Consider the following 55,621-nt stretch of genomic DNA (forward strand, 5'->3'; position numbering starts at 1 on the left):
GAGTCCGGCTCGGGGTGGCAGAACCAGAGCAGGCGCGCGTCCGGGCCCAGCAGCGCCACGGAGGCCTGGTTGGAGAGCATCGACATGCGCTCGATGGGGGTGGGGCGCTCCCCGAAGACCCAGGAGCGGCGTTCGGTGGCCAGGAGGGTGAGCAGGGCCGCGGCGGTGGGGGTGTCCGGGACGCTGTGCGCGGCCACCGTGTGCTCCTCGCCGACCCGCACGCCCGCGTCGGCCCCGGCGTTCAGGTTCGCGAACACCGGCTCCTCGCCCTCGCCGCCGCCGATGTAGAGGATCGCGGTGGCCTCGACCTGCTCGCGCAGGAGTTCGAGGGCGGCGGACTTGTCGGCGGGCGGGGCGTCGGGGCCGGTGCCGGGGTGCCCGGGGTCGATCGTGAGGTCGGTGTCGAACTCGGTGCCGTAGGCACCCACGAGACGGACCTCCGAGGGCAGCCTGGAGAGGGCGGCCAGGTCACGCAGGGGCCGGGCGGAGATGACCGCGCACACGGTGCCGGGCAGGTCCGCGAGGTCGCGCAGGGCGCGGACGGCCTCGGGGAGGGGACCCCGGTGGTCGGAGGCGACCGGGGCGAGCGCGCCGTCGTAGTCGCAGGCCACGAGCAGGCGCGAGGTGCGGGCCAGCGCGGAGACGCGCTGGCGGACGTCGAGGGGCATGGTCTCCAGGGTCGTGTCCGTTGGTCCCTGCGGGACCGCCGGAGCCGCCTTGACCACCTGGGTGAGCGTCACGTTGCCTCCTCCACTGGTCCATTACCGACCTGGGAAATAGGTGAGATGTAGGACTCCGCGCGCATGTGTCTGGATCACATGGATCTCGTAGGGAAAACGTAGACCCAGGGACGTATGGCGCGGGATGAACTTCGCGGGCCTTTGAGCAGACCTAAAGAACATTTGGCATTCAAACGGATAAACCGGGCATCCGTGCTGTTCTGTAAAAGGTCCGGTGCCTCAGAAGTCAACGCGAGACTACCCGCGCCGCGCACGTGCGCGTGCACGAGAAGCAAGTGATGCAGATCACTCATGCGGATCGGGTCCGTATGTGCCAGACCCCGCCCGCGGGCCGTGGAAGGGAGTCCACGGCCTGTGGGCGGGGTGAGCGGAACCGGGGAGGTGTGGGGGTGCGCGCCGTAGCGCCGGGTCAGGAGCTCGACGACTCCCATTCCGGCTTGCGCAGGTGGTGCACCCACGCGGGCGGGAGGTTGGCGAACACCTTCTCCGAGCCGATCCCGTAACGGTCCAGCCAGTCCTGCACCACCCAACTGGTCCGCGCCTGGCGCAGGTAGTCCTCGCGGCGGGCGATCACCGCCTTGACCTCCTTCGTGTACAGGTAGCCGTAGAAGGAGAGCGTTCCGCCCGGGCGGAGCACGGTGAAGTAGTAGTCGAGGATGCCGCGCACGGTGTCGGCGGTGAAGTTGGCGAACGGCAGACCGGAGACGATCACGTCGTAGGTGCGGTCGGTGCCCATCTCGTCCACCAGACAGGCGTGCACCTCCGCGCTGTCCGCGATCGGCGACATCTGCGGGTCGGTCTTCAACAGGTGCTCGACGTAGGACGCGAACTCCGGATTGGCCTCCACGAGGTCCACGGTGTCACCCGGGCGCATCGCGTCGGCGATCCCGCGGCTGATGGCGCCGGTCCCGGCGCCCGCCTCCAGGATGCGCAGCGGTTCGTCGGGGTCGGGTCGGTGGCGGATGTGCTCGGCCATGGCGTGCGCCAGGGCACTGCTGCTGGGCACGATGGAACCCGTCGCATGGAAGGTGCGCAGCGCCTGGCTGAAGAAGAGTCTGGTGTCACGCAGACGTTCCTCCAGCCTGAGGGCGGCCAGGGGTCCGGTGGGGCTCTGGGTCTCGGACATGACTGAACGCTAACGCGTCGGTGTGTCCCTGGGGAGACCGCGCGGCCCTTTGTCCCGGAAACACCGCGTGGCCATGAACACCGCCGAGACGGGAACCCCGGCGCCGGGCCCGCGCCCGGAGGGGCGCTCCCGCCTCCGGACGGCCACGGCGCCACGCCCTACGCTGAGGGGCATGAGCGACGCCGACGCCACCCCCGAGACCCCCGCCCACACCCGGACCGCGCTGGTCACCGGGGCCTCCGGCGGGATCGGGGAGGAGTACGCCCGGCGCCTCGCCCAGCGCGGGTACGCCCTCGTCGTGGTCGCGCGCCGCCACGACCTCCTGGCCGCACTCGCCGACGACGTCCGTGAGCGGTACGGGACCGCGGTCGAGGTCCTGCGCGCGGACCTCGGCACCTCCGAGGGCGTCGCCGCCGTCGCCGCGCGGCTGGCCGAGGACGGCACCGGCGCGCTCGCGCCCGTGGACCTGCTCGTCAACAACGCCGGGCGCGGCGACGGGGGCACCTTCGCCGAACAGGACCCCGCCGAGATCGACGCGATGATCGACCTCAACGTCCGCGCCGTCCTCAAGCTGACCCGCGCCGTCCTGCCGGTGCAGATCGCCCGCCGCGCGAACGGGTACCAGGAGGGGCTGGGCGTGGTCAACGTCGCCTCGATGGCCGGGGAGATCCCCGTCAACCCGGGGGGCTCCGTGTACGGCGCGGGCAAGAAGTTCGTGACCCTGTGGAGTGAGAGCGTCGCCGCCGAGGTGCGCGGACACGGCGTCCACGTCACCGTGGTCCTGCCCGGGTTCGTGCGCACCGACATGACCCGCGGCGTCCAGGAACAGGGGATGCCCGCCTTCGCGTTCGTGCCCAAGGAGCACATCGTCCGCGACTCCCTCGTCGCCTGGTCCGCCGGGCGTTCGGCGGTCGTCTCCGGGCCCCAGTACAGAGCCGCCGACGGGCTCCTGCGCCTCCTGCCCCGCCCGCTGATCCGCGCCGTCGCCCGCCGCATGGCCTGACCTGGCCCTCTCACATACTGGGACATTCGGTCCCCGGTTGGTCACCGGGCGTCTGTTGCGCCTACCCTGGTAGCGCACTGTCGGTCGAGGAAAGAGACCATGAAGACCTTCGAAGAGCTGTTCGCCGAGCTGTCCGAGAAGGCACGCTCCCGCCCCGAGGGGTCCGGGACCGTCGCCCAACTCGACGCCGGCGTCCATGCCATCGGCAAGAAGGTCGTCGAGGAGGCCGCTGAGGTCTGGATGGCCGCCGAGTACGAGTCGGACGAAGACGCCGCCGAAGAGATCTCGCAGCTCCTCTACCACCTCCAGGTCCTGATGCTGGCCCGTGGCCTGCGGCTCGAGGACGTCTACAAGCATCTGTAGGCCGGTACCGCGCGCCCCTCACCGGGCGCGTGCGCGGACCGGCCCACCGACGTCCCCGAACCACGCCAGAGCTGACAAGGAACCCCAATGCCCGACATGCTCCGCATCGCCGTGCCCAACAAGGGCCAGCTGTCCGAACCCGCCGTCCAGATGCTGCGCGAGGCCGGGTACCGGCAGCGCAAGAGCAGCCGCGACCTCGTGCTGGTCGACCCGGACAACAACACCGAGTTCTTCTTCCTCCGCCCCAAGGACATCGCCGTCTACGTCGGCGAGGGCATCCTCCAGGCCGGGATCACCGGCCGCGACATGCTCCTGGACTCCGGCGCCCCGGTGGACGAGGTCCTCGCGCTGGGCTTCGGCGGCTCCACCTTCCGCTTCGCCGCGCCCGGCGGCGCCGGGATGGACGTCACCGACCTCAACGGCAAGCGCGTCGCCACGTCCTTCGACGAGTTGCTCCGCGCCTACCTGGAGGAGCGCGGCATCGACGCGCGCGTCATCCACCTCGACGGCGCCGTGGAGAGCTCGGTGCAGCTCGGCGTGGCCGACGCCGTGGCCGACGTCGTCTCCACCGGCACCACGCTGCGCAACGCGGGGATGGAGACCTTCGGCGACCCGATCCTGATCTCGGAGGCCGTGGTCATCCGGCCCACGGACGCCCCCGAGGACCGGCAGATCGACCAGCTGCTGCGCCGACTGCGCGGCGTCCTCGTGGCCCGCGACTACGTGATGATGGACTACGACGTGCACGCCGAGAATCTGGAGGCGGCTGTCGCCCTCACTCCCGGCATGGAGGGGCCCACGGTCTCCCCGCTGCACCGTGAGGGCTGGGTCGCGGTCCGCTCGATGGTGCCCCGCAAGGAGGCCCAGCGGATCATGGACGACCTCTGGCAGCTCGGCGCCCGCGCCATCCTGGTCACCGACATCTACGCCTGCCGCCTCTGACCGGGACCCCGGTCAGGAGGGGGCGACGGTGAGGACGGTCTCGTCGCCGTCGGCGGCGCCCGTGACGGTGACGTGCAGGACCCGTCTCCCGCCGTCCCAGCGCGACGTCCAGCCGTCGTCCCCGGCGGGGGTGTCCACGGTGAGGTCGAACTCCTCCCCGAAGACGTCCTCGGGCAGGTACAGCTCGGTCGCCCCGGACGCTCCGTTCTCCGCGTAGCGCACCGACAGCGCGCCGCTGGCGTCGTCGGGCCCCAGCTCCAGGGGCTGGCCCGCCACGGCGCGCGGGTAGGCCCGGTTCATCACGTGGGCGAGCGGGCCGGGGGTGAGTTCGTCGCCCTCGGCCCGCGCGTCCCAGGGGCCCCAGCCGTCGTGGTCGTTGGACCAGTAGACGCGTCCGGCCGCCATCGACTCGGTCTCCGCGAGCATCCGGGAGACGAACTCCGGCGCGCCCGGCCCGGACATGTCCAGGCCGAACTCGCCCAGCACGACCGGTGCCCCCAGGCGTTCGCCCACCACCCGGACGTTGCGCGACCACAGCTCCACGCTGGCGTCGATCCGCTCCCGCGCCGCGCCCTCGTAGGGCTGGCCCAGGTCCATGGGCAGGGTCACCGGTGGTCCCCCAGAAGTGGTCGAAGGAGCGCACCACTCCGGGCTCCAGGTAGACCAGTTCCCACATCTCACGGCTCTCCACCCGCAGGCCGTCGTTGTGGGTGGCCCACTCGGGGGCTCCGTTGCCGGAGTGCTCCTCGGGGCTGGTGTGGCGGCCGTACAGGTCCTGGTGCATGTCGAGCAGCACGTGGTAGCCGCGGTCGGCGTACCACTCGACCCGCTCGGCGACGGCGTCCAGGTACGCCTCGTCGTAGACGCCCTCCTCGGGTTCCAGTGCCTGCCACTGGATGAGGAAGCGGACGAAGTTGGTGCCCATGGCGTCGTACTCGGCCTGGACGTCGTCCTCGGTGATCCACGGCAGCTGGTCGGGGTCGCCCTTGGCGGAGCCGGAGGTGTTGAGGCCGTGGAGGAAGAGCGCCCTGCCCTGGTCGTCGGTGAGGTACCGGGTGGGCCCCGGTTCGTGCCGGGTGAGCGCGGCGACCAGGCCGGTCACCAGCACGAGCACTGTCAGTGCGGCCGTGACGAGCCCGCGCTTGCCGGTGCGCTGCAATCTCGCTCCTGGGGTGAGAGCTGGATCACTATCATGCAGAAGGTGAATGTTGTTCGCAATGCCCCCACTGCCCTCGTACCCTCCGTCGCCGGGGTCGCGACCCTCCTCCCCTGCCTGCTCTTCGGGAGCGCCGCGTTCCTCACTGGCTGGGGTCACGCGCCGCCTGGCTGGCCCTGCCCACGGCACTCGGCGTCCCCTTCGCCTTCCCCAGGCTCAGCCTCACCACCGTCGTCGGGCAGCCCGACTGGCACCTGGCGACCGAGATCGTCGCCGCCGCGGCACTGGCCGCCGTCACCGGCTGGTGGGTCCGACGGGCACACCGGGTGCGCCCCGAGGCGAACGCCTGGCGGGTCCTGCTGTCCGCCTGGGCCGGTGTGCTCCTGGGGTTGGCGCTGGCCAACGCCCTGCGCGCGGTCGCCGCCGTGCTCGCCGTGGGCGCCGGACCGGTGGCTCTGTTCGCCTACGCCCTCGCCGGGGCCCTGACGGGCCTGCTCTGGGCGGTCTGCCTGGGTTGGGTCTGTGCGGTTCCGGCGGCCCTGGCTCACCGGCTCACCGTGCGAACCAGGGCCGCCTCGACGTAGATCCCTCAGTCACCGTCGCGCGGGGCGCGACGAGCCTGGAGGGCGGCCCAGATCAGGGGGACCTGGAGCGGGACGCGGCCCCAGGCGACCGCCCTGTTGTCGGCCACCGACGGCAGCCGTCCCGACCCGGAGTCCAGCGCCATCTGGACGTTGGCGGGCCACACGGCCAGCAGCAGCGCGGCGCTGGCCGGTCCGGCCCACCTCCGGCGGGTCAGCAGGCCCACGCCGCAGGCCAGTTCGGCCGCGCCGCTCCCGTACACGAACGCGCGGTGCGCGGGCAGGCGGCGCGGCATGATCGACTCGAACGGCCTCGGGGCCGCGAAGTGCAGCACCCCCGAACCCACGAACATCGCTCCCAGCGCGAGCGGGGCCGCTCCGCGCAGCCTGTCCAGGCGTTTTCCCATGGTCATGCACTCCTCTCGTGACGCGCCGGAACCCAACCTACTGACGGGTCAACAAGTGGTACTTCACCGGCCCGCCACGCGGGGAACATGATCGGGGGCACAATGTGGTGCATGAACCAGCCAACGCGAGACCCCGAAGTCGAGGGTGAATCCGTCACCCTCGCCAGAGTGACGGGTGAGACCGGCGGTGACCTGGTGCTTCGCCAGGTGGGTGCCCACTACGAGATCTATTCCAACGGCCTGTTCCTCATGGACACCCGCGACGGCACCTCCGAGCGCGAGATGGTGCGCCTGAGCCTGGCCGCGCTCCCCCCGGGGCGCTCACACGCCCGCGTGCTGGTCGGCGGGCTCGGCGTGGGATTCTCCGCCCGCGAGGCGCTCGACAACCCCCGGGTGTCCCGCGTGGACGTCGTGGAGCTCGAACCCCAGGTGATCGCCTGGCACGAGGACGAACTCGGTGAGGCCGCCGAGTACGTCCACCGCGACCCCCGCTGCCGGGTGCACAACGCCGACATCGTCGCCTGGATCGCGCAGGCCTCGGCCGCCGACCAGCCCGGCCGCTTCGACGTCATCTGCCTGGACACCGACAACGGCCCGGACTGGACCGTGGTCGAGAACAACAACCGTCTGTACGAGGCGGCCGGGCTCGAACAGCTGACCCGGCTGCTCACCCCCGGCGGGGTGCTCTCCTTCTGGAGCGCCAACAGCGTGGACAGCTTCGAGGCCCTGCTGCGGACCCGCTTCGGCACGGTGGAGGTCGCGGAGGTGGTGGTGGCCCGGGGGGTCCCGGACGTGGTCTACCTGGCCTCGAACCCCCTCTGACCTCAGCCCTGGTTGCGGGACATGTAGCGGGCGAACTCCTCCAGGGAGATCCGCTCGTCGCCGTCGCCGTCCATCGCGCGCACGACCTCGGCGGCCTGCTCGTCGGTGGTCTGGTCGCCGAGGTTGCGCATCAGCGAGGCCAGCTCCTGGGCGGAGATGAGGCCGTCGTTGTCGGTGTCCACGAGGGTGAAGGTGGCGGCGTACTCGGTGGTGTCGGCCATCGGGGGCTCTCCGGATCTGCTGGGGAACGAACTCGCGCCAGGCTACCGAGGCACGCCCCGCAGAGCCACCGGGAGGCCCCGGCCGCCGGACGGGTCGGCCGTCCCACGCCTTCCGGGCGACGGTGGCGACGTGTTCCGGGCGACGCTGCGGACGTGCGGGTTCGGGGTCGGTCGGGTGTCGGAGACGGCTCGAAGAGAGCCCGGGGCGCGCGGAGCCGGGCCGTGACCGCGTACCGCGGCCGGAACACGCGAGAGGGGCCGTGCCCCGCCCGGTGGGGACGGTGGCGGCGGCCCCTCGGGGGAGACGTGCCCTGACAGCGGGTCAGTGGGGGTCAGTGCGTGTTCGTGGAGGCCTTCGAGCCGACCCAGCGGGCGACCACCGTGAAGGCCAGCACCAGGACGAACAGGCACAGCGCGGCGCCCCAAGCGCGGTCGATACCGGACTCGAAGGGCTGCGTGGCGCCCCGGTACAGCTGCATCGGGACCGCGCCCTGCGGGCTGCCCTGGAAGCTCGTCACGATCAGACCCGTACCGAAGGCCGTCAGCAGCAGCGGCGCGGTCTCACCGATCCCGCGCGCGATCGCCAGCATCGAACCCGTGGTCAGACCGGGCGCGGCGGCGGGCAGCACCGTGTGCACGATGGTCTGCCACTTGCGCGCCCCCAGGCCGTAGCTGGCGTTGCGCATCTCGTTCGGAACCAGCCGCAGCATCTCCTCGGAGGACCGCGTCACGATCGGCAGCATCATCACCGCGATGGCCACCGCGCCGACGAAGGTACCGAACCCCATGCCGCCCCAGCCGATCACCAGCAGGCCGTACACGAACAGACCCACGAAGATCGACGGGATACCGGTCATCACGTCGGTGAAGAAGCGGATCGCGGAGGTGAGGCGGTTGGGCCCGTACTCCACGATGTACACGGCCGTGGCGATACCGAACGGGATCGACATCAGGACCGCCAGGGCCATGATGTACAGCGTTCCGAAGAACCCGGCCGCGTAGCCGCCGCCGTCGCGCCGGGGCGGCGGCTCGGTCTGGGTGATGAAGTCCAGGTTGACCACGCCGATGCCGCGACGGGTCACCTCGAAGACGATGAGGACCAGCGGGATCATCGCGATGACCATCGCTGCGGTCAGCACCACGGTGGCGCTGCGGTCCTTCAGGCGCCGGAACGACGACCCGGGGGGCCGCTGGCTCAGGGGCGCGTGCCTGCTGGGGGGAGTCTCGGTCATGGTGCTCATACGGCGGCGTCTCCCGTCATGCGTCCCAGACGCCAGACGATGACGCGGGCGAGGATGTTGACGATCATCGTGACCAGGAAGAGGGCCACACCGATGGCCATCAGCGCGGTCCTGGACTCGGGGGTGGCCTCACCGAAGGTCGCGGCGATGTGCGAGGCCATGCTGCTGCCGGTCCCGAACAGGCTGGCGCCCCAGGACTGGGAGCCGCCGATCAGCATCAGGACCGCGATGGTCTCGCCCAGCGCGCGGCCCAGGCCGAGCATGGCGGCCGCGACGATCCCGGAGAAGCTGGCGGGCAGGACCACGTTGCGCAGGACCTCCCAGCGGGTGGAGCCCAGCGCGTAGGCGGCCATCCGCTGTTCGACCGGGTGCACCGCGATGACCTCGCGGATGATGGCGGTCATGATCGGCAGGATCATGATGGCCAGCACGATCCCGGCGGACAGGTAGCCGACCCCGCGGATCGGGCCCTCGAAGAGGAAGAACCAGCCGAGGACGCCCTCCAGGAACTCGAAGAACGGCCGCAGCACGTTCGGCAGGAACCAGTGCAGGCCCCACAGGCCGAAGATGACGCTGGGGACCGCCGCGAGCAGCTCCACCGTGTAGGAGAGCGGCTTCGCGATCCGTCGGGGCGCCAGGTGGGTGAGGTAGAAGGAGACCATGATCGCCAGCGGCAGCGCGATGACGATGGCGATGGTCGCGGTCACCAGGGTGCCGTAGATGAACGGCCAGGCGCCGTAGGTGCCGGTGATCTCGGTGCGGGAGTTGCCCGACTGCCACTGCTCGCCGGTGAGGAAGCCGAAGAAGCCCTCCTTGGCGAAGACGGGCCAGGCCTCGGTGGTGGTGCGCAGGACCATCAGGGCCAGGATGACCAGGACGACGGTGCCGCAGGATGCCACCGCCCACTTGAAGAGGGGGTCGGCCATCCTCCCCTTGCTCGACCTCAGCGTCGTGCCCCGCCGGGGTTCCTCCGGGGCCGGGGCGGCCTCTGGGGCCTCAGTGGACATGGAGCTTCTCCTCTTGATGGCTTTCGTGGGAGTGGGAGACGCGGTGACGCCCCGGTCGGGGCAGGGAGCGGGGCCGGGGCGCTCCGGCCCCGGCCCCGGTGAGGGTTAGCCCTCGGAGTCGTCCTCGGTGCCGGCGTCGGTGTCAGCGTCGGCGTCCGCGTCGTCACCGCCGTCGTTCTCGGAGTTGGTGCGCTCGATCTCGGCGAGCACGCGCTCCTTCAGCTCCTCGCCCAGGGGGGCGTAGCCCAGCTCGGCGACGATCTCGTTGGCGCCCTCGTCGGTCAGGGCCCAGGTCCAGAAGTCGATGATCGCGTCGGCCTCGGCCTGCTCGTAGCCGCAGGTGTAGGTGAAGATCCAGTTGGTACCGGCGATCGGGTAGCCCTCGCCGCCGATGTTGTCGATGCTGAAGCGGAAGTCCTCGGGGATCTCCGCCTCCTCGGAGGCGGCCGTGGTGGACTCCAGGGTCGGCGCGATGGGCTCGCCGTCCGCGTTGATCACCTGGGCGGAGGCCAGACCGGCCTCCTGCGCGAAGGCCTGGTTCACGTAGCCCACGCCGCCCGGGTTCTGGCTGATGCCCTGGGCGACACCGTCGTTGCCCTGGCCGCCGACCAGGCCGGGGGCCCAGTCGATCTCGCCGCCGGAGCCGTACTCGTCGGCCCACGACTCCACCTCGGTGGAGAGGTAGTGGGTGAAGACCTCGGTGGTGCCGGAGCTGTCGGAACGGTGGACCGGGATGATCTCGTCGTCCGGCAGGTCCACGTCCGGGTTGAGGTCGGCGATGGCCGGGTCCGTGTACGAGGTGATGTCACCGGAGTAGATGCCTGCGATGGTCTCGGCGTCCAGGACCAGACCGTCGAGGTCGGGGTTGTCGAAGGCGATGACGACCGATCCGAACACGACCGGGAACTGGATGGCCTCGCAGCCGCGGCCGTCGGCGGCGGTGGCCAGGTCCTCGTCGGTCAGGTACCGCTCGGAGGAACCGAAGTTGACCGTCTGCTCAAGGAACTGCTCGATACCGGCGCCGGAGCCCACGCTCTGGTAGTTGATGCTGACGCCGGGCTGCACGTCCTGACTGTAGGTGTGCATCCAGTCCTGGAAGAGCGGGTCGGGGAAGCTGGCCCCGGCACCGGTCAGCGAGGCGCTGAGCTCGGCACCGTCGGCGGAGCCGTTGTCCGCGCCGTCGGAGCCGCTGCCGCACGCCGTGGCGAGCAGGGGGATGGCCGCCAGGACGGCGAGCTTGGAACGCCCGTTGCGCATGTCGTGGTTCTCCTCGTTGAATGACCGCTGTCGGGGCTGACGTAAAACGACACTAGGCGCGTAGAAAGTCGCGGTGTCATCGAAATAGAGGCGGTTGGGTAGAAGAACAGTGAATGGCAGGTGAATGGGGGTCACTTTTCGATAACGGCCACTGTGTGCGAGGGTGTGTACCCAGGTGGGGGTGTGCGGTCGCGCCCCAGGGGAGTGCGCTCTGACCTGCTGTGATGATCACGTGTCCGAGCGTGCTGTCGGGGTGTGCGGTTCAGCGTGATGACGACTTCGCATTTCCGGGCCGTCACCCTTCCGTGGGAATCAGAAAAAGGTGACGCGTACATGAACGACGGGCCGGTCCGGTGTCGGCCGGACGGCCCTCGAAAATGTACGCGCGGTTTCCCTTGTCCGCCTACCCGCCGTTCGCCGTGTCCAGCCGGTAGCCGATGCCACGGACCGTGTGGATGAACCGGGGCTGGGCCTCGGAGTCACCCAGCTTGTGCCGCAGGCGCCGTATGTGCACGGCGATCGTGTTGTTCACCGGCGGGAGCGGCTTGCGCCAGACCTCGGTCCACAGCTCCTCCCGGCTCACCACCCGGCCACTGTGCCGGAGCAGGAAGTCCATGATCCCGAACTCCCGCAGGGCCAGGTTGACCGGCTGCCCGTCCACGAACAGCCGGTGCCCCAGGGCGTCCAGCTCCAGGTCGCCCGAGCGCAGCGCCACCGGCCCGCCCGGGTTCGGCGGCGGGGCGATCTCGTTCCCGGGAAGCGAACCGCGCAGCAGCGCCGCGAGCTCCGGGATGCGGTAGGGGCGGTTCACACAGGCGGTGGCCCCCGCGGAGAGGGCCCGCATCGCCCTCTGCGAGTCGCCCGCGCCCACCCCGATCAGGATCGGGATGTCCAAGGCCCGGCGCGTCACCCGCACCAGCGTCTCCAGGTCCACCTCGGGCGGAGCGGCGTTGGTCAGCAGGGTGTCCGGCCGCACCATCCCCACCCGGAGCAGGGCCTCGGCGCCGTCCACGCACACCGTGATGTCCACGTCGTGTCCGCTCAGCGAGAGCACCAGCTGGTGCGACTGCTCGGACTCGGGCTCCACCAGCAGGACCCTCAGCGGACCCTCCGTGCGCTGCGTTCTCCCCTCGTCGTCCGGCGCGCCGGTGGGCGGGGGGACCGGGGCGGAGGAGGCGAGCGCGGGCATGGGCGGGTCCACTTCGTCGAGAACGGCGGGGGCGGGTGGAGCTCGACCGGGTCGGGTTACCCGAAGCGGCCCGAGATGTAGTCCTCGGTGCGCTGGTCGGAGGGCTTGCTGAAGATCGTCGCGGTCTCGTCGTACTCCACGAGGCTGCCGTAGCGGTCGCCCTCGTCGTCCACGCTCGCGGTGAAGAAGGCCGTGCGGTCCGAGACGCGCGCCGCCTGCTGCATGTTGTGGGTGACGATGACGATCGTGTACTCGGCCGCCAGCTCGTACATGAGGTCCTCGATCTTGAGCGTGGCGATCGGGTCGAGCGCCGAACAGGGCTCGTCCATGAGGATGACCTCGGGGTTCACCGCGATGGTGCGGGCGATGCACAGGCGCTGCTGCTGGCCGCCGGAGAGGGCGAAGGCGCTCTCCTTCAGCTTGTCCTTGACCTCGTCCCACAGGGCGGCCTTGGTCAGGGTCTCCTCGACCAGGTCGTCCATGTTGCCGCGCGTCCCGTTGATCCGGGGGCCGTAGGCGACGTTGTCGTAGATGGACTTGGGGAACGGGTTGGGCTTCTGGAAGACCATCCCGATCCGGCGGCGGACCTCGATCGGGTCCACGTCGGAGGCGTACAGGTCCTCGCCGTGATAGGTCACCCGGCCCTCGATCCGCGCGCCCGGGATGAGGTCGTTCATCCGGTTGAGCGTGCGCAGGACCGTGCTCTTGCCGCAGCCGGACGGGCCGATCATCGCGGTGATCTGGCGCGGGCCCACCTGCATGTTCACGTCACGCACGGCCTTGTTGGACCCGTAGTGGATCGACAGATCGCTGATGTCGAAGACGGGGTCGCCCAGGCCGGGAACCTCGCGGTTGTACCGGACGGTGTCGGGGGCGATGCCGCGGCCGGACTCGGTGCCTCGCGGGGTCGCGGTGTTGCTGACAGACATGGGGCCACTTCCGGGTCGGACGGAGCTCGGTGTGCACGAGGGGATGAAACCCGCGGAGTGCGGTCGACTCCCATGCAAATATGTCCGCGTGAAGCCCGGGTGAACGAACCCCGTGGCCAAGATGAACGTGGGCGGTGGAGTGGGAAGCCCCCGGTGACCTTCCGGTGTCCTCCCCGGTCAGGGTGGTGACGGTCAGCGACGAGCGGGCGTCCTCCGCCGTGCGGCACACGACCGCCCCGACGGTTCCGTGCCGGTCGTGGCACGGTCGTCGGGGCGGTCGGTGAACGGGGGCGTCGGGGCGCCCTACTCCTTGGCGTCCGCGCCCTGCTCGGAGATCTTCTGCTTGACCTCGTCCATGTCCAGTTCCCGGGCCTGGGTGATCAGGCTCTCCAGGGCCTCGGAGGGGAGGGCACCCGGCTCGTTGTAGATCACCGTCTGGTCGCGCACGATCATCAGGGTCGGAATGGACTGGATCTTGAACTCGAAGGCGAGCTCTCGCTGGGCCTCGGTGTCGACCTTGGCGTGCACGATGTCCGTGTGCTTCTCCGAGGACTTGTCGAACACGGGGGCGAACTGGCGGCAGGGACCGCACCAGTCAGCCCAGAAGTCGATCAGGACGAAGCTGTTGTCCTTCAGCGTTTCCGCGAAGTTGTCTTTGGTGAGTTCGACGGTGGACACGTGGTCTCCTGCTCTTCGTTCGTTGTTGGTGTCGACCGGTGGCCAACTGCCATCCTCTTGGGTGCTACAGCGGTAGTGCCCACTCGTTTGTTCCACATGCCTCGGAGGTGGTCCACGCACGTCCGCTGGACCGGTGGTTTCCGACACAACACGTGTTGCATACCTGTTTGGGAGGAAAGAGCGAACACGGTTACTGTCGGCCTGCGGGGCACGGGTTCATTGTCGTGACCGGAGCTTCCGTTGTGGGCCGAACGCCGAAAACCGGGGGGACCGATGAGCTCCGAGGCGCCGGAGGACGAGCAGGGCGTGGACTACCGCTTCACCCTCGCCAACGAACGTACCTTCCTTGCGTGGATCCGGACCGCCCTGGCACTGCTCGCGGGCGCGGTCGCCGTCCTCCACCTGCTCCCGCTGGGCTGGGACGAGACGCCGCGCACCCTGGTGGGGCTGCTGCTGGCCGTGCTCGCCGGTGTCGTCACCGTGTACGCGCCGTTGCGCTGGTACCGCGTGCAGCGCGTGATGCGCCTGGGCCAGCCCCTCCCGATGAGTCTGCTGCCGCTGATCACCACGTTCGCGGTGGGCGTGGTGTGCCTCATGGTGCTGTTGGGGAACCTGCTGTGAATCCGGGGGAGGTGCGCCGCGACCCGGGCCTCCAGCCCGAACGCACACTGCTCTCCTGGCAGCGCGTGCTCATCCTGCTCACCGTGGTGGGCCTGGTCTACCTGCGGGGGCCGCTCGACCCCGGCTCCACCGTCGTGCCCGAGGTGTCGCCCGCGCTCCGGGCGGGGGTCATGGCCTTCACCCTGCTGCTGGGCGCCGGACTCGGGCTGCACCTGTGGCTGCGGTGGCGCCACACCCGGCACGGACTCCGTGAGCCGGGCACGGGGCGGCCACCGCTGAGCGTGGCCCGGCCCTGGGCGATGGTCCTGCTCAGCGCTGGCGTGCTCGCCCTGACCCTGTTCGTGGTGGCGACGGTGCTGCTGCCGTGAGGCGGGGGCCGGGCCTCGTGACGTTCCCGTGCCACGGCCGGAGCCGTCGCCACCACGGGGCGGACGACGGGCGGGAGGGTGGGTCCGGGGCGGCGGGCACCCCGGGGGCGCCCTCCTCGTGGCTGTCGCGACCGTCCTGGGACGGCCGCTGTGGCAGGTCGTCCCCAGGGCCTGTTCTTCTGGATGCTTTCGCTCGTGTCGGCGGAGCCGACATCGATGCGAGCGGCCGCCGCCCAGGCAATCTCTCGCCAGACGATGAGCGAGGTCAGCCTGGGGTTGGCTGTCCGAGTGGTGTCGGCGCAGCGAGAGGCCGCCTGGTGGTCGCGAGCGAGGAATGATCCAGAAAACGGGGCCTAGGCGGGTGCCGGGACCGAGCGGGCCGAGCGGCGGTGCTCGACGATCGACCCGATGATGGCGTTGAGGTCGAGTGTCGGCTCGTAGCCGATCAGGCGCCCGGCCAGCGAGGTGTCCGGGTAGCGGCGCTGCATGTCCTCGTACCCCTCACCGTAGGCCTCCTCGTAGTTCATGAAGGTGAGCGAGCTGCCCGAACCCGTCAGCTCAATGATCCTGTCCGCCAGGCCCCTGATCGACACCTCCTCGTGCCCGCCCAGGTTGACCGCCTGGTTGTACGCCTCGGGGGTGTCCATCAGCCGGGTCATCGCGGGCACCACGTCGAACACCGAACCGAAGCAGCGGCGCTGGGCGCCCGTGCCGTAGACGGTGATGGGCTCGTCGGACAGGGCCTGGTCGACGAACCGGGGCACCACCATCCCGTATCTTCCGGTCTGCCGGGGCCCCACCACGTTGAAGAAGCGGGTGATGACGCAGGGCACACCGGACTCCACGCCGTGGACGTAGGCGACCAGCTCGTCCAGCCCCTTCGCGGCGGCGTAGGACCAGCGGCTCTTGGTGGCCGATCCGTAGATCCGGTCGTCACCCTCCTTGAGGCCGTCCGCGTCGTTCTTGCCATAGACCTCGCTGGTCGAGGCGACCATGTACGGGACACGGTGCCGCACTGCGGCCTCCACGACGTTCTCCGTGCCGTGCAGGTTGATCCGCAGCGAACGGAGCGGGTTGTCGACGATGTTGTAGACCCCCACGGCGGCGGCGAGGTGGAACACGGTGTCCGCCTCCGCGACGAGTCGGTCCACCAGTTCCCGGTCCAGGATGTCCCCCTGGACGAACCGGAACGCGGGAGAACCCTTCAACTGGGACAGGTTGGACAGTGAACCTGTCGAGAGGTCGTCCAGGACGGTGACCTCGTGTCCCCGCGCGACCAGGTGGTCGCACAGGTGGGAGCCGATGAACCCGGCTCCACCGGTGATGACGGCCTTCATGGTTTTCCCTCCACTACGGGTGATGTAGGTGATCCGTACTTCACGGGGGGTGGGTTTCGTGTGACAGGTGAGGGAGCAGATGGGGGAGTCGGCGAGTCGCCGCTCCGGTCAGGCCAGGTGGCGCAGGACGTGGTAGCCCTCGCCGAGGGCCACCCCGGCCTGCATGCCCCTGAGGACGGCGAGGCTGCGCAGGGTGAGTTCCGAACGGGTGTGGGGGTGTTCGTGACTCTGGGAGCCGTACAGCTCCATGGCCTGGAGCTTGGCCTCCAGGTCCGCCTCGCTGAGCTCGACGATGAGGTTGGGGGAGTCCACGGGTTCGAACCGCCACTGGTCGGCGGCCTCCTCGTAGGACAGCACCATGCGGGGGTGGTGGCGCAGCCCGTTGTTCGAGGGCCGCAGCGCGGTGTGCACGGCCTCAGCCACGGCCTGGTGGTCCTGGTTGTAGCTCGTGTGGTGCGGCACGAGCACCACGGTGGGCCGCAGGGCCGCGACGGAGAGCGGGCTGTCCCGCTCGATCAGCCGCGTCAGGTCCACCCGGGGGACCGAGTCCAGCCTCAGGTGGTGCTCGTCGCCCGGGAGCGCCATGTGCCAGTCGTCCCAGCGGAAGTGCTCCGAGACCTTCTTGATCTCGGTGTGGCGCTCCTCGGCCGTGGAGAAGCCCTTCGCGGACTGGTCGGCGGTGTCGCCGACCGTCAGGAACTGGACGAAGACCTCCGCGCCCGCGCGCTTGGCCTTGTGCATCAGGCCGCCGCAACCGAGGGTCTCGTCGTCGGGGTGGGGGGAGTAGACCAGGAGGCGCTCCTGTGACCAGTCCGTCGTCATGCCTGTTTCCCGTTCTTTGCCGAAGTGGGGCGATCGGTCGTCACCCGGGCCGCGGAGATCACCGTGCCCGTTGGCTCGGGCGTCCGGTGCCCGCTCGCTGATCGGTGTCAGCCGCGCGCTCTCGCCTGACGGAGCACGCGCGGCGCGTCCGGTCCGGCGTTGAGCAGGAGGTCGATCGCCGACAGGCGGGGCACGAAGTCGTCGGCGGGTCCACGCGTGTGCTGGCGGTACACCGGGTGGCGGAAGTCCTGCCACTCGATGGCCACCCCGTAGCGGTTCAGCGCCTCGGGGTCGAGGTAGTCCCTCGCGCCGTCGCCCGAGAGCATCGTGTCCGCTCCCGCCTTGGCACAGATCTGGGCCAACAGCTCACTCTTGTGCCCGGGGAAGTCCCCGAGCTCGCTCGCGCGCAGGACGGGTGTGTCGACACCGAACGCGCGTGTCAGCAGGCGGGTGGTGGCGATGGCCAGGTCCGCGAGGCCCTCCCACTCCGTTTCGTACAGTTGGGCGATTTCTTCCCGGTAGACGTCCCAGTAAGGCGCTTTGCGGTAACAGTGTTCAGAGAGTGCCCTGAAGTGCTTGTTGCGCCATTTCTGTGTGTTGTCAATCTTCTTGTCCAGGATGCGTTCATCGCGACTCGCCTGGGTGACGGGCACGGTGAGAAGGACCGGATCGCCCGGTCCGGCGACGTAGTTTCGGTTCTGCCAACCCCGACGTTCGAACTGAACCGTGTCAAGCATGATGAATCGGTCAGAACGGTCGATCTTGTCGATCAGTCCCAGCCAGGGCCAATAGTGCGGCTGATGGACGGCCACGCGCAGGCGCGCGGTGTCATCGCTGTTCGGGACGGGGCTCCCGAGGTCAGGACCCGGGCCCCCGTGCGCGGGATCTGGCGCGGGGGATCGTGGCTCGCCGATCACGCCGGGCGTTCTCCTTAACTCGTCGGTCGGCCGCGAGGGGTTTTATCGGGACCCCATGGGGCCTCGTATAAACCGGGGGCGGTGGCCACCGGCACCTCGCCGCAAATATCTTCTAATGGGTACCACCTCACGCAAGCCCGTGTATACGATTTGCGTGGCCTACATAGGACGCGAACCCGGGTGAACCCACCAGTCGTGTAGGACGTCAACCTATCGCCGACTTTGCGGGTTAATGTCGGTCCGAAACCGATAACATTCGGAGGGTCGCAGGGCTGTGCGTATCGCGCGTTTCATCGGTGGGCTGCTGACCGGGCTGATCGCCCTGGTGCTGGCCGTCGCACTCTTCGTCTACTGGTTCGACTTCGCGTCAACCATGGCCGCCGCCGCGGGGATCGGCGCCCTCGGGTACGTCTTCCTGTGGATGGCCTTCGGCCTCAACCTGCTGCTGTGGACCGTGGTCGGCCTGATCAGGCTGGCCGAGGGCGGGGCGCGTGCCGCCCTGCGCCGACGCCCCGAGGACCGGAGGCGGAGCGTCGCCGGGGGCCGCGAACGGCAGCGGCTGCTCGTGGGGGCGGGCGCGCCCGGGGGTGCCGCGCCGATGGCCGAAGGGGGAACTGGGTCCGCCGAGACGGGCGCCGTCGACACCGTGACCCCGGGAGGGGCGCTGGTGGCGGAGGCCCCCGAGGACATCACCCTCGCCGTCATCATCCCGGCCCACAACGAGGAGCCGGTGATCGACGCCGCGATCTCCTCAGCCCTCGGCCTGTTCGACCGTTGGGACGTCTACGTCGTCTCGGACTCGTCCAGGGACGCGACGGCCGACATCGCGGCCAGGACCGGTGTGAACGTCCTCGAACTCCTCACCAACCGGGGCAAGGCGGGGGCCATCGAGGCGGTCATCGAGGAATTCTCACTGACCGAAAACTACGACGGTGTCCTGATTCTGGACGCCGACACGGAACTCGACGCAGGGTACGTGGAGGGCGCCAAACGTCAACTCCAGGACCCCGGTGTGGCCGCCGTCGCGGGCTTCGTCGTCTCGGAGTGGAAGCCCGGGGAGCGCGGCCTGGTCGGGCGGATCATCTCGGCCTACCGGGACCGCCTCTACTTCATGCTCCAGTACTTCATGCGCTTCGGGCAGACCTGGAAGCGGGCCAACGTCGCCTTCATCGTGCCGGGGTTCGCGAGCGTGTACCGCAGCCGCGCCCTGAGGGAGATCACCGTCAACCCCCCGGGACTGGTGATCGAGGACTTCAACATGACCTTCGAGGTGCACCACAAGCGCCTCGGCCGGATCTCGATGCGGCCGGACACCAAGGCCTACAGCCAGGACCCGTTCACGTTCGGGGACTACCGCAAGCAGGTGGGCCGCTGGACCCTCGGCTTCTGGCAGACGGTGCGCAGGCACAAGGTGTGGCCGAGTCTGTTCTGGGCGGCCCTGGCCCTGTACATCGTGGAGGTCGTGCTGGTCTCGGTGCTGTTCCTGGTGACCGTGGCGATCGCCCTGTTCGTGCTGCTGGGCACGTTCGGCGGCGAGGTGCTGGCGGGGGTGCCGTTCCTGTCCGACGGGTTCACGGCGGTGACGGCGTTCCTGCCGCTGACGGCCCTGGCCATCGGCCTGCTCGTCCCGGACTACGTGCTCACCTGCGTCATGACCATGGTCCGGCGGCGGCCCTCGTACCTCTTCTACGGCCTGTTCTTCTTCCCGATCCGGATCGTGGACTCCTACCTGGCCCTGCGGATGATCCCCAAGGCCTGGACCGCCGAGTCCGACGGACGGTGGAGCAGCCCCACCCGGGTCTCCCAAAGGGATCCCAGGTAGCCGTCGCGACCTGCGGGTATGTGAGATTCTCCGAGCATGTCCACCCCAGGGGCCCACCGTCCCGGACACCGCTTAGCCTCGATGGAGGGGCCCCGACCCTCCTCGGGGCGCAGTCGTTGAATGGGTGAAGTCGCAGTGGACAAGAGGCGTGTGTCGTTCGCGTTGTACCGGGTGCTCGCGTACATCACGGGAGTCTTCCTGTTGGGTCTGACCTTCCTGGCCATGCCGGCGAAGTACCTGGTGGGCGAGGACTCCATGTTCCACCTGGTCGGCGCTCCCCGGGGCTGGGAGCACTGGTTCGGCCCCGAGTCGCCGCTGATGCTCTACATCGTCATGCCGCACGGCTACATCTACATGGCGTACGTGCTGGTCGTCCTGTGGGTGGCCCTCGACCGCCGCTGGGGCGCGGGCCGCACCCTGGGCGTCGTGCTCGCGGGCACCGTCCCGGTCCTCGGCTTCGTGGTCGAGCACCGGGTGGTCAGGTCCGAGCAGGCCGGGGACCTGGCCGCCGGAAGGGAGACCGGGCAGGCTCAGGAGCCCGCGACCACGGGCTGATCCCCGGTCTTCCGGGTGCGTCCCTCCGCCAGTTCGCGGCGCATGAGGATGATCCAGAAGACCACGGCGGAGACGCCGAACATGGCCCACTGCACGGCGTAGCTGAGGCTGCGCCAGTTGACCGTGAACTCCGTGGGCGGTTCGGGCGGAGGCACCGGGGTGAGCCCGTCGACGGCGGGCTCGCTCTCGGGCAGGGTGACGTAGGCCGCGTAGAGGCGCTGGTCCCACTCTCCGACCAGCACGGACGGGGCGATCCGCTCGACCGTCCCCACCTCGGGTGAGCCCATGGGGACGACCCCCTCCGCCGCGTCCTGCGGAGGCTGGAGCCAACCGGTGACGGTGACGTCCCCCTCGGGAACGGGCGGCAGCCCGGTGCCGTCCTCCGTCCAGCCACGGCTGACGGTCATGGCCACCCCTTCCTCGGTGACGAGGGGAAGGACCAGCACGTAGCCCTCGACCCCGTCCAGGCGCCGGGGCACGAGGAGCTGGGACTCCGCGTCGAAGTGTCCGGATACCTCGACCGCCGTGTTGGTCGTGAGGTTCGGGTGCAGGAACTCGCCGGGTTCACCCAGGTCGGAGACGGGGATGGCGTCGGCCAGGTCCTCGACCGGGTTGGTGATGACGTCGCGGTCGGGTTCGAAGGCGCGGGTGCCCTGCCAGTAGGTGCCCGCGACGCACACGACGACCACGAGGACGGCCAGCAGATGCAGGCCGACCCAGCGCGGGCTGAAGAGCGGAGATCTCACCCGACCAGGCTATGTCCGCCCTCCGAGCGGCCGCTCATGACCCCGTGTTGACAATGCCCACACCCCCCTTGGTCGTGCCACGCCCCAGGAATGACGATCACTTTAAGTAGTTTCTCGTGACACAGGGTTGTTATTCATGGGTGTGGTGGGTAGTGTCTCTAACAACGCGGAACGACAAGATCGCTTCCACGTGGCAGACCTTTAAGGCCGCGACTCCAGGGGGGAGGAGTCGCAGGCCGCTTCCCAGAGCGAGGGTTGCCTCCGTACTTTGAGGGGGGATGCGGAGGCGACCCTCGCCACCTCGTAGACGGGGACGTTTCCACTGTTCAGTGGGAACGTCCCCGTTCTCGTTCGCCGGAGATCAGGGTTTGAGCTCCGAACCGACGAGTTCGACATCGGCCCTGCTGAAGCGATCGAGTCGGCCCGGCAGCAACCCCATGCGCTCGGCGGTCACTTCGAACATCCCCCTGGAGCAGCCGAGCAGTGCGGCCGCCTCCTTGTGGGTGAGGCTCTGCGCGATCCAGTCCAGGCGCTCGGCGACGACCGACGCGACACGCTCCTCGGTCACGGCGTCGATCTCCTCCAACGGATACACCGGATGCCCTCTGAAGGTGCCGACCGGCCGGAGGAGGCCCAGCTCCGCCAGACGCTGCACGTCCTCCCTGATCAGTTCCAGGCCGGTTCTCTCGCCCATGCGGGTGGCGGCCCTGCCCGAACCCAGGCCGGGGTGCTCGCCCACCACCTCGACGATGCCCGTCACCCTGTCGGGCAGATCCGACACCGCCTCCCTGGACCACCTGCCCTTGGCGAGGTCGGGTGGCGGGATCAGGCCGTGCTCCACGGCCCGGGGTACCTGCCAGGCCTGCCAGGACCCGCTCGGTGACCCGCCCCTCCGCTCGTCAGGCCTGCTTCCCCCGGCGGGCCCCGGGCGTGGGCTCACTCCGCTTGCGTTCCCCCGAGGCCTCCGTGCGGCTCCGGTGCCGTGCCGCGTACACCCGCAACGCCAGGTTGACCGCGTCGTCCCGGGTGCGGGCGCCGGAGAAACGCATGGCCTCCCGGAGTGCCTCGTCGTCGATGTCGATCCAGGTCGGGCTCACTCCGCGCTCCTCGCTGCTCGGGGATGGGGTCAGCCCATCGTCCCGCACGCGGAGCGTGACACGTGCACTACCGGACGTGTCGTGTTGCTTGTCAGCCCATGGTCTTCTGGCCGTCCAGGGACTCCCGGATGACGTCGGCGTGGCCGCAGTGCTGCGCGGTCTCACGGATGAGGTGGATCAGCACGTCACGGGCGGTCCAGGAGGCGTCCTCGGGGAACCACGGCGCGGGCGGGAGCTTCTGGCTGACCTCCAGGTGGGGAAGGGATCGGAAGTAGGTGTCGGTCTCCTCGGCGCCCCTTTCGTAGGCGGCGAGGGTGCCCTCCAGGGTCTCCTCGCCGATCAGGCGGAAGCTGTTCTCGTGGAACTCCTGTGTCTCCCGGGACTCGTAGTCGACCTCCTGCGGGCCCTCCTTGACGAAGGTCCGCCACCCGTTCTCCACCGAGGTCAGGTGTTTCACGATCCCCGCGAGGGTGAGCTCGCTCGCGGTGGTGCGCCGGGTGGCCTGCTCTTCGGCCAGCCCCTGGAGGGTGGTGAGCAGGAAGGCCCGCTGCTGGGCCAGGAAGGCCAGCAGTGCCTCCCGCTCGACCTCGACCTGGTTCTTCTTCTCGATGACCTCGACCATGGGAACTCCTCCGCGTCCGTTTCGTCGCCCCGACCCTAGGAAGCATGGCGGTCAGTTACAGGCCTCCATTGGCTGGCCATGACCGGGTTTTCTGGCCTCATTGAAAGCACTGTGGATAACCTGGCGGTCTGGCGACCCGGAGGTTCCATGGCCCTGATTCCGCTCCAGTACCGGCTCGACGGCCCCAGGCACGCGCCCGTCGTGCTGCTCGTGCCGCCGTTCGGAACGAAGATGTCGGTCTGGGAACCCCAGATGCCCGAGCTGACCCGAAGCCGCCAGGTGCTGCGGATCAACCACAGAGGTCACGGGTTCTCCCCGGCGCCCGAGGGGCCCTACACGGTGGAGGACCTGGCGCTGGACGTCCTCGGGATCCTGGAGGACCGGGGGTTCACGCGGGTCTCGGCGGTCGGCGGCGGCATGGGTGGTTCCCTGCTGTTGTGGATCGCCGCCAACTCACCGCGCACCCTGGAGCGGCTCGCCCTGCTGGCCGGAACCTCCCGCACCCCGCCCACACACCGCTGGGACCGCGTCGCCGCCCAGGTGCGTGAGAGCGGGATGGACTCGGTCACCGCCGACGTGGTCCTGCCCTGGTTCACCCCCGACCTCACCGAGGACCGCCCGGAGGTGGCGGGCCGGTTCACGGAGGACTTCGGCACCGTCGACCCGGGCGCCTACGCGTCGATCTGCGACGCCCTCGCCGGGATGGACCAGCGCAACCTGGTCTCCGGTGTGCGCGTGCCGACCCTGGTCGCCTCCGCCGCACACGACCCCCTGCTGCCTCCCGGACACGGGCGCCGCCTGGCCGACGGCATCTCCGACGCGCGGTTCGAGGTGGTCTCCGGCGCCGCGCACCTGCTGGGGGTGGAACGCGCCGACCGGGTCAACGAACTGCTCATGGAGCACGTCGCGGCCTGAGTCAGGCCCCTTCGGGCAACGGGATCAGGGGGCTGTTGACCTCCAGGAGGTAGCCGTCCGGGTCGCGGAAGTGCGCGGCGCGGATGCCCCACGCCGTCCAGTCGCGGGGCTCCATCACCTGCCGGGCGCCGTCCGCGACCAGCCCCGCGGCGGTCTCGTCCACGTCGTCCACCTCGAAGATCACCGCGAGTCGGTCCTGGTGGGGCAGGGCCGGATCCGCGGTGTCGGTCTCCAGCGCCTCGGCCATCACCTCGCGTTGGTTGAGGGCCAGCCGCGTGCCCGACCGCACGTCGAACTCGGCGTAGCGGCTCTGTTCGTCGCCCCACAGGACGGGGAGTTTGAGGGTGTCGGCGTAGAAGCGGAAGCAGGCCTCGTAGTCGTTCACGAGGAGCCTGATGAAGCTACAGCGCATGGGGGCCTCCTGCCGTGCGGGTTGGGTAGTCGGCACCATTCTCAGGTTCGAGCATGCCGTATGCCTGAGTATCCGTACCCGGATGACACATGGCCGGATGCGGTCACCCCGTTTTCGTCCCCGGCGTTGACCTGCGTCGCCACGGGCCGAACCCACCCCTGTCTCCTCCTCGCGGACCTGTCGCCCGGTGATACTTACTGTGCTCTCTTATGTAGTACATGTACTATCAAAAATCTAAGGAAGGCAACGAAAAGGAGGAGCTCCATGACAAGCCACATGGCGCCGGGGCTGGCCAGGGCCGAGGCCCTGGCCTCCGGAGGCCAGGGCGAAGCCGTGGTACGGGTCAGCGGGCTGCGCATGGACTACGGCGACAGCCGGGTCCTGCGCGGGGTCGACCTCACGGCCCGGCGCGGCGAGATCCTCGTGCTCCTCGGGCCGAACGGGGCGGGTAAGACCACCACCGTCGAGATCCTGGAGGGCTTCCGCCGCCGCTCCGCAGGGGAGGTCGACGTCCTCGGCTCGGACCCCGACCACGGCGACGAGGAGTGGCGTGCGCGGATCGGCGTGGTCCTCCAGTCCTGGCGCGACCACGGTTCCTGGAGGGTGCGCGACCTCCTCCACCACTTCGGCCGGTACTACGCCCCCCACTCCTCGGCCCAACGGGTCCGCCCCCACGACACCGACGTCCTCCTGGGGCTCGTCGGCCTCAGCGAACACGCCGCCAAGCGTGTTCGGACCCTCTCGGGAGGGCAGCGCCGCCGCCTCGACGTCGCCATCGGCATCGTCGGCCGCCCCGAACTCCTCTTCCTCGACGAACCCACCGCCGGTTTCGACCCCCGGGCCCGCCGCGACTTCCACGACCTCGTGTTCCGGCTAGCCGACGAGGAGGACACCACCATCGTGCTCACCACCCATGACCTCGACGAGGCCGCCAAGATCGCGGACCGCATCCTGCTCCTCGCCGGGGGCCGGATCGTCGCGGACGGCAGTCCCGACCAGCTGGCCTCCCTCGTCGAACAGGACAGTGAGGTCACCTGGACGGTCGACGGACAGCGCCACCTGCACAGCACCGACAGCCCCGCCAGGCACATAGCGGAGCTGTACGCCGTCCACGGGGACGGGATCACAGAACTGAGAGTGACCCGACCGTCCCTGGAGGACGTCTACCTGGCCATGGTCCAACGGCACGAGGACGGGGAAGCCGAGCTCGCCGCCGAGTTTTCGAAGGAGACCCGATGAACGCCCGGTTCAACGCGGTCCGCGCCGGTGTCTCCCGGGGTTGGATCGAGTTCAGGCAGTCCTTCCGCAGCGGCCAGGAGATGTTCAGCTACCTGTACGTGCCGGTCCTGTTCGTGGGCATGGCCGTCGTCTTCGACTCCTTGGGGGTGGAGGGCGGGGACGCCGCACCGATCGGAGCGGTGGTACTCAGCGGAGCCGTCGCCTTCACCCTGGTCATGCTCGGTGTCACCGCCGTCCTCCAGGTCCTGGCCACCGAACGCGAGGACGGCACACTGCTGCGGGCCAAGGCGGTCCCCCACGGCCTGGTGGGATACACGGTCGCCAAGGTCGTGCACATGACGGCGATGTCGGTCACGGCCATCGCCCTCATGGTCGTTCCGGGGGTCCTGTTCGTCGAGGGCTTCGGGTTCCAGGGCAGGGCCGACGCGGTCACCCTGCTCTGGGTGTGCGTGCTGGGCATGTTCGCGCTGGCGCCGGTCGGGGCGATCCTCGGGTCGCTCATCGACAACCCGCGTCTTGGGGCCTCCCTCGCGATCCTCCCCTCGATCGCCGTCGTCATGGTCTCCGGAGTGATGTTCCCCTTCGGGATCCTGCCTGACTGGGTCCAGGCCGTCGGCCTGCTGCTGCCCGTGTACTGGCTCGGCCTGGGGGTGCGTTCCGCGGTGCTTCCGGATTCCCACGCCGCCTACGAACTCGCCGGTTCCTGGCAGCTGCCCCAGGTTGCCGGGGTTCTGGCAGTCTGGGCGCTGGTCGGGTTCGCGGTGGCGCTGTGGTTGCTGCCGCGGATGGCCCGGCGTACGTCGGGGTCGCGGGTCCAGGCGGCCCGAGAGGAAGCGATGAAGCGTGCCCACTGAGAAGACCAACGGACGCTCCGCCAGGGCGGCAGGCTCCGAGACGATCCACAACCGGATCGCGATGCTGCGAGCCGAGCGCGGCGTCTCCCGTCGGGAGCTGGCCGAGGCCCTCGGGGTCCACTACCAGACCGTCGGCTACCTGGAGCGGGGCGAGTACAGCCCCAGCCTCCACCTGGCACTGCGCATCGCGCGGTACTTCGAGGTCCCGGTCGAGGTCGTCTTCTCCACCGAACCCTTCCCCCGCATCGGACAGTGACGGGCTGACGGACCGGGTCCGTGCCCCGTCGGCCTACAGGAACGGGTCGGGGCCCGCCCAGCCGTAGGTGTCGCGCTGGCGGGCCTCGGCGAGTTCGTCCTCGCTGAGGACCCGGGGCTGGCCGAGCTGGCGGGCGCGCAGGTAGGTGGCGCAGAGCCAGTCGAGAAGCCGGAGGTTGTCCAGGGCGTGCTCCAGGCCGCGCCCCAGGGCCACCCCGCCGTGATTGGCGAGCAGAGCGGCGTCGCGGCCCTTGAGGGCCTTGACCGCCTGGTCGGCGATGTCGCCGGTGCCGTAGGGCGTGTACGGGGTCACGCTCACGGCGCCGCCCAGTCCGGCGGCGCGGTGGTGGATCGGGGGCAGCTCGGGGAGCACCGAGGACACCGCAGCGGTGTCGGTGGTGAACGCGTTGACCACCGCGAGGGCCTCGCGCCCCTGCTCGGCGGCGTGGCGGTGCACGGCCATGTGGAGTGTGGTCTCGGCGGCGGGGTCGCGCCGCCCCTCCAGCATCCGGTCGTCCAGGGACATCACCGGGCAGTCGATCGGCTGGAGCTGGTCCAGGGGCACACCGTGGGGGGTGACGACCACCAGGTCGCCGCTGCGGACGCTGACGGTCCCGGCCTCGCCGGGGGCCGCCCCCGGATGCTGGGCGATGGCGCGTGCGGTCAGGCAGACGTCGCGGCGTTCCTGTTCAAGCAGCATGAAATCCTCGGTTGGTGCGCGGGCGGCGGTCCCTCGGGGGAGCCGGAGCAGCCGACTTAGGTACACCTAATGTACGTCACGTCGTCCGATTTGTATGCCCCCCGTCAGGCGACCAGACCGTGCCGGTAGGCGTACACCACCGCCTGGACGCGGTCGCGCAGGTCGAGTTTGGTCAGGATGCGCGAGACGAAGGTCTTCACGGTCTCCTGGCTGATGAACAGGCTCGTGGCGATCTCGCCGTTGGAGAGCCCGTTGGCGATCAGCCCCAGCACCTCCCGTTCACGGGGGGTGAGGGGGAGGTCCGCCTCGGGGGCGTGGGTCGGTCGGATGCGGGCCGCGAACCGGCCCACCAGCTGGCGGGTGACCTCGGGGGCCAGCAGGGCCGCGCCGGAGGCGACGGTACGGATGCCGTTCAGCAGCTGGTCCGGGGGAGCGTCCTTGAGCAGGAATCCGCTGGCACCCGCACGCAGCGCCTCGTAGACGTACTCGTCGAGGTTGAACGTGGTGACCACCAGGACCTTCACGGGGTGCTCCACCCCCGAGCCGGCCAGCAGCCGGGTGGCCTCGATCCCGTCGAGTTCGGGCATCCGAACGTCCATCACCACGACGTCGGGGCGCAGCCGCCCGGCGAGCTCGACGGCGGTCCGGCCGTCACCGCACTCACCGACGACCTCCATGTCCGGTTGGACGCCGATGATGGTCACCAGCCCGGTACGGATCAGCATCTGGTCGTCGCAGACCAGCACCCTGGTGCTCATCGCCGCGCGGGGATGCGGGCGTGCACGGTGAAACCCTCACCGTGCGGTCCGGCGGTGAAGTCACCGCCCATGACCTCGACCCGTTCGCGCAGGCCGACCAGGCCCCGCCCGCTGCCGCCGGGAGAGACACCCTCGGGTCCGGGGCGCTCGGTGTTGACGTTCACTGTGATCTCCTCGGGGCGGTGGCGCACGCGCACCGTGGTGGGGCTGCCGTGCGCGTACTTGAGTGCGTTGGTCAGCGCCTCCCGCACGACGCGCTGCGCGACGAGGTCGGCGCCGTCGCGGGTCCCGGACGGAGTTCCCTCCTCGCTGAACCGCACCGGCTGTCCGGCCCGACGGGTCCGCTCCACCACGTCGAGCATCCCCTCGCCGTTCGTGGGGGCGGGGTTGGCGGGGTCGAGCACGTCGAGGAGCTGACGCAGGTCGCTGATGGCCTGGCGGCCGGTGTCGGAGACCGTGCCCAGGGTCTGGTCGAGGCGTTCGGGCGCGGCGGTCAGGTAGCGCGCGGCCTCAGTCTGCACGACCATCGCGGTCACGTGGTGGGTGACGACGTCGTGGAGTTCCCGGGCGATGCGGGCGCGTTCGGCGGCCAGAGTGTCCGCGGCCAGCCGGCGGCGACGTTCGGCCTCGGCCACGCGGGTGGAGCGCAGCCACGATCCGATCCCCCAGGCCAGACCGTGTGCGAAGTAGAAGAGCACCCACTCGGCCGGTGTCTCGCCCTCGCCCACACGGGTGAGCGCCAGGGCCAGGGCCACGAACGCCACCGTGCCGACCAGCAGGGTGGTGCGCCGGTACCGGTCGAGGTGGACGCCCGCGCTCATGAGCGCGATGGGCATCGCGGTCCCGGCGATCAGGTGGTACCCGTTCAGCTGGTCGAGGGCGAAGCCCGCCGCCACCAGCGCCAGGGTCAGCGTGGGCCACCGCCGCCGACCGGCCAGGGGCAGGCACTGGAGGGCGAGCGCGAGCACGCCCAGGGCGTCGAGGGGACGGTCCGGTACCCCGCCGACCTGGGTGCCGTATCCGTGCAGCGCAGGAACACAGGAGACGGACAGGAGGATCAGGGCCAGGGGCAGGTCTCGGACGGTGACGTCGAGCCGCCGCCACAGAAGGGGAGGACGTCGGAGCCAGGTCACGGACGAATTGTAGTGGCGGAGAGCTACGGCCACGCTCCCTTTGTCCCCCATGCGAGCTACGTGCAGGTGTCCACTCAACGGTGACGACTCCGGGCTCCGGTTTCCGTAGCGTTCCGTACGTACCGACTTCCCCTTCCGGCCGCCCCGCGCGGCCGGCCCCGCCGCCTGGAGGCACCCCATGTTCCGCACCATCCGGACGACCGCCCTGACCGCCCTGTGCTGCGCCGCGGCGGTTCCCGGGCTGGTCGGGTGCGGCGTGCTCTCCGAGGTGGGCACCGACCTGGGGTCGGCCGCCGAGGAGGTGCAGTCGGACCTGGAGGACGCCGCCAACGAGGTGCTCACCGAGGGGCAGCTGTTCACCGGGACCAAGACGCTCGATGTCGACGGTGCCTCAGTCAACGTCTCCTGCTCCGGGACGCCCGCGGACGGTCGACCGGTCATCGTGCTGATGGCGGGGATGGGCGACGGCCTGGACACCCTGGCCGGGGTGCAGGAGACCCTGGCCGAGGACGAACGGGTCTGCTCCTACGACCGCCTCGGTGAGGGCGAGAGCGACCAGCCGGAGGGCCTACAGAGCATCGACGACGCCGGGGCGACGCTGACCGCCGTCCTGGAGGACGTCGCCGGTGACGGTCCCGTGGTCCTGGCCGGTCACTCGCTGGGCGGACTGATCGCCGCCCGCTACGCCCCGGACCACCAGGACAGGGTCAGCGGGCTGGTGCTGTTGGACGCCACGTCTCCGACGATGATCGACGACATCACCGGAGTGATCCCCGAGTCGGCCACCGGGGAGGGCGCCGAGGTGCGGGCGCAGAACCTGGCCATCTTCCAGGGCGAGAACCCGGAGGGGATCCTGATCGACAGCGACCCGGAGGTCCGGCCGGCCGGTGACATCCCGGTGGAGGTCATCCAGCACGGGGTCCGCTACCTCGGTGAGATCGCGGAGTACGGCGACGACCTGGAGCGGGTGTGGACCGAGGGCCAGGAGCAGTGGCTGGCGCTCTCCGACCGCAGCCAGCTCAGCACCGCCGAGGAGAGCGGTCACTACATCCACGTGGACCAGCCCGACGTCGCCGTCGAGGCCATCCGCCGCGTCACCGACGAGGCCGCCGCCTGACCCTTTCGGCGGGGGTCGTGCCGAAAGACCGGAACCGTCGGAGTTCCGCACAAACACACGTCAAAGAGTCGTCCCGGTCTTGCCCAGGGTGGTGTGTCCACTCACCCGAGGGGAGGGCCGGGGCGTAGGTCTGTCCAGACGGGCTGGTGATATGAGCCACGGCCGAGACGTACCCTGACGCGCTGTTCCGGCTGGCCAGCGAGGGTTATGGGAACGTTGTGGCGTATGTGACCTACGAGACGAGGCTGTTTGTGACTAGCGATCCTGGGCAGAGAGGGTCCGTGAACCAGACCCATGTAACCCTGCCGACCGTGCCGTACCTGTCCGAACCGGGAGCGGCGACCGCCACCAGCCTGTACGTCGACGGTGAGTGGCGGGCCGCGCAGAACGGACGAGTTCGGGAGATCCTGGACCCGGCCGACGCCTCGGTCCTGACCATTGTCAGCGAGGGCGGCAGGGCCGACACCGAGGCCGCCATCGCCGCCGCGCGCCGCGCCTTCGACCATGGCGAGTGGCGCCGCACCTCCGCCGACGAGCGCGGCCGCGTCCTCGAAAGGATCGCCGACCTGCTCCAGCGCGACCGCGAGGAGATCGCGGTCATGGAGTCGCTGGACACCGGCAAGACCATCGAGGAGGGCGGGGTCGACGTCGACGACGTCACCAACGTCTTCCGCTACTACGCCGGGCTGGCCGACAAGGACGCGGGCCGCCTCGTGTCCGCGCCCGAGGGCGTGCACAGCAAGGTCGTCTACGAGCCCGTCGGCGTCTGCGGCATGATCACCCCCTGGAACTACCCGCTGCTCCAGCTGGCCTGGAAGATGGCCCCGGCCATTGCGGCGGGCAACACCATGGTGATCAAGCCGAGTGAGATCACCCCGGTGACCACCGCCAAGCTGGTCGAGCTCACCACCGAGGCGGGCGTCCCCGCCGGAGTGGTCAACCTCGTCCTGGGCAGCGGCCCCGACGCGGGTGCGCCCCTGTCCGAGCACCCCGACGTCGACCTCGTCTCCTTCACCGGCGGGCTGGTCACCGGGCGCCGGATCATGGCGTCGGCCGCCGAGACGGTCAAGAAGGTCGCCCTGGAACTGGGCGGCAAGAACCCCAACATCATCTTCCCCGACGTCGACCTGGACACGGCCGTGGACTACGCGCTCAGCGCCGCGTTCTTCCACTCCGGCCAGGTGTGCTCGGCGGGTGCGCGCCTCATCGTGCACAACGACATCCACGACGCCTTCACCACCGAACTCGCCCGCCGGGCCGAGGCCATCCGCATCGGCCGGGGCCAGGAGGAGGGCGTGCGCTGCGGTCCCCTGGTCTCCGCCGAGCACCGCGCCAAGGTCGAGAAGGCCGTCGCGCGCGGCGTCGAGGAGGGCGCCCGGATCATCGCGGGCGGCAGGCGCCCCGACGAGGCCGACCTCCAGGACGGCTACTTCTACCGGCCCACCGTGTTCGTGGACTGCGACCGCTCCATGGACATCGTGCAGACCGAGGTGTTCGGCCCGGTCGTGACCGTCGAGCGCTTCGAGACCGAGGCCCAGGCCGTCGAGCTGGGCAACGACACCGACTACGGGCTCTCCGGCGGCGTGTGGACCGACGACACCGCCCGGGGCGAACGCGTGGCCGCGGGCCTGCGCCACGGCACGGTGTGGATCAACGACTACGGCCCCTACTTCCCCGGCGCCGAGTGGGGCGGCTTCGGCCGCAGCGGTGTCGGCCGCGAGCTCGGCCTGGCCGGTCTGGACGAGTACCGCGAGGCCAAGCACGTCTACCGGAACCTGTCTCCCGAGCCGCAGCGGTGGTTCGGCTAGCGCCTCTCTCCGGGTTCCGGGCGTAGGGGGCGCCCGGGACCCGCAGGCCACCCGTCGGCGCGGGTCCGTCCTCCGCGTCGGCGGGTGCCCTCCCTCACCTCGTGTGCCACGAAGGCCGTGGCACCCCGACGCACATGCCAGCCGAGAACACACAGGTCGGCTCCCCCCCCCCGGCATCCCCCAGAGCCACACGAACGAGAGGATTCGGCCCGTGTCCACGAACGAAACCACCTACGACTACGTCATCGTCGGCGGCGGTACGGCGGGGTCGGTGATCGCCAACCGGCTCACCGAGGACCCCGGCACCACCGTCTGCGTCATCGAGGGCGGGCCGGACGACCGGGACCTGGAGCACGTGCTCCGGCTCCGCGACTGGCTGAGCGTCCTCGACAGCGACCTCGACTACGGGTACACCACCACCGAGCAGCCCAACGGCAACTCGCACATCCTGCACTCGCGCGCCCGGGTGCTGGGCGGCTGCTCCTCGCACAACACGCTCATCAGCTTCCGGCCGTTCGCCGAGGACCTGGACGACTGGGTGGCCGCGGGCGCCGAGGGCTGGGACAACGCCACCGTGCAGTCCTACGCCGACCGCATCAAGTGCAACATCATCCCCATCGCGGAGAAGGACCGGAACGCGATGGTCAAGGACTGGGTGTCCTCGGCCTCCGAGGCGGCGAACGTCCCGGTCATCGAGGACTTCAACGCCCTGACCTCCCACGGCGGCGGCTTCTCCGAGGGCGCCGGCTTCCTGTCCATCGCCTACGACCCCTACACCGGCTACCGCTCCTCGGCCTCGGTGGCGTACCTGCACCCCGTCATGGACGTGCGGAGCAACCTCACCGTGCTGCTGGAGACCTGGGTCGGCCGGGTCCTGTTCGACGGGGACCGCGCCACCGGCGTCAGCGCCACCACGAAGGACGGCGAACGGATCACGGTCAACGCCCGCCAGGAGGTCATCGTCGCGGCGGGCGCCGTGGACAGCCCCCGCCTGCTGATGCTGTCCGGCGTCGGCAACGCCGAGGAACTGGGCGCCGTCGGCATCGAGAGCCACCACCACCTGCCGGGTGTGGGCGAGAACCTCCAGGACCACCCCGAGTCGATCATCATGTGGGAGACCAGCCAGCGGGTCCCCGAGAACACCGTGATGGACTCCGACGCGGCCCTGTTCGTGCGGCGCGAGGACGGTGACGACCCCCGCCCGGACCTGATGTTCCACATCTACCAGATCCCCTTCGACGACAACACGAAGCGGCTGGGCTACGACTCGCCCAGGGACGGCTGGGCGGTCTGCATGACCCCGAACATCCCGCGCTCGCGCTCGCGCGGAAAGCTCTACCTCACCAGCAGCGACCCGGCGGCCAAGCCCGCCCTGGACTTCCGGTACTTCACCGACCCCGACGGGTACGACGAGAGGACCATCGTGGACGGGCTCAGGATCGCTCGCGACGTCGCCGCCACCGAGCCGTTCCGCTCCTGGATCAGGCGCGAGGTCGCGCCCGGTCCGCAGGTCCGGACCGACGAGGAGCTGTCCGAGTACGGCCGCCGCGCCGCGCACACCGTGTACCACCCGGCGGGCACGTGCAGGATGGGCGCCGCCGACGACGAGACCGCCGTGGTCGACCCCCGCCTGCGGGTGCGCGGGCTGCGCGGCCTCAGGGTCGCCGACGCCTCCGTGTTCCCGACCCTGCCCACCCCCAACCCCATGGTGATGGTGCTCGCCCTGGGCGAACGCGCCGCCGACCTCATCCGCGAGGATCGGTCCGCCGCCGAGGGGGAGGCCCGATGAGCGCCCCGGCCGCAGAGGCGGTCCCCACCCCGGGCTCCACCGACGTCACCTTCTCGGTCCGCAACCTGTGGAAGATCTTCGGCAGGAACGCCGACAACATCATCGGCACCGAACTCGAACGGGCCGACCGGGACCGCATCAAGGACGAGACCGGCTGCACCGTCGCGGTCCGCGACGTCTCCTTCGACGTGCGTCCCGGTGAGACCTTCGTGGTCATGGGGCTGTCCGGGTCCGGGAAGTCCACGCTCATCCGCTGCCTCACCCGCCTGATCGAGCCCACCTCGGGTTCGGTCACGCTCGACGGCGAGGACATCGGGGACGCCACGGAACAGCGCCTGCGCGAACTGCGCCGCCACAAGATGGCGATGGTCTTCCAGCACTTCGGACTGCTGCCCCACCGCAGGATCATCGACAACGTCGCCTACGGGCTGGAGGTGCGCGGGATGCCGCGCGCCGAACGCTACGAACGGGCCCAGGAGATGATCGAGATGGTGGGCCTGGCCGGGTACGAGCGGTCCCGCCCCGGTGAGCTGTCCGGCGGCATGCAGCAGCGCGTGGGCCTGGCCCGCGCCCTGGCCGTCGACCCGCAGGTGCTGCTGTTCGACGAACCGTTCAGCGCCCTGGACCCGCTGATCCGCCGCGACATGCAGAACGAGGTCGCGCGGCTCCAGCGGGAACTGAACAAGACCTCGGTCTTCATCACCCACGACCTCCAGGAGGCCCTCAAGCTGGGCGACCGCATCGCGATCATGCGCGACGGCGAGCTCGTCCAGGTGGGCACCCCGGAGGAGGTCGTGGGCCGGCCGGTCAACTCCTACGTCGCCGACTTCACCTCCGACGTGGCCCGCACGACCGTGCTCACCGCCCGGTGGCTGGTCCGCGACGCCTACCCGGACGAGCGCACCGACGGCCCGACCACCGAACCCGGCACCGTCCTGGCCGAGGTCCTGCCGATGCTCGCCGCCAGCACCGCCCCGGTCCGGGTCGTGGAGGGCGACACCCTCCTCGGCTACGTGGGCCGCGACGACGTGCTCCGCGCCATCGCCGAGGACCAGCTGGAGGGCGCCGAACAGGTCGACGCGATGGTCGAGGAGGCGGTGGAGGAGATCCCCGACGACGCCGTCGACCACGGCGGCACGGACACCGACTCCACCGGGAACGGTGGGTGACATGGCCACGGTGACCGAACCAGCCGGGGCGAGCGCCTCCGGCACGGAAGGTACGAGGGACACCGACGGCGGACTGCTGCGCAGGAGCTGGTTCCAGGCCCTGCTGGTCGTCGTGGTCCTCGTCGCGGGCTACCAGCTGACCCGCCTGGCGGGCTCCCCGTCCTGGGCGGGCGGCTTCCCCACGAGCATCGGCAACGGCTTCATGGCCTGGCTCGACGGGGTCTACGCGTGGATCGTCGCCAACCGCAACGACAGCCCGCTGTTCCTGTACTTCTTCAACTACATCTCCGTGGGGCTGGGGTCGGCCGTCGTGCTGATCAACCAGCTCCTGAACTCGCTGACCTGGCTCGGCGTGACCGTGATCGGGGTGGTCGCCTCCTGGCGCGTCGCCGGATGGCGGGTGGCGCTGCTGGTCCTGGCCACGTTCGCCGTGTTCGCGCTGACGGGGCTGTGGAACGAGTCGATGACGACGCTGTCGCTCATCATCACCTCGGTGTTCATCGCCCTGTTGTTCGGTATCCCGCTCGGCGTCCTGGCCGGGCGCAGTGAGGGGTTCTACCGGGCCATCCGCCCGGTCCTGGACTTCATGCAGATCATGCCGGCCTTCGCGTACCTGCTGCCGTTCGTGCTTCTGTTCGGTATCGGCAACGCGTCGGCCGCGGTGGTGACGGCGGTGTACGCGCTCCCACCGGTCGTGCGGATCACCGCCCTGGGCATCCGCGAGGTGAGCAGGGCCGCGATCGAGGCGACCACCTCGCTGGGCTCCACCCCGTGGCAGATCCTCACCAAGGTGCAGCTGCCGCTGGCCAAGCGCACCATCCTGCTCGGGGTCAACCAGACCATCATGCTCGCGGTCTCCATGGTCGTCATCGCGTCGGTGATCGGTGCGGGCGGACTCGGTGACGCCATCTACCAGGCCCTGTCCAAGATCAACGTCGGCCAGGCCTTCCAGGCGGGTCTGGCGATCGTCATGCTGGCGATCGCGATGGACCGGGTCACGGGCGCCGTCGGCCACGGTTCGCGCACGCCCCGGATCGAGGAACGGTTCCGGTTGCCCCTGCTGGGGCTCATGCTCGCCCTGGCTGTCGGGGCGACGGCCGTGGGACGCCTCTTCGGTCTGGGAGGCTGGCCGCGCGACCTGTCGCTTCGGGTCGACATCCCGGTCAACGCGGTCGACAAGGCGGTCGAGTCGGCGATCGGCCCGGCCGCCGCCGCGCTGGGTTCGTGGACGCAGAGCTGGATCCTGGGTCCGCTCGACAACCTGCTCAGCGGATCGCCGTGGTGGCTGGTGATGCTCGCCGCCGCCGCTCTCGGCCTGATCTTCGCCGGGAAGCGGGTCGCGGTGGTCTCCGCGCTGTGCTTCCTCGCGATCGGCCTGCTGGGCGTGTGGGACAACGCCATGGACACCCTCTCCCAGGTGCTGGTGGCCACGGTGGTCACCATCGCGCTGGGCGTCGTCGTCGGTGTCCTGATGTCGCGCGGCGACCTGTTCGCGCTGCTGCTCCGGCCGGTGCTCGACTTCATGCAGACCCTGCCGCCGTTCGTGTACCTGATCCCGGCGGTGGCGCTGCTGGGGCTGGGCCCCGTACCCGCCCTGGCGGCCGCGGTCATCTTCGCCCTGCCACCGGTGATCAGACTGGTGAACGACGGGATCCGGGGGGTTCCCCCAGGCACCGTCGAGGCCGCGACGTCGCAGGGTTCCACCAAGTGGCAACTGCTCACCAAGGTGGAGCTGCCCATGGCGCGCGGCTCCCTGCTGTTGGCGGTCAACCAGGGGATCATCCTGGTGCTCTCGATGGTGGTCATGGGCGCGCTGGTGGGCGCGGGCGCGCTGGGCAACGACGTGGTGCTCGGCCTGGCCCAGAACGAGCTGGGGCTGGGTATCGCCTCGGGTCTGGCGATCGTGTCCCTGGGTCTGTTCCTGGACCGGGTGACGCAGGGAAGGAGGGCACCCCGTGCCTAGGTTTCTGAGGAGGAGCGCCCTGCTCCGGCTGTTCGCGGCGGGGCTGGCCCTGGTGATGGTGAGCTCGTGCGCGGTGCGCACCGACCAGATCGCCCGCGACCCCAACACTGTGCGGATCGCCGTGAACGGGTGGGTGGGCTACGAGGCCAGCGCAGAGGTGCTGGCCAGCATCCTGCGCGAGGAGATGGGCTACGAGGTCCAGCTCATCCGTGTGGACGAGCAGCCCTCCTGGCAGGCGCTCGACCAGGGCGTCATGGACGTGATCGTGGAGAACTGGGGCCACGAGGACCTGTACGAGCTGTACGGGCCCGACGGCAACGGCACCGCGGTCGACGGCGGTCCCAACGGCAACGAGGGGGTGATCGGCTGGTACGTCCCCGCCTACCTTGCGGAGGAGATCCCGGAGATCACCACCCTGGAGGGGCTGAAGGCCAACACCGACCTGTTCCGCACCGCCCAGACGGGCGACAGGGGCGAGTTCCTCGCGGGGGCCCCGGGGTTCGTCAGCCAGGACCAGGGGATGATCAACGCCTTCGACCTGGACCTGGAGATCGTCTACGCCGGTTCGGAGGCCGCGCAGATCACCGAGGTGCGGCGCCGGTACGCCAACGAGGAGCCGGTGCTCTTCTACTTCTACGATCCGCAGTGGTTCCAGGAGGAGGTGGACCTGGTCAAGGTCGAGTTCCCCGAGTACCACGACGGTTGTGACGCCAACCTGGACGACGTCCCCTGCGACTATCCGGTCTACGACCTGAACAAGATCTTCCGGACCGGTTTCGTTGAGGAGGACGACTACGCGTACCGCTTCCTCAAGAACTGGAAGTGGACCAACTCCCAGCAGAACGAGGTCGCGCAGATGATCGCGGACGAGGGGGTCTCACCGCCCGAGGCGGCGGAGGCCTGGGTCGACGCGAACCGTGACGTCTGGGAGAAGTGGCTGCCGGAGGGCTACGAGAACCGGGGTTAGCCGAAGGGGGCGGGGTCCGCGAGGGCCTCGCCCCCTTCGCGTTCCCGCCCTTGCGCCGCGCCGCCGGAAAAGGTGAGAATCGTTCACTTACCCCCGACGGCTGGAGCGACATGCACCAGGGACGACTGGTCACGGCGTTCGGAACGGTCCTCCTCCTGGACGTGCTCCGAGTGTTCCTGCCCTCCCTGATCACCCTCTTCGGGCAGGCGGGCGCGACCAGCCCGGAACTCATGGGTGCCTACGCGCTCGCCTGGTTCCTGGTCCCCCTCCCGTTCGTGGCGCTGGCCCGGCGCCTGCCCCCGCTCGGGGTCGCCCTGGCCGCCGGTGCGGCGCTCGCGGTCGGCCGGGTCGGGCTCCAGTTCACCCAGGGCGGCGACCCCCAGCTGTACCTGGCCTCCGCGCTCGTCGGACTGGGCGCCGTGTGGCTGGTGTGCACGGCCATGGCCACAGCCGTGGACGGCCGGGCGACCGGCCACGGGGTCATGGTCGGACTCGTGGCCGGGTTGGCGGCCTCCACCGCCGCGCACACCGCACTGGGCACGGTGGACCTGGTCTGGCGTGAGGGCCCCGCCGCCTGGGTCGCGGTGTTCGTGGCCCCGCTGGGCCTGCTGCTCACGGCGGCCCGGGCCTGGAGGGCGACTCCCGGCGATCCTGCCCCGATCCGCCCTCGCGGCTGGCTGGCGCTGGGGCCCCTGCTCTTCCTGGCCGGGCTGTACACCGCCAACCCCGCGGTGGCCCAGACCATCGGCGGCACCCCCTTCGCGGCCGTCGCGCTCAGCGTGGTGGCGGTGCTGTCCGTACTGGTCGCCGCGAACCCACGGCGCTACACGCCCAACCCGCTCCTGCCGTTGGCCGTGCTGTTCGCGATCCTCACCACGCTGTGGCTGGCGCCACTCCTGCCCGGGGAAGTTCAGGGGACCCTTCCCGCGTGGTCGCTCGCGGCGCTCCTGCTGGGCCAGCCCGCCCTGGCCGCCTGCGCCGGATGGGCGGCCACGGCGGGGACGAGGGCGCCCATCCGGACCGGTCTCCTCGCCGCGTCGGGCCTCCTGCTCTTCGTGGTGCTGGTGTTCGTCTTCTACGCCGCCTACGACCTGCACGCCCCCAACGACCACGTGCCCTTCGTCGCGCTGGCCGTTCTCGCCGCCGCGATCCTGCCCCGCGCGACCGCCGTGCGACCCACACCCGGGGGAGGTCGGACCCTCCTGCGGACCACCACGGCGGCCGCGGCGCTCACCCTGGCCGCCACGGTCGTCGCGCCGATCGCACGCACCGGCGCACCCGCCTCAGAGTCCGGAGCGGAGGGGCTGAGGGTGGCCGCCTACAACGTGCGCATGGGCTTCGGGATGGACGGGCGCCTCTCCGTGGCGGAGCAGGCGGACGCGCTGCGCGCCCTCGACGCCGACGTCGTCGCCCTGAGCGAGGTCGACCGGGGCTGGCTGCTCAACGGAGGCCACGACGGCCTGTCCATGCTCGCCGAACGGCTCGGCATGACCGCGTACTGGGGCCCCGCCGACGGCCCGTTCTGGGGGGACGCCGTACTCACCAGCCTGCCGGTCACCGAGGTACGCGGGCACGCGCTCCCCGCCAGCGGCCCCACCGGGGCGCAGGCGCTGGCGGTCACCATGGAGTGGGCGGACACGGAGGTGAGTGTGATCGCGACCCACCTCCAGCCCGAGGGGTACGACCTGGCGAACCCGAGCGCGAGCGATCAGATGAGCGCGCTGATGCTCGTCGCCGAAGAGACGAGGTGGACGACGCGCGCCCCCGTGGTGATCGCCGGGGACCTCAACTTCGAGCCGGAGGAACTCCCCTTGGAGGGCTGGTCCGGGGGCGACTACCAGGACGCCTTCGCGTCGGTGCGGCCCTTCCCCACGATGGCGGCGGACACTCGCTCCGACCAGCAGATCGACCACATCCTGACGAGCGACGACCTGGTTCCGAGCGATCCCGCCAACCCCGACGTGCCCCACTCGGACCACCGCCCGATCGCGGTCACCCTCAGCCTCGCCGAGTAGGGCGCGCCCCTTGCCCGGGCTGTCCCGGGTTCCTATGAGAGGAAGACCTGGAGTTCGGTGGGGTGGAAGCCGTAGCGGGCCTTGAACCATCCGTTGCGCCTGCCCGCAGTCACCGTCGGCCGACCCTCCTCGAACGCGGACCTGAGGGCGTGGGCGACCAGGACGTAGGTCGGGCTGAACCCCTCACAGGCCTCGTCGTCCACCCCCAGACACCACACGTGGTGGCGGGTGTCGTCGGCCAGGCACACCAGGGACGCGACGAGCCGCCCGTCGACACGAAGCTCCGTGACACGGGCGCAGCTTCCCAAGGCGCCGAGAAACCCCTGGAACACCCCGGGCAGGTAGTAGTCGGCGTTGTGGTGCTTGCTTCCCGCGGTGGCGCGCGCCAACCGGACGAACCCGTCCAGGTCCGCGTCGTCCACCCCGAGCTCCCGGGCCCGGACACCGGACTCCTCGGCCCTGCGGAGGTATCGGCGCATCTCCCTGCGGGGCTTGCCCCCCAGGCTCTCGAGGTAGGCCTCGAACCCGCCCAGACCGGAGACGTCCATGCTCCACATCCGGTCGAGGGGGGTTCCGGACAGACCCGCGGCGCCGAGCACACGCGCCGCGTCGCTGTCCGCCCCGACGTTGGCCGCCCCGTACAGCGTCGCGCCCCACTCCCCGGCGAGGTCACCCATCGCGTCCACCGCCAGACGTGCCGCCTCGGGGCTCAGGGCAGGGATCGTCGTCTCGTAGCAGTGCCAGACGTGGGAGAGCAGGACGGGGTGGTCCAGCGCCTCGGGCCGGTTGGCCGCCAGCGCCCCCATCGGGTCGACGCCCCGCTGGAGGTAGACCGGTAGAACCGCGTGCGCTCTCCCGTCTTCGTCATGGACGAGGATGTGGGCGCCGCGTTCGACGGAGTGCAGGGGGAAGGCCTCGAACGCCCGCAGAAAGGCCGGTGAGTAGAACACCGGCGCACCGGTCTCCCTGACCAGCCGCTCACAGGCACGGGTGTCCAAGGTGCCGGTGTCGGGTTCGATTGACACGTGTAACGGCATGGTGTGGCCTCCTCGGCGGACCTAGGTCCAGTCCAGCAGCACCTTGCCGGCTCTTCCGCTGGCCGCGGTGGCGAAGGCTTCGGCGTACTGGTCGTAGCGGAACGTGTGGGTGATGACGAAGGAGGGGTCGAGCCCGTTGGCGACCAGCGCGGCGACGCTGCGCCACGTCTCGGGGATGCGCCGACCACTCACGCCCTGGATGCTGAGCATCCGGGTGGAGATGTCGGCCCAGTCCACGGAGGTCTCGCGGGAGGGCAGGCCCAGCGCGACGATCCGGCCACCCGGGCTGACGGCGTCGAGCATGGTCTGTAGGGCCTCGGGCGCCCCTGACATCTCCAGGCCGATGTCGAAGCCCAGCGGGGTGCCACCCGCCTCGCGCAGCTCCTCGGAACCCGATTCGGACGCGGCGGCGGGGACCACGTCGATGTTCTCGGCGAGCAGCAGGCGAAAGGAGCTGATGTCGGTGACGACCACCGACCGCGCCCCCATGCGCGCGCAGATCTGGGCCGCCATCAGCCCGATCGGACCCGCGCCGGTGATCAGGACGGACAGTCCGCTGACGGGGTGGGTCGTCGCCGCGTGCACGGCGTTGCCCAGGGGGTCGAAGATCGAGGCGACCTCCAACGTCACCCCCTCCCCGTGCACCCACACGTTGGCGGCGGGGACCACGACGTAGCGGGCGAAGACCCCGTCGGTGTGCACGCCGAGGTTGGTGTTGTTCAGGCACAGGTGGCGGGCCCCGGAACGGCACTGCGCGCACCGGCCGCAGGTCAGGTGCCCCTCGACACCGACGGTCTGTCCCTCGCGCAGCCCCCTGACGCCGCTCCCGGTCTCGACGATCCGCCCGACGCACTCGTGCCCCGGGATGAGGGGTGTGCGGACCGAGCTCCGGGCCCAGTCGTCCCACTGGAGGATGTGCAGGTCGGTTCCGCAGATCCCCGTCAGCAGGACGCGGATGAGCACCTCGTCCGGTCCGGGCCGCGGAACGGGAGCCTCGACCAGCTCCAGGCCCGCCCCGGGGCCGGACTTGTACAGGGCGGGCATCGTCTCGGCGCGTGTCCCGTTCATTTCCGTACCAGCGGTGCGAGCGGGACGGCGACGCGCTGGTCGTTCATGTCCACGAGCCACTGGTCGACGTCGAGCAACCACCAGGAGTCGATCTCGACCACATAGAACCGACGGTGTCCTTCCCCGTGGAATTCGGAAAGGGGGAGGCGCCAATTCTGGCGGGTCTCGTCGTCGGGAAAGTTTCTTTGGTAATAGAACTCCGAGATGTGCTCGAGGTTGTCTCCGGTCACCGGGGAGGCTCTTCCGGTGAACTGGGCCCCGTCCAGGCCGAGGCCGGGAAGCCCGGTCACGAAAATCGATCCGGAGACCATCGGGTGGGCGTGGATGTTCTGTGAGTGGCGCGCCTCGCGCAGCGAGTACCAAAGGAGACGCAGCGGCTCGCGCAGGGGGACGTAGTTGACGGTCGACGCCCAGGCGCCGTCGGGCGACTGTGTCGCGAGCGTGACGAAACGCCCGTTCTCGATGAGGAAATTGCTTCGGTCGATCAGTTTCTTGGGAACTTGCATTGTTCTCTCCGTGGGGTGCCGACGACCATGCCCGAAGGATAGGAGGGCAAACAGGATGTCCTATGAATATTTTGGCTTGTCTGGAGAATTCGCCACTTCCCCAACAGGGGAGAACAATGGCCCCACGCTTCGCAGGAGTTTGGTCACCTTCCGAAATGGCGAACGTATTCTCCGTGTTCGGCGTAGGGGATTCGGCCCACGCGTACAGTCGGTGGTGACGGGACGAACAGCACGCCCCGCCTCCGGTCGTGGGGCGGACGGAGGGACGGAGGCGGCCGCGATGGCCCAGTTCGACGCACTTGGCGACATCTACGACGACTTCGCCCAGACGCCGTTCCGCAGACACCTCGAACTCCCGAGCATCATCCGCGCGCTGGGGGACGTGACCGGGCTCAGCGCACTCGACCTGGGCTGCGGAACCGGCCCGCACAGCCGGACGCTGGCGAGGCTGGGCGCGGAGGACGTGGTCGGGGCGGACGTGGCGGAGGGCATGCTGGAGCACGCCCGACAGGCCGAGCACGAACACCCCCTGGGGGTCCGCTACGCACGGGCGCCGCTCACCGACGGGTTCGCCGGACGCTTCGACCTCGTCCTGTCCGTCTACGTCATGCCCTACGCCGCGGACCGGGACGAACTCGACGTCCTGTGCGCCCAGGCGTTCACCGCCCTGAAACCGGGCGGCCGACTGGTCGCCCTCCCGGCCAACCCCGACCTCAGCACCGTCCCCGGCTACTACCGGCCCTACGGTTTCGACCTGGTGGTGCCCGAACCCCTGGCCGACGGTTCCCGGATCACCCTGGTCATGGGCGAGGAGGAGATCGCCGCCCGGTACTGGACCAGGCACGCGCTCGACCAGGCGCTCACCCGCGCGGGCTTCACGGCGGTCCGGGGCCTCGGACACCACGTCTCACCCGAGGGTGAGCGCGAGCTCGGCCCCGGTTTCTGGCGCGACTACCTGGACCGGCCGCACGCGCTCATCCTGGAGGCCCGGCGCCCCTCACAGGCCTGACGGGCGGACTTCTCACAGGGGCGCTTCTCACGGGGCGCTGCTCACAGGCGCTCCCCGCGGGGTCTCGCCCCGAAGCCTGGGGCGCTCTACGCGGGCCGCTCGTAGTGGAGACGGCGGCTCACCCAGTAGACGTTCACGCACGCCGCGACGAACCCGACCCCGAGGACGACGATCAACCACGCCTGGTTGGTCAGCACGATGGCCGCCACCGTCCCCAGCAGCAGGACCAACGCCCCGAACACCGCCAGGACCAGCCGGAAACCCAGCGCGCTCGCCGGGCGGTCGTGGGTCCCCAGAGCCCCCTTCAACCTGCCGCGTCTGGCACGTTCCATGTCGTTGACACCTCCCTGTGAACAGTCCTACCCCAACGGAGCCGCACGCACGTTCCGGGGTGCCTCTCCGGTGGTTTCCCGCGGCCGGGAGAATGAGGCGGAGCGTTCCGCCCCGTCGTCCGAAGGAGAAGGTTGTCCCACCACGAGGGCCGTGTGCCCGGTCCCCTGATCGTCGCCCTGCCGCTCGTCCTGATCCTGACCGGCTGTTCCACCCCCGACACCGAGGCCGGAGCCGAGCCGGAGGCGACCACGCCCTACGTCTCGGCGTTCTGGGTGGAACGTGAGGTGCGGGTGCGCACGCTGGAGCGCATGTTCACCGAGGGCGACTCCGACGTGGTCATCGCGAACACGGGTCCCACCAGGGAGCTGTTGTTCGACGCCGGGGTCGTCCATGAGGAGGGTGACGGGTACCGCGTCGAACTCGACACGGACACGTGGGACACCTCGCTCAACCTGAACCGGATCGACGGCGCCCTGGGAAGCGCCATGCGACAGAACGAGGTCACCTGGTGCGGCGACGCCGTGGAGGCCGAGGATTTCGTCGAGGACTACATGGACGAGTTCTGGGAGACCCTCGACACCTTCGACGCCTACGAGGCGAGCGTCATCGACTACGTCGACTGCGGTACCGGGAGGGTCTGACCCCGCCTTCGGCCCGTGAGGCGGCGCCCCGGGTACACGAAAGGGGGCGCCCCACCGGGCGCCCCCTCGTCGTTCGGGTGGTTACACGCCGTCCATCAGCGCGGGCAGCGTCTGCTCGTAGGTGGCGCGGAGCTCGTCCAGGCCGATCTCCACGACACCGCCCGGGTGGCTCACCGACAGGCTCTCCCCGCCGACGGTGCCGATCTGCGTGACGGGGACGCCGTGCTGGGCCGCCAGGGCCACGAAGGCCTCTTCCTGACCGGGCCGCACGGCGACGATCGCGCGGGCGGCGGACTCGCTGAACAGCGCCGTGAAGGCGTCGCCGTCCACCTCCACCCGCAGCCCCCTGCGTCCGCGCAGGGCCGCCTCGGCCAGGGCCACGGCCAGGCCGCCGTCCGACAGGTCGTGCGCCGCCGCGGCCAGACCCTGCTCGGCGGAGCTGGCCAGCACCTCGCCGAGGGCGGCCTCGGCGGGCAGGTCCACCAGCGGCGGGAGCCCGCCCAGGTGGTCGTGGACGACGTCGGCCCAGGCGGACCCGCCGAACTCGGCGCGGGTCTCTCCCAGCAGGAAGACGCGGGTGCCGTCGTCCTCGAAGGCGGAGCGCAACCGGGCGTTGACGTCGTCGATCACCCCGAGGACGCCGATCACCGGGGTCGGGTTGATCGCCACGTCGCCGGTCTGGTTGTAGAAGCTGACGTTTCCACCGGTCACCGGGGTGCCGAGCTGCTGGCAGGCGTCGGCCAGACCTCGGGTGGTCTCCGCGAACTGCCACATGACACCGGGGTCCTCCGGCGAACCGAAGTTGAGGCAGTTGGTGACCGCCAACGGGCGGGCGCCGGTGGCGGACACGTTCCGGAAGGCCTCCGCGAACGCCAGCTGCGTTCCCGCGTACGGGTCCAGGAGGGTGTACCGGCCGTTGCCGTCGGTGGCCAGGGCCACGCCGCGGTCGGAGTCGTCGGAGATCCGGATCATGCCGGAGTCGTGCGGGGTGGACACCACGGTGTCGCCGCGCACGTAGCTGTCGTACTGCTGGGTGACCCAGGTCGGGTCGCACACGCCCGGCGCGCCCAGCACCCGCAGGAGCTGCTCGCGGAGTTCGGCGTCGCCCTCGGGGCGGGGCAGCTTCGCGGCGTCGTCGGCCTGGAGGGCGTCCTGGCTCTCCGGGCGGGCGAAGGGGCGCTGGTAGACCGGGCCCTCGTCGGAGGCGGTCCTGGGCGGCATGTCCACGACGGTCTCGCCGTGCCAGGTCATCACCAGGCGGCCGCCGCGCTCGGCCTCCTCGGGGGTGACCTCGGTGACCTCGCCGATCTCGGCGGCGAGGATGCCCCACTTGTCGCAGACCGCGAGGAAGTCGGGCATCTTGGCGGGCTCGACGATCGCCATCATGCGCTCCTGCGACTCGCTCATGAGGATCTCCTCAGGCGTGAGCCGGTGGTCGCGCAGCGGTACCCGGTCCAGCTGGATGCTCATGCCGCCGGTGCCGCCGGCGGCGAGCTCGGTGGTGGCACAGGAGACACCCGCGGCGCCGAGGTCCTGGATGCCGACGACCATGTCCTGGGCGTACAGCTCCAGGCTGCACTCGATGAGGAGCTTCTCCATGAACGGGTCGCCGACCTGGACGCTGGGCCGCTTGGACTCCAGTTCCTCGTCGAAGGAGGCGCTGGCCAGAACGGAGGCGCCGCCGATGCCGTCGGGGCCGGTGGTGGAACCGAACAGGACCACCTTGTTGCCCGGGCCGGGTGCCTGGGCGAGCTTGATGTCCTCGTGTTTGAGCACGCCCACGCACAGGGCGTTCACCAGCGGGTTGCCGAGGTAGCTGCGGTCGAAGCCGATCTCGCCGCCGATGTTGGGCAGACCGAGGCAGTTGCCGTAGAAGGAGATGCCGGAGGTCACGCCGGGCAGCATCCGCTTGGTGTCGTCGGCGTCGGCGGGGCCGAAACGCAGGGCGTCCATCACGGCCACGGGGCGGGCGCCCATGGTGAGGATGTCGCGGACGATGCCGCCCACACCGGTGGCCGCGCCCTGGTGGGGCTCGACGAAGGAGGGGCTGTTGTGCGACTCGATCTTGAACGTGACCGCGTTGCCGTCGCCGACGTCCACCACACCCGCGTTCTCGCCCATGCCCACGAGCAGGGCGTCGTTCTCCGGGGCCTTCTCACCGAACTGGCGCAGGTGAACCTTGGAGGACTTGTAGGAGCAGTGCTCGCTCCACATCACCGAGTAGATGGCCAGCTCGGCGGCGGTGGGGCGGCGGCCCAGGATCTCGCGGACCCGCTCGTACTCGTCCCTGGGCATGCCCAGTTCGGCGTACGGCTGGGGTGTGTCCGGACTGGCGGTCGCGGTGGCGACGGTGTCGAGACCGGGTGCTTCAGACATGCGGTGCTTCCGTTCGGGTGTCGCGGAGTTGCGCGGAGGGTGGAGGCCGAGCCTTGGCTGTGTCCGCCGCCCGGCACCGGATCAGTCGGCGGGATTTCCCGCGTTGCCGAGCATGAGCACCGGCAGGGCACCGGGTTCGGAGGCCGTGGAGTCGGCCACCAGGGTCGTGTCGTCGGTGAGCACGGTGTCGATGAGTTCGACGTCCTCCTCGGACTCGGCGCCCGGCGGGATCTCCTGGCGCCAGCCGTGGGAGACGAGGTGCTCGTACACCGCCCGGACGGCCTCCTCGGGCTCACCGTCGAGCTCCTCGCCCTCCTCACCCGCGATCACGATGAGACGGAAGCACTGCCCCTGGGAGCAGTGCGCCTCGTCCTGGTCGACGTAGGTGAACCCGGACGGCGGGCTGTCCAGAGCCCCGACATCGGGCGGGGGAGTGCCCTGCTCGCCCTGCTGCCCGGGTCCCTGCTGCCCCTGGCCGTCGCCGGGGGTGGCCACGGGGGGCGAGTTGAACGACTGGAAGAGGCCGATGGCCCCGGAGACCACGAGGCCGACCACGACCAGCCCCACGAGCACGTACAGCAGTTTCCGGGAGCGCAGCAGCGCCATCATCGCGAGGATCGTCTCCCTGTCGGGTGAGTCGGGGCGGGATGTGTCAGACCTGGGCCGGGGCGGCCAGGTGGCCGAGGATCGAGGTGAAGAACCCCAGCCCCTCGGTGGAGGGGCCGGTCAGGGCCTCGACGGCGTGCTCGGGGTGCGGCATCAGCCCGACCACGTTGCCGTGTTCGTTGGTGACGCCCGCGATGTCGCGCCGCGAACCGTTGGGGTTGCCCCCGACGTAGCGGGCGACGACCCGGCCCTCGGACTCCAGCTGGTCCAGGGTCTCCTCGCCGGCGACGTAACTGCCCTCGCCGCTCTTGAGGACGACCAGGATCTCCTGGCCCTCGTCGTAGCCGTTGGTCCACGCGGTCCGGGTGTTCTCCATCCGCAGGACCTGGTCGCGGTTGACGAACCGCAGCGAGGAGTTGCGGGTGAGGGCACCGGGGAGCAGGTGGCTCTCGCACAGGATCTGGAAGCCGTTGCAGATGCCCAGGACCGGCAGCGCGCCCGAACGCGCGGCCGGGACCAGCTCGGACATCAGCGGGGCGAAGCGGGCGATGGCGCCGCAGCGGAGGTAGTCCCCGTAGGAGAAGCCGCCGGGCAGTACCACCGCGTCGACCCCCTTGAGGTCGTTGTCCGCATGCCAGAGCGCGACGGGTTCGGCACCCGCCAGGGAGACCGCGCGAGCGGCGTCCTTGTCGTCAAGGGAGCCTGGGAAGGTGACGACGCCCACACGGGCTGTCATGAGCACACTCCGGGTTGGTTGTTCGACGGGGAGGAGTCGGCGGCTGGCCCGTCGCCGGGACGGCGGCAGGAGGCAGCCTGGCGACGCGAGCGCGGAGGATTCCACGGAACACGCCCCACATCCGCAGCGTACCCGCTCACCTGTGCTCGGGTACGACCGTCACCCCCATCGAGGGGGTTCGGACTGTGTGATCCTCCCAAGGAAGGCCCGTCTGGAAGGGGTGCGGGTGTGTGACTCGACAGTTCACGAGGCGTACGTCACTGGCGGAGGCGGCCGGATTCGCGCACGCCGCACCCCGCGCGGACGGTGCGCGGGGCGCGCGGACCCTGGGGTCCGGGCGGTCGGTCTACAGGAGCGCGAACCGCGTCGACGGCTGGCCCCGTTCGGAGGCCCCCCGGTGGGCGGGGTCGCAGGTCGTCACGCGTTTGCGCAGGATGACGGTGGTGCGGGGTTCGGGATGCAGGTCGACCTCGTCCATGAGGTAGCGCATCAAAGAGATGCCCCTGCCCGATTCTGACGTCAGACCCGGGAGGGGCGTGTGTTCCGAGGCGAATCGCTGCACGAGCGCCCCGGTGTCGGGCGCCTTGCCCGGCTGTGAGATCTGGAGCTCGCACCAGTTGGCGGCGAGCTCGACCCCCACCTCGTAGTCGGGGTACCTCTCCCCGTGTTCGACGGCGTTGGAACAGGCCTCGGAGGCCGCCAGGAGTATGTCGTCGACACATCCGGCGCACAGGCCCGAACGGCGAAGCAGCGCGCCGAGGACGTCGCGTACGACGGCGACCGTGTACGCCTGCCTGGGGAGGGAGATCGAGAAAACGGTGTCCATCCGTGTACCTCTCGTGCTCCGTGTCGGTTACCAGCTCGGCACGTTAGGAACCCTTCCCGAGGCCGCTGCGGGTAAAACGAACAGCCGCGCCCCCAAGGGGACGCGGCTGAACATTCGGGACACTTGCGACACTCAGGAGGCCTGGTGGCGCGGTTGGCGCCGACCGTTTCCCGGCCGAGTGCCGTTCCCCACTCGTGACCTCCGGTGCCGGTGGGGACCGGGGATCAGGCGGGGCGAACCTCGAAGTCCTCGATCACGGTGTTGGCGAGCAGGGTCTCGGCCAGACGGCGGACGTCGGCGAGCTTGGCCTCGTCCACCTCGCCCTCGACCTCGACCTCGAAGCGCTTGCCCTGGCGGACCTGTTCGATCCCCTCGAAGCCGAGGCGGGGGCAGGCACCGGCGATGGCCTGGCCCTGCGGGTCCAGGATCTCGGGCTTGAGCATGACGTCAACCACGACGCGGGCCACAGGTCCTCCACAGGAAAAATGGGTATGCCACTGGTCCGCCGTTCTGTAGGGCGCCTCGTCCGGACGCGCCTGGCGGGCGTCGCCAGCGTATGACACTCGGAGGCGCGCACGGGTCCTGGCCAGGTGCCACGCGGGGTCTTTGCCGCGTCGTTGCCGGGACAGGTGACGGGCTCGACGCGTTCGTGACCCGTATCACCACAATTGATGTCATCATTGGGAGCGTGTGGCTGCGTCTTACAGGGTGGAAGTGATCATTCGGTCGTCCCGAGGGGGAATCTTGACGACTCTCGAAAAGGATCAGATCTCCACGACCGGTGGAGCCCGTGACGAGGCGCAGACACTGGACTTCGCCACCGCGGTCACACCGTTCGCCGACCAGCTGTACCCGACGGCCCTGCGGATGACCCGCAATCCGGCCGACGCTGAGGACCTGGTCCAGGAGACGTTCGCCAAGGCCTTCGCGAATTTTCACCAGTTCCGTGCCGGAACCAATCTGCGGGCCTGGCTTTACCGGATCCTCACCAACACGTTTATCAACAGCTATCGGAAGAAGCAGCGGGAACCGCGTCAGGAGACCACTGACGAGATCAAGGACTGGCAGCTCGCCGCGGCCGAGACCCACACCTCGTCCGGGATGCGCTCGGCCGAGACCGAGGTCCTCGACCACCTGCCCGACTCCGACATCAAGCAGGCCCTGGCCCGCCTCCCCGAGGAGTTCCAGGAGGTCATCTACCTCGTGGACATCGAGGGGTACGCCTACAAGGAGGTCGCCGAGCGCATGGGCACGCCCCTGGGCACGGTGATGTCGCGCCTGCACCGGGCGCGCCGTCAGCTCCGCGAGATGCTCGCCGACTACGGCCGTGAACGCGGAATGCGGGTCCCCGCACAGGAGGCGCGGACCGCGTCCGAGTAACCGCCCAATGACCGGTCGCGACCGTGGCCGGAACGGGGACCCGAAAGCGCCCGGAGGTCATGCCGCCGGGGCGTTCGGCGGTCCGTCAATGACGACCGAGAACACGCCGAGAAGCGCTCCCGGTGAGATCGGAAGAGCCCCGGGCCAAGCGCCGGAACGGGTGGGACCGTCCGCCTTCGGCCACTCACCGGACTTCTGACGGAAAACGCACCGGCAGCGACCCGGGGTCGGCTCCGGTGCATTCTCCGTGTTCGGAACCAGCGACGGTTCAGGGGCCCCAGGGGCCGTTTTCCTCCGCTCGCCCGGATTCCCCGTCCCCCGCCGTTCCTGAGGTATCCGGTGCCGGGCCAGCCGTGACCCGGGGGTGCTCCGCCGGGGTCAGCTCCGGCCCCGTCCGCCTGGTGCGGAACCAGACCACGGCCGTGATCGCCACCAGCAGCACGCACGGAACCAGCATCGCCGCCGACCCGGCCCCCGTGGAGCGGTCGAAACCCTCGGCGAAGTCGCTGCGCAGGACGACCGACAACAGGAAGGCGACCGTGTTGTTCACCGCGTGGATGACCACCGCGATCTCCAGGCCGCCCGTGCGCCACGTGATCAGGCTCAGGGCCACGCCCATCGTGAAGTAGTACAGGTTGAGCCACGGGTCGAGCGCCAGGTGCGCCGACGTGAACAGCAGGCTCGACACCACGACGCCCAGCGTCAGCGCCGTGCGCGGCCCCCGGCCCCAGCTCGCGGCCACCCGGAAGGCCAGACCGCGGAACCCGTACTCCTCACCGGCCGACTGGAGCGGCGCCAGCAGCAGGGTGAGGGCGAAGATCGCGACGATGTCCCGGAACGCCCAGTCCGCCTCGGGGACGGACGGACCCACCACGGTGAAGACGGCCATGTAGAGCGTCCAGAGCGGCAGGATCACCAGGAGCGCCCGGCCGAAGACCTCCATGCGGAAGGCCGACAGCACGGAGTGCAGCGAGGCGCCGCGAACGCCGTAGAGCCACCGCTGGATCAGCATGCTCCACGGGAGGAGCAGGGCGAGGCCGAGCAGGGTCGCGCCGTGGAGCACCGGCGTGTACTCGTCGCCGCCGGTCATCAGGCTGTCCCGGCCGAGCAGCAGGTCGACGACCATGCCCAGGATCGCGAACCCGAAGGAGAAGACCAGCATGCCGCCCATGAGGAGCGCGAGCGCTGCGATCCCCCGCCAGATCTGACGCTTCTCGGTGGCCAGGACCCGGTGGTACTCCCGCCCCGGGGGAACCGGACGAGGGCCGCGACGCTTCCTCCGGCCTACCTGTGGGGCCACGGCTGCCTGGGGCCCGGGCGGGATCGGGGCCGACGCGGGGTGCGGGGGTGTGTGGTCGTCTTCGCGGTGCATACTCCGAACCTAGGTCCGCGGTCCCCTCGCGGGCAGTCTCCGGAATCACGCGTTTTCGCTGCGGATCACACTGCCCGCCGTATGACAGGTGTCATCCCGCGCGCCGGATCGAGGCTGGGGCCGGGGCGAAACGCCACGTTGTGGACAAGTTGCCACAAAGTAGTTGGAAGGCCTTGTAAAAGCTAGGAAGCCCTGGTAGTTGCGCTGTGGCCAGGGTTCGAGATCATGGGTCGGGCAGGGGAAAAGGTGTCGCTGGGGGCTTGCGCTCTCCATAGTGAGTTCTGTCACGATATGGGGAGGGCTGTCCGCACCCGCCCAACACCCCGGGTGGACGGACCGTGATCCGGCCGATCAGCGTTCACCCACGCGAAGTCGGCCCCGAGAACCCGAGGAGCGACGTGTCGCACATCGCCGCGCACGAGGAACCGGAGCTCATTCAGCTCCTGACACCGGAAGGGGAGCTGACCCAGCACCCCGACTACCCCCTGGACATCAGCGCGGAGGAGATCCGCGCGCTCTACCGTGACCTGGTCCTGGTCCGCCGGGTCGACAGCGAGGCGATCACCCTCCAGCGCCAGGGCGAACTGGGCCTGTGGGTCTCGCTCCTGGGGCAGGAGGCCGCGCAGATCGGCTCCGGGCGCGCACTCCGCGAGGGCGACATGGCCTTCCCCTCCTACCGTGAGCACGGCGTCGCCTGGTGCCGCGGGATCCAGCCCAGGGAACTGCTCAGCATGTTCCGCGGGGCCAGCAACGGAGGCTGGGACCCGCACGAGCACGGCTTCCACCTGTACACGATCGTCATCGGCAGCCAGGCGCTGCACGCCACCGGCTACGCCATGGGCGTCCAGCGCGACGGCGCCGTCGGTGAGGACGGCTCCGCCGTCATCTCCTACTTCGGGGACGGGGCCACCAGCCAGGGCGACACCAACGAGGCGTTCAACTTCGCCTCGGTGAACAACGCCCCCGTGGTCTTCTTCTGCCAGAACAACCAGTGGGCCATCTCCGAGCCGCTGGAGCGCCAGTCCCGCGTGCCGATCTACCGGCGCGCCGCGGGCTTCGGCTTCCCGGGCATGCGCGTGGACGGCAACGACGTCCTCGCCTGCCTCGCGGTCACCCGCGCCGCCCTGGACAACGCGCGGACCGGGAACGGACCCACGCTGGTCGAGGCGTTCACCTACCGGATGGGCGCCCACACGACCAACGACGACCCCAACCGCTACCGGGACAAGGCCGAGCTCGACGAGTGGAAGGCCAAGGACCCGATCCTGCGCGTCCGCCGCTACCTGGAGCTCAACGGCCTCGCCGACGACGCCTTCTTCGCCTCGATCGACGAGGAGTCCGACAGCGTGGGCGAGATGGTGCGCGCCCAGTGCCGCACCATGCCCGACCCCGAGCCGCTGGACATCTTCCACGAGGTCTACGCCGAGCCCAACGTCCACATCGACCAGCAGCGGTCCGAGTTCGCCGACTACCTGTCCTCCTTCGAGGGTGCGGGTGCGGAAGGGGGCCGCTAGGCCATGGGAACCAACCTCACCATCGGCAAGGCCATCAACGCCGGCCTGCGCGCCGCCATGGAGCACGACCCCAAGGTCCTCATGATGGGCGAGGACGTCGGCAAGCTCGGCGGCGTCTTCCGGGTCACCGACGGCCTCCACAAGGACTTCGGCGCCGACCGGGTCATCGACACCCCGCTGGCCGAGTCCGGCATCGTCGGCACCGCCATCGGCATGGCCATGCGGGGTTACCGGCCCGTCGTGGAGATCCAGTTCGACGGGTTCTTCTTCCCCGCCGCGAACCAGACCTTCACCCAGCTCGCCAAGATGCGCCGCCGCTCGGCGGGCAAACTCGCCATGCCCGTCGTCATGCGCATCCCCTACGGCGGCGGCATCGGCGCGGTGGAGCACCACAGCGAGTCCCCCGAGGCGTACTTCCAGCACACCGCCGGTCTGCGCGTGGTCACGGTCGCCAACCCGGAGGACGCCTACTGGATGATCCAGCAGGCCATCCGCTCCGACGACCCGGTCATCTTCCTGGAGCCCAAGCGGCGCTACTACGAGAAGACCGAGGTCGACACCGAGGCCTCCATCGAGGAGGTCACGCCGATGGGCGCGGCCCGGATCGCGCGCTCCGGCACCGACTGCACGCTGCTGGCGTACGGCCCCATGGTCAAGACCGCCCTCCAGGCGGCCGAGGCCGACACCGAGCACTCCATCGAGGTCGTCGACCTGCGCTCGCTGGCGCCGGTCGACTACGCGACCATCACCGAGTCGGTCAAGCGCACCGGCCGTCTGGTCGTGGCCCACGAGGCCACGCTCACCGGCGGCCCCGGCGCGGAGATCGCCGCCCGGGTCACGGAGGAGTGCTTCTACCACCTGGAGTCGCCGGTCATCCGCGTGGCCGCGTTCGACACCCCCTACCCGCAGTCCAGGCTGGAGGAACACTACCTGCCGGACCTGGACCGGGTCCTGGACGGCGTCGACCGGGCGTTCGCGTACTAGATCGGGGATACCGCAAGACATGGCGATTCAGAAGAGCACGCCCGCGGTTGACGGCGTGCACGCGTTCAAACTGCCCGACGTCGGTGAGGGCCTGGTCGAGGCCGAGCTCCTGACCTGGTACGTCAAGCCGGGCGACACCGTCGCCGACGGCCAGATGGTCTGTGAGATCGAGACGGCCAAGGCCGTCGTGGAGCTGCCCTGCCCGTTCTCCGGCACGGTCCGGGAACTGATGGCCGCCGAGGGCGAGACGGTGGAGGTCGGCTCGGTGATCATCACCGTGGACGACGGCACCGGCGGCTCCGGCTCCGGCGAGGGCTCCGACCCCGGGTCCGGCGACGCCACAGACACGGCGGAGGCGGCCGCCCCCGAGGAGACCGAGACCCGGGAGAAGCCCCTGGTGGGCTACGGCGAGAAGGCCGCCGCCACGCAGCGCAGGGCCCGCCGCCGTCCGACCCCCTCGGGTCCGGTGTCGCCGCCCCTGCCCAGGCCCACCGAGCCGGCACCGGCCGCCGAGCCCGCACCGGCCGCCGTGCCCGCGGCGGGGCGGCCGTTGGCCAAGCCCCCGGTCCGCAAGCTGGCCAAGGACCTCGGGGTGGACCTCGGCGCGGTCGCGCCCACCGGCAGAGGCGGCATCGTGACCCGTGAGGACGTGCGCGCCGCCGCCGACAGCAGCGGTGCGGCCGCGCCCGCTCCGGCCTCCACCGAAGAGACGGCCGTCGTGCCGGAGACCGCGTCCACGACGGACCGGTCCGCCCGCGAGCGGCGCGTCCCGATCAAGGGCGTGCGCAAGCACACCGCCGCGGCCATGGTGAACAGCGCGTTCACCGCGCCGCACGTCACCGAGTTCCTCCAGGTGGACGTCACCAAGACGATGAGGGCGGTAGCACGGCTGCGCGAGCGCCGCGACTTCGCCGACGTCCGGGTGTCGCCGCTCCTGCTGGTGGCCAAGGCCCTGCTCATGGCGGTCCGCCGCCACCCGGAGGTCAACTCCTCCTGGGACGAGGAGGCGCAGGAGATCGTGGTCAAGGACTACGTGAACCTGGGGATCGCGGCCGCCACCGAGCGCGGTCTGGTGGTGCCCAACATCAAGGACGCCGACGCCCAGACCCTCCCGGAGCTGGCGGCGTCGCTGAAGGCGCTCACCGACACGGCGAGGTCGGGGAAGACGACCCCGGGCGACATGTCCGGCGGCACCATCACCATCACCAACGTCGGTGTGTTCGGGGTGGACGCCGGTACGCCGATCATCAACCCGGGTGAGGCCGCCATCCTCGCCTTCGGGCAGATCCGCGACATGCCGTGGGTCCACAAGGGCGAACTGAAAATCCGCAAGGTGACGACCCTGTCGCTCTCCTTCGACCACCGGCTGGTCGACGGGGAACTGGGCTCCAAGTTGCTGCGCGACGTCGGCACCGCGCTGGAGGACCCGGAGCTGACCGCCCTGGCCTGGGGATAGCCGAAGAGTGAGGGCCGGTGCCGCCGGGGGAGACTCCCCGGCCGCACCGGCCTTCGCGTGCGTGCCGTCGCCGCGTCCGTGGACGGGCCCGCCCCCAAGGGGGTGGGGGCGGGC

General features: G+C 70.1%; 57 protein-coding genes and 1 pseudogene. 26 read left to right on the plus strand and 32 right to left on the minus strand.

Annotation, left to right across the window (positions count from 1 at the left end; all coding sequences use genetic code 11):
* Both BDW27_RS23525 and BDW27_RS23530 read right to left on the minus strand, forming a co-directional pair.
* Window positions 1-740, minus strand: a 740-nt coding sequence (locus BDW27_RS23525; protein ID WP_233515897.1) for a trehalase-like domain-containing protein, incomplete at its 3' end; no start/stop codon positions are given.
* 409 nt (window positions 741-1,149) lie between these two features.
* Window positions 1,150-1,866 (minus strand): class I SAM-dependent methyltransferase, encoded by a 717-nt coding sequence (locus BDW27_RS23530; protein ID WP_017546891.1) that lies wholly within the window; start codon window positions 1,864-1,866, stop codon window positions 1,150-1,152.
* A gap of 172 nt (window positions 1,867-2,038) precedes the next feature.
* Here BDW27_RS23530 and BDW27_RS23535 point away from each other — a divergent pair, with 172 nt between their 5' ends.
* From BDW27_RS23535 to hisG, 3 genes are all read left to right on the plus strand, one after another.
* Window positions 2,039-2,869: an SDR family oxidoreductase gene (locus BDW27_RS23535; RefSeq protein ID WP_110051783.1), complete on the plus strand. Its 831-nt coding sequence runs from the start codon at window positions 2,039-2,041 to the stop codon at window positions 2,867-2,869.
* 99 nt (window positions 2,870-2,968) lie between these two features.
* Window positions 2,969-3,232, plus strand: coding sequence for a phosphoribosyl-ATP diphosphatase (locus BDW27_RS23540; protein WP_017546893.1), 264 nt, complete (start codon window positions 2,969-2,971; stop codon window positions 3,230-3,232).
* Between the two features lie 87 nt (window positions 3,233-3,319).
* Entirely contained in the window at window positions 3,320-4,174 is an 855-nt protein-coding gene (gene hisG, locus BDW27_RS23545; protein WP_017546894.1) for an ATP phosphoribosyltransferase, read from the plus strand.
* A gap of 12 nt (window positions 4,175-4,186) precedes the next feature.
* Here the strand turns inward: hisG and BDW27_RS23550 are convergent.
* Window positions 4,187-5,333: pseudogene (locus tag BDW27_RS23550) on the minus strand (cellulase family glycosylhydrolase).
* Between the two features lie 323 nt (window positions 5,334-5,656).
* On the opposite strand from BDW27_RS23550, the gene BDW27_RS27895 reads away from it, so the two are divergent.
* Window positions 5,657-5,914: a hypothetical protein gene (locus BDW27_RS27895; RefSeq protein WP_233515898.1), complete on the plus strand. Its 258-nt coding sequence runs from the start codon at window positions 5,657-5,659 to the stop codon at window positions 5,912-5,914.
* 5 nt (window positions 5,915-5,919) lie between these two features.
* On the opposite strand, the gene BDW27_RS23560 is transcribed toward BDW27_RS27895, so the two are convergent.
* On the minus strand, window positions 5,920-6,324 hold the full coding sequence (locus tag BDW27_RS23560) for a hypothetical protein (protein ID WP_017546897.1): 405 nt from the start codon (window positions 6,322-6,324) through the stop codon (window positions 5,920-5,922).
* Window positions 6,325-6,420: 96 nt separating this feature from the next.
* On the opposite strand from BDW27_RS23560, the gene BDW27_RS23565 reads away from it, so the two are divergent.
* The gene (locus BDW27_RS23565) at window positions 6,421-7,140 is read left to right on the plus strand and encodes a spermidine synthase (protein WP_026129669.1); all 720 of its coding nucleotides are present in this window, start codon (window positions 6,421-6,423) and stop codon (window positions 7,138-7,140) included.
* 2 nt (window positions 7,141-7,142) lie between these two features.
* Here the strand turns inward: BDW27_RS23565 and BDW27_RS23570 are convergent, their stop codons facing one another.
* From BDW27_RS23570 to trxA, 7 genes are all read right to left on the minus strand, one after another.
* Window positions 7,143-7,361, minus strand: coding sequence for an EF-hand domain-containing protein (locus BDW27_RS23570; RefSeq protein ID WP_017546899.1), 219 nt, complete (start codon window positions 7,359-7,361; stop codon window positions 7,143-7,145).
* A 332-nt stretch (window positions 7,362-7,693) separates the two neighbouring features.
* Window positions 7,694-8,602, minus strand: a complete 909-nt coding sequence (pstA, locus tag BDW27_RS23575) for a phosphate ABC transporter permease PstA (RefSeq protein ID WP_017546900.1) — start codon at window positions 8,600-8,602, stop codon at window positions 7,694-7,696.
* Complete coding sequence (gene pstC, locus BDW27_RS23580) at window positions 8,599-9,609, minus strand: phosphate ABC transporter permease subunit PstC (RefSeq protein WP_017546901.1); 1,011 nt, start codon at window positions 9,607-9,609, stop codon at window positions 8,599-8,601. Before pstC ends, pstA begins: the two co-directional genes overlap by 4 nt.
* Window positions 9,610-9,714: 105 nt before the next feature.
* On the minus strand, window positions 9,715-10,866 hold the full coding sequence (pstS, locus tag BDW27_RS23585) for a phosphate ABC transporter substrate-binding protein PstS (RefSeq protein WP_017546902.1): 1,152 nt from the start codon (window positions 10,864-10,866) through the stop codon (window positions 9,715-9,717).
* 403 nt (window positions 10,867-11,269) lie between these two features.
* The gene (locus BDW27_RS23590; RefSeq protein ID WP_110051784.1) at window positions 11,270-12,055 is read right to left on the minus strand and encodes a response regulator transcription factor; all 786 of its coding nucleotides are present in this window, start codon (window positions 12,053-12,055) and stop codon (window positions 11,270-11,272) included.
* 56 nt (window positions 12,056-12,111) lie between these two features.
* Window positions 12,112-12,984: a phosphate ABC transporter ATP-binding protein PstB gene (gene pstB, locus BDW27_RS23595; RefSeq protein ID WP_110051786.1), complete on the minus strand. Its 873-nt coding sequence runs from the start codon at window positions 12,982-12,984 to the stop codon at window positions 12,112-12,114.
* A gap of 303 nt (window positions 12,985-13,287) precedes the next feature.
* Window positions 13,288-13,662 carry a thioredoxin gene (gene trxA, locus BDW27_RS23600; RefSeq protein WP_017546905.1) on the minus strand — a complete coding sequence of 125 codons (375 nt, stop codon included), beginning with the start codon at window positions 13,660-13,662 and terminating at the stop codon, window positions 13,288-13,290.
* A gap of 273 nt (window positions 13,663-13,935) precedes the next feature.
* Here trxA and BDW27_RS23605 point away from each other — a divergent pair, with 273 nt between their 5' ends.
* Window positions 13,936-14,283 (plus strand): YidH family protein, encoded by a 348-nt coding sequence (locus tag BDW27_RS23605; protein ID WP_049571037.1) that lies wholly within the window; start codon window positions 13,936-13,938, stop codon window positions 14,281-14,283.
* Entirely contained in the window at window positions 14,280-14,651 is a 372-nt protein-coding gene (locus tag BDW27_RS23610; protein ID WP_049571040.1) for a DUF202 domain-containing protein, read from the plus strand. Before BDW27_RS23605 ends, BDW27_RS23610 begins: the two co-directional genes overlap by 4 nt.
* Window positions 14,652-15,004: 353 nt before the next feature.
* Here the strand turns inward: BDW27_RS23610 and BDW27_RS23615 are convergent, their stop codons facing one another.
* The 3 genes from BDW27_RS23615 to BDW27_RS23625 all read right to left on the minus strand — a co-directional run bounded on the left by BDW27_RS23615 (window position 15,005) and on the right by BDW27_RS23625 (window position 17,628).
* Window positions 15,005-15,988, minus strand: a complete 984-nt coding sequence (locus tag BDW27_RS23615) for an NAD(P)-dependent oxidoreductase (protein ID WP_110051788.1) — start codon at window positions 15,986-15,988, stop codon at window positions 15,005-15,007.
* Between the two features lie 108 nt (window positions 15,989-16,096).
* On the minus strand, window positions 16,097-16,810 hold the full coding sequence (locus BDW27_RS23620) for a PIG-L deacetylase family protein (protein WP_017546909.1): 714 nt from the start codon (window positions 16,808-16,810) through the stop codon (window positions 16,097-16,099).
* A gap of 107 nt (window positions 16,811-16,917) precedes the next feature.
* Window positions 16,918-17,628 carry a WbqC family protein gene (locus tag BDW27_RS23625; RefSeq protein WP_026129670.1) on the minus strand — a complete coding sequence of 237 codons (711 nt, stop codon included), beginning with the start codon at window positions 17,626-17,628 and terminating at the stop codon, window positions 16,918-16,920.
* 373 nt (window positions 17,629-18,001) lie between these two features.
* On the opposite strand from BDW27_RS23625, the gene BDW27_RS23630 reads away from it, so the two are divergent.
* Together BDW27_RS23630 and BDW27_RS23635 are read left to right on the plus strand one after the other, a co-directional pair.
* Window positions 18,002-19,549 (plus strand): glycosyltransferase, encoded by a 1,548-nt coding sequence (locus tag BDW27_RS23630; protein WP_110051790.1) that lies wholly within the window; start codon window positions 18,002-18,004, stop codon window positions 19,547-19,549.
* Between the two features lie 120 nt (window positions 19,550-19,669).
* Entirely contained in the window at window positions 19,670-20,104 is a 435-nt protein-coding gene (locus BDW27_RS23635; RefSeq protein ID WP_017546912.1) for a DUF3817 domain-containing protein, read from the plus strand.
* On the opposite strand, the gene BDW27_RS23640 is transcribed toward BDW27_RS23635, so the two are convergent.
* The 4 genes from BDW27_RS23640 to BDW27_RS23655 all read right to left on the minus strand — a co-directional run bounded on the left by BDW27_RS23640 (window position 20,080) and on the right by BDW27_RS23655 (window position 22,569).
* The gene (locus tag BDW27_RS23640; protein WP_017546913.1) at window positions 20,080-20,850 is read right to left on the minus strand and encodes an SURF1 family protein; all 771 of its coding nucleotides are present in this window, start codon (window positions 20,848-20,850) and stop codon (window positions 20,080-20,082) included. The genes BDW27_RS23635 and BDW27_RS23640 overlap by 25 nt on opposite strands.
* Before the next feature lie 361 nt (window positions 20,851-21,211).
* Window positions 21,212-21,691 (minus strand): hypothetical protein, encoded by a 480-nt coding sequence (locus BDW27_RS23645; RefSeq protein ID WP_110051791.1) that lies wholly within the window; start codon window positions 21,689-21,691, stop codon window positions 21,212-21,214.
* 58 nt (window positions 21,692-21,749) lie between these two features.
* Window positions 21,750-21,947 carry a type II toxin-antitoxin system VapB family antitoxin gene (locus BDW27_RS23650; protein ID WP_017546915.1) on the minus strand — a complete coding sequence of 66 codons (198 nt, stop codon included), beginning with the start codon at window positions 21,945-21,947 and terminating at the stop codon, window positions 21,750-21,752.
* 91 nt (window positions 21,948-22,038) lie between these two features.
* Complete coding sequence (locus BDW27_RS23655; protein ID WP_110051793.1) at window positions 22,039-22,569, minus strand: DinB family protein; 531 nt, start codon at window positions 22,567-22,569, stop codon at window positions 22,039-22,041.
* A gap of 147 nt (window positions 22,570-22,716) precedes the next feature.
* Between BDW27_RS23655 and BDW27_RS23660 the strand changes: the two genes are divergently transcribed.
* Window positions 22,717-23,484, plus strand: a complete 768-nt coding sequence (locus BDW27_RS23660) for an alpha/beta fold hydrolase (RefSeq protein ID WP_110051795.1) — start codon at window positions 22,717-22,719, stop codon at window positions 23,482-23,484.
* Window position 23,485: 1 nt separating this feature from the next.
* Here BDW27_RS23660 and BDW27_RS23665 read toward each other — a convergent pair whose 3' ends face one another.
* Complete coding sequence (locus tag BDW27_RS23665; protein WP_017546918.1) at window positions 23,486-23,896, minus strand: VOC family protein; 411 nt, start codon at window positions 23,894-23,896, stop codon at window positions 23,486-23,488.
* A 264-nt stretch (window positions 23,897-24,160) separates the two neighbouring features.
* On the opposite strand from BDW27_RS23665, the gene BDW27_RS23670 reads away from it, so the two are divergent.
* From BDW27_RS23670 to BDW27_RS23680, 3 genes are read left to right on the plus strand one after another with little or no spacing between them, the layout of a single operon-like run.
* Complete coding sequence (locus BDW27_RS23670; protein WP_370446547.1) at window positions 24,161-25,135, plus strand: ABC transporter ATP-binding protein; 975 nt, start codon at window positions 24,161-24,163, stop codon at window positions 25,133-25,135.
* Window positions 25,132-25,989 carry an ABC transporter permease gene (locus BDW27_RS23675; RefSeq protein ID WP_017546920.1) on the plus strand — a complete coding sequence of 286 codons (858 nt, stop codon included), beginning with the start codon at window positions 25,132-25,134 and terminating at the stop codon, window positions 25,987-25,989. The genes BDW27_RS23670 and BDW27_RS23675 overlap by 4 nt, the downstream gene beginning before the upstream one ends.
* A complete protein-coding gene (locus tag BDW27_RS23680; protein ID WP_017546921.1) occupies window positions 25,979-26,245 on the plus strand; it encodes a helix-turn-helix transcriptional regulator in 267 nt (88 codons plus the stop codon). The genes BDW27_RS23675 and BDW27_RS23680 overlap by 11 nt, the downstream gene beginning before the upstream one ends.
* A gap of 33 nt (window positions 26,246-26,278) precedes the next feature.
* Here BDW27_RS23680 and BDW27_RS23685 read toward each other — a convergent pair whose 3' ends face one another.
* The 3 genes from BDW27_RS23685 to BDW27_RS23695 all read right to left on the minus strand — a co-directional run bounded on the left by BDW27_RS23685 (window position 26,279) and on the right by BDW27_RS23695 (window position 28,835).
* Entirely contained in the window at window positions 26,279-26,944 is a 666-nt protein-coding gene (locus tag BDW27_RS23685; protein WP_110051799.1) for a class II aldolase/adducin family protein, read from the minus strand.
* 104 nt (window positions 26,945-27,048) lie between these two features.
* Window positions 27,049-27,702 (minus strand): response regulator transcription factor, encoded by a 654-nt coding sequence (locus BDW27_RS23690; protein WP_040694881.1) that lies wholly within the window; start codon window positions 27,700-27,702, stop codon window positions 27,049-27,051.
* Window positions 27,699-28,835 (minus strand): sensor histidine kinase, encoded by a 1,137-nt coding sequence (locus tag BDW27_RS23695; RefSeq protein WP_110051801.1) that lies wholly within the window; start codon window positions 28,833-28,835, stop codon window positions 27,699-27,701. Before BDW27_RS23695 ends, BDW27_RS23690 begins: the two co-directional genes overlap by 4 nt.
* Before the next feature lie 178 nt (window positions 28,836-29,013).
* Here BDW27_RS23695 and BDW27_RS23700 point away from each other — a divergent pair, with 178 nt between their 5' ends.
* From BDW27_RS23700 to BDW27_RS23730, 7 genes are all read left to right on the plus strand, one after another.
* The gene (locus BDW27_RS23700; RefSeq protein WP_110051802.1) at window positions 29,014-29,952 is read left to right on the plus strand and encodes an alpha/beta fold hydrolase; all 939 of its coding nucleotides are present in this window, start codon (window positions 29,014-29,016) and stop codon (window positions 29,950-29,952) included.
* Between the two features lie 281 nt (window positions 29,953-30,233).
* Window positions 30,234-31,760 (plus strand): aldehyde dehydrogenase family protein, encoded by a 1,527-nt coding sequence (locus BDW27_RS23705; protein WP_110051804.1) that lies wholly within the window; start codon window positions 30,234-30,236, stop codon window positions 31,758-31,760.
* 211 nt (window positions 31,761-31,971) lie between these two features.
* Window positions 31,972-33,549, plus strand: a complete 1,578-nt coding sequence (locus BDW27_RS23710; RefSeq protein ID WP_017546927.1) for a GMC family oxidoreductase — start codon at window positions 31,972-31,974, stop codon at window positions 33,547-33,549.
* Window positions 33,546-34,718, plus strand: coding sequence for a glycine betaine/L-proline ABC transporter ATP-binding protein (locus BDW27_RS23715; RefSeq protein ID WP_110051806.1), 1,173 nt, complete (start codon window positions 33,546-33,548; stop codon window positions 34,716-34,718). The genes BDW27_RS23710 and BDW27_RS23715 overlap by 4 nt, the downstream gene beginning before the upstream one ends.
* A gap of 1 nt (window position 34,719) precedes the next feature.
* A complete protein-coding gene (locus tag BDW27_RS23720) occupies window positions 34,720-36,681 on the plus strand; it encodes a proline/glycine betaine ABC transporter permease (protein ID WP_110051807.1) in 1,962 nt (653 codons plus the stop codon).
* The gene (locus BDW27_RS23725; protein WP_110051809.1) at window positions 36,674-37,648 is read left to right on the plus strand and encodes a glycine betaine ABC transporter substrate-binding protein; all 975 of its coding nucleotides are present in this window, start codon (window positions 36,674-36,676) and stop codon (window positions 37,646-37,648) included. Before BDW27_RS23720 ends, BDW27_RS23725 begins: the two co-directional genes overlap by 8 nt.
* Before the next feature lie 110 nt (window positions 37,649-37,758).
* A complete protein-coding gene (locus BDW27_RS23730; protein ID WP_110051811.1) occupies window positions 37,759-39,663 on the plus strand; it encodes an endonuclease/exonuclease/phosphatase family protein in 1,905 nt (634 codons plus the stop codon).
* 32 nt (window positions 39,664-39,695) lie between these two features.
* Here the strand turns inward: BDW27_RS23730 and BDW27_RS23735 are convergent, their stop codons facing one another.
* Genes BDW27_RS23735 through BDW27_RS23745 form a run of 3 tightly spaced genes read right to left on the minus strand, consistent with a single transcriptional unit; the run spans window position 39,696 to window position 42,274 of the window.
* Window positions 39,696-40,688 (minus strand): GNAT family N-acetyltransferase, encoded by a 993-nt coding sequence (locus BDW27_RS23735; RefSeq protein WP_158543601.1) that lies wholly within the window; start codon window positions 40,686-40,688, stop codon window positions 39,696-39,698.
* 33 nt (window positions 40,689-40,721) lie between these two features.
* Window positions 40,722-41,768, minus strand: coding sequence for an L-threonine 3-dehydrogenase (gene tdh, locus BDW27_RS23740; RefSeq protein WP_233515899.1), 1,047 nt, complete (start codon window positions 41,766-41,768; stop codon window positions 40,722-40,724).
* On the minus strand, window positions 41,765-42,274 hold the full coding sequence (locus BDW27_RS23745; protein ID WP_110051869.1) for a pyridoxamine 5'-phosphate oxidase family protein: 510 nt from the start codon (window positions 42,272-42,274) through the stop codon (window positions 41,765-41,767). The genes tdh and BDW27_RS23745 overlap by 4 nt, the downstream gene beginning before the upstream one ends.
* A gap of 280 nt (window positions 42,275-42,554) precedes the next feature.
* On the opposite strand from BDW27_RS23745, the gene BDW27_RS23750 reads away from it, so the two are divergent.
* Entirely contained in the window at window positions 42,555-43,283 is a 729-nt protein-coding gene (locus tag BDW27_RS23750) for a class I SAM-dependent methyltransferase (RefSeq protein ID WP_158543602.1), read from the plus strand.
* A gap of 86 nt (window positions 43,284-43,369) precedes the next feature.
* Here BDW27_RS23750 and BDW27_RS23755 read toward each other — a convergent pair whose 3' ends face one another.
* Window positions 43,370-43,615: a hypothetical protein gene (locus tag BDW27_RS23755; protein ID WP_110051816.1), complete on the minus strand. Its 246-nt coding sequence runs from the start codon at window positions 43,613-43,615 to the stop codon at window positions 43,370-43,372.
* Between the two features lie 132 nt (window positions 43,616-43,747).
* Between BDW27_RS23755 and BDW27_RS23760 the strand changes: the two genes are divergently transcribed.
* Entirely contained in the window at window positions 43,748-44,257 is a 510-nt protein-coding gene (locus BDW27_RS23760) for a hypothetical protein (RefSeq protein ID WP_110051818.1), read from the plus strand.
* Window positions 44,258-44,338: 81 nt separating this feature from the next.
* On the opposite strand, the gene purL is transcribed toward BDW27_RS23760, so the two are convergent.
* From purL to purS, 5 genes are all read right to left on the minus strand, one after another.
* Window positions 44,339-46,633, minus strand: a complete 2,295-nt coding sequence (purL, locus tag BDW27_RS23765) for a phosphoribosylformylglycinamidine synthase subunit PurL (RefSeq protein WP_110051820.1) — start codon at window positions 46,631-46,633, stop codon at window positions 44,339-44,341.
* Between the two features lie 81 nt (window positions 46,634-46,714).
* Window positions 46,715-47,242, minus strand: coding sequence for a hypothetical protein (locus tag BDW27_RS23770; protein WP_110051822.1), 528 nt, complete (start codon window positions 47,240-47,242; stop codon window positions 46,715-46,717).
* A gap of 43 nt (window positions 47,243-47,285) precedes the next feature.
* On the minus strand, window positions 47,286-47,975 hold the full coding sequence (gene purQ / locus BDW27_RS23775; RefSeq protein WP_110051824.1) for a phosphoribosylformylglycinamidine synthase subunit PurQ: 690 nt from the start codon (window positions 47,973-47,975) through the stop codon (window positions 47,286-47,288).
* A 346-nt stretch (window positions 47,976-48,321) separates the two neighbouring features.
* Window positions 48,322-48,801, minus strand: a complete 480-nt coding sequence (locus BDW27_RS23780) for an ATP-binding protein (protein WP_110051826.1) — start codon at window positions 48,799-48,801, stop codon at window positions 48,322-48,324.
* Between the two features lie 224 nt (window positions 48,802-49,025).
* Window positions 49,026-49,268: a phosphoribosylformylglycinamidine synthase subunit PurS gene (purS, locus tag BDW27_RS23785; RefSeq protein WP_017546939.1), complete on the minus strand. Its 243-nt coding sequence runs from the start codon at window positions 49,266-49,268 to the stop codon at window positions 49,026-49,028.
* Between the two features lie 277 nt (window positions 49,269-49,545).
* Between purS and BDW27_RS23790 the strand changes: the two genes are divergently transcribed.
* Window positions 49,546-50,181: a sigma-70 family RNA polymerase sigma factor gene (locus tag BDW27_RS23790; RefSeq protein ID WP_110051827.1), complete on the plus strand. Its 636-nt coding sequence runs from the start codon at window positions 49,546-49,548 to the stop codon at window positions 50,179-50,181.
* A 268-nt stretch (window positions 50,182-50,449) separates the two neighbouring features.
* Here the strand turns inward: BDW27_RS23790 and BDW27_RS23795 are convergent, their stop codons facing one another.
* A complete protein-coding gene (locus tag BDW27_RS23795) occupies window positions 50,450-51,553 on the minus strand; it encodes a CPBP family intramembrane glutamic endopeptidase (protein ID WP_110051829.1) in 1,104 nt (367 codons plus the stop codon).
* A 398-nt stretch (window positions 51,554-51,951) separates the two neighbouring features.
* On the opposite strand from BDW27_RS23795, the gene pdhA reads away from it, so the two are divergent.
* The 3 genes from pdhA to BDW27_RS23810 are packed head-to-tail and all read left to right on the plus strand — an operon-like array spanning window position 51,952 to window position 55,507.
* Complete coding sequence (gene pdhA / locus BDW27_RS23800) at window positions 51,952-53,067, plus strand: pyruvate dehydrogenase (acetyl-transferring) E1 component subunit alpha (protein WP_110051831.1); 1,116 nt, start codon at window positions 51,952-51,954, stop codon at window positions 53,065-53,067.
* A gap of 3 nt (window positions 53,068-53,070) precedes the next feature.
* Window positions 53,071-54,051, plus strand: coding sequence for an alpha-ketoacid dehydrogenase subunit beta (locus BDW27_RS23805; RefSeq protein ID WP_017546943.1), 981 nt, complete (start codon window positions 53,071-53,073; stop codon window positions 54,049-54,051).
* A 19-nt stretch (window positions 54,052-54,070) separates the two neighbouring features.
* On the plus strand, window positions 54,071-55,507 hold the full coding sequence (locus tag BDW27_RS23810; RefSeq protein ID WP_110051833.1) for a dihydrolipoamide acetyltransferase family protein: 1,437 nt from the start codon (window positions 54,071-54,073) through the stop codon (window positions 55,505-55,507).
* Window positions 55,508-55,621 lie beyond the last annotated feature (114 nt).

Origin of the sequence: Nocardiopsis sp. L17-MgMaSL7 (genome assembly GCF_003182025.1) — a bacterium.
GTDB lineage: Bacteria > Actinomycetota > Actinomycetes > Streptosporangiales > Streptosporangiaceae > Nocardiopsis > Nocardiopsis prasina.

Coding starts and splice junctions, on each gene's coding strand:
- BDW27_RS23620 (WP_017546909.1), bottom strand. CDS start 16,810: ATGACGACGGACTGGTCACAGGAGCGCCTCCTGGTCTACTCCCCCCAC.
- BDW27_RS23635 (WP_017546912.1), top strand. CDS start 19,670: ATGGGTGAAGTCGCAGTGGACAAGAGGCGTGTGTCGTTCGCGTTGTAC.
- pstA (WP_017546900.1), bottom strand. CDS start 8,602: ATGAGCACCATGACCGAGACTCCCCCCAGCAGGCACGCGCCCCTGAGC.
- BDW27_RS23750 (WP_158543602.1), top strand. CDS start 42,555: ATGGCCCAGTTCGACGCACTTGGCGACATCTACGACGACTTCGCCCAG.
- BDW27_RS23670 (WP_370446547.1), top strand. CDS start 24,161: ATGACAAGCCACATGGCGCCGGGGCTGGCCAGGGCCGAGGCCCTGGCC.
- BDW27_RS23715 (WP_110051806.1), top strand. CDS start 33,546: ATGAGCGCCCCGGCCGCAGAGGCGGTCCCCACCCCGGGCTCCACCGAC.
- BDW27_RS23540 (WP_017546893.1), top strand. CDS start 2,969: ATGAAGACCTTCGAAGAGCTGTTCGCCGAGCTGTCCGAGAAGGCACGC.
- BDW27_RS23675 (WP_017546920.1), top strand. CDS start 25,132: ATGAACGCCCGGTTCAACGCGGTCCGCGCCGGTGTCTCCCGGGGTTGG.
- BDW27_RS23745 (WP_110051869.1), bottom strand. CDS start 42,274: ATGCAAGTTCCCAAGAAACTGATCGACCGAAGCAATTTCCTCATCGAG.
- BDW27_RS23530 (WP_017546891.1), bottom strand. CDS start 1,866: ATGTCCGAGACCCAGAGCCCCACCGGACCCCTGGCCGCCCTCAGGCTG.
- tdh (WP_233515899.1), bottom strand. CDS start 41,768: ATGAACGGGACACGCGCCGAGACGATGCCCGCCCTGTACAAGTCCGGC.
- BDW27_RS23565 (WP_026129669.1), top strand. CDS start 6,421: ATGTGGTGCATGAACCAGCCAACGCGAGACCCCGAAGTCGAGGGTGAA.
- BDW27_RS23730 (WP_110051811.1), top strand. CDS start 37,759: ATGCACCAGGGACGACTGGTCACGGCGTTCGGAACGGTCCTCCTCCTG.
- BDW27_RS23700 (WP_110051802.1), top strand. CDS start 29,014: ATGTTCCGCACCATCCGGACGACCGCCCTGACCGCCCTGTGCTGCGCC.
- BDW27_RS23770 (WP_110051822.1), bottom strand. CDS start 47,242: ATGATGGCGCTGCTGCGCTCCCGGAAACTGCTGTACGTGCTCGTGGGG.
- BDW27_RS23810 (WP_110051833.1), top strand. CDS start 54,071: ATGGCGATTCAGAAGAGCACGCCCGCGGTTGACGGCGTGCACGCGTTC.
- BDW27_RS23805 (WP_017546943.1), top strand. CDS start 53,071: ATGGGAACCAACCTCACCATCGGCAAGGCCATCAACGCCGGCCTGCGC.
- BDW27_RS23590 (WP_110051784.1), bottom strand. CDS start 12,055: ATGCCCGCGCTCGCCTCCTCCGCCCCGGTCCCCCCGCCCACCGGCGCG.
- pstS (WP_017546902.1), bottom strand. CDS start 10,866: ATGCGCAACGGGCGTTCCAAGCTCGCCGTCCTGGCGGCCATCCCCCTG.
- BDW27_RS23685 (WP_110051799.1), bottom strand. CDS start 26,944: ATGCTGCTTGAACAGGAACGCCGCGACGTCTGCCTGACCGCACGCGCC.
- BDW27_RS23655 (WP_110051793.1), bottom strand. CDS start 22,569: ATGGTCGAGGTCATCGAGAAGAAGAACCAGGTCGAGGTCGAGCGGGAG.
- hisG (WP_017546894.1), top strand. CDS start 3,320: ATGCCCGACATGCTCCGCATCGCCGTGCCCAACAAGGGCCAGCTGTCC.
- BDW27_RS23560 (WP_017546897.1), bottom strand. CDS start 6,324: ATGACCATGGGAAAACGCCTGGACAGGCTGCGCGGAGCGGCCCCGCTC.
- BDW27_RS23720 (WP_110051807.1), top strand. CDS start 34,720: ATGGCCACGGTGACCGAACCAGCCGGGGCGAGCGCCTCCGGCACGGAA.
- BDW27_RS23690 (WP_040694881.1), bottom strand. CDS start 27,702: ATGAGCACCAGGGTGCTGGTCTGCGACGACCAGATGCTGATCCGTACC.
- BDW27_RS23615 (WP_110051788.1), bottom strand. CDS start 15,988: ATGAAGGCCGTCATCACCGGTGGAGCCGGGTTCATCGGCTCCCACCTG.
- BDW27_RS23665 (WP_017546918.1), bottom strand. CDS start 23,896: ATGCGCTGTAGCTTCATCAGGCTCCTCGTGAACGACTACGAGGCCTGC.
- purL (WP_110051820.1), bottom strand. CDS start 46,633: ATGTCTGAAGCACCCGGTCTCGACACCGTCGCCACCGCGACCGCCAGT.
- BDW27_RS23795 (WP_110051829.1), bottom strand. CDS start 51,553: ATGCACCGCGAAGACGACCACACACCCCCGCACCCCGCGTCGGCCCCG.
- BDW27_RS23535 (WP_110051783.1), top strand. CDS start 2,039: ATGAGCGACGCCGACGCCACCCCCGAGACCCCCGCCCACACCCGGACC.
- BDW27_RS23780 (WP_110051826.1), bottom strand. CDS start 48,801: ATGGACACCGTTTTCTCGATCTCCCTCCCCAGGCAGGCGTACACGGTC.
- BDW27_RS23755 (WP_110051816.1), bottom strand. CDS start 43,615: ATGGAACGTGCCAGACGCGGCAGGTTGAAGGGGGCTCTGGGGACCCAC.
- pstB (WP_110051786.1), bottom strand. CDS start 12,984: ATGTCTGTCAGCAACACCGCGACCCCGCGAGGCACCGAGTCCGGCCGC.
- BDW27_RS23660 (WP_110051795.1), top strand. CDS start 22,717: ATGGCCCTGATTCCGCTCCAGTACCGGCTCGACGGCCCCAGGCACGCG.
- BDW27_RS23605 (WP_049571037.1), top strand. CDS start 13,936: ATGAGCTCCGAGGCGCCGGAGGACGAGCAGGGCGTGGACTACCGCTTC.
- BDW27_RS23570 (WP_017546899.1), bottom strand. CDS start 7,361: ATGGCCGACACCACCGAGTACGCCGCCACCTTCACCCTCGTGGACACC.
- purQ (WP_110051824.1), bottom strand. CDS start 47,975: ATGACAGCCCGTGTGGGCGTCGTCACCTTCCCAGGCTCCCTTGACGAC.
- pstC (WP_017546901.1), bottom strand. CDS start 9,609: ATGTCCACTGAGGCCCCAGAGGCCGCCCCGGCCCCGGAGGAACCCCGG.